The sequence below is a fragment of the Parasedimentitalea huanghaiensis genome, assembly GCF_009753675.1.
Lineage (GTDB): Bacteria > Pseudomonadota > Alphaproteobacteria > Rhodobacterales > Rhodobacteraceae > Parasedimentitalea > Parasedimentitalea huanghaiensis.
This window is the reverse complement of record NZ_WQLV01000009.1, coordinates 115,344-172,001: the sequence shown is the minus strand read 5'-3', so window position 1 is coordinate 172,001 and position 56,658 is coordinate 115,344. Positions and strand designations below refer to the sequence as shown.

General features: G+C 55.7%; 55 protein-coding genes (2 of these 55 running past the window's edge). 28 read left to right on the top strand and 27 right to left on the bottom strand.

The features are described from left to right. From GO984_RS15540 to GO984_RS15520, 5 genes are all read right to left on the bottom strand, one after another. Positions 1-160 carry the 5' portion of a YgaP family membrane protein gene (locus GO984_RS15540; RefSeq protein WP_157023532.1) on the bottom strand. It extends 38 nt beyond the left edge of the window, so the window shows 160 of its 198 coding nt (coding positions 1-160); its start codon is at positions 158-160; its stop codon lies off the left edge, out of view. A 71-nt stretch (positions 161-231) separates the two neighbouring features. After that, positions 232-819, bottom strand: a complete 588-nt coding sequence (locus GO984_RS15535; RefSeq protein WP_157023531.1) for a Crp/Fnr family transcriptional regulator — start codon at positions 817-819, stop codon at positions 232-234. After that, positions 816-2,366 carry a murein biosynthesis integral membrane protein MurJ gene (gene murJ / locus GO984_RS15530; RefSeq protein ID WP_157023530.1) on the bottom strand — a complete coding sequence of 517 codons (1,551 nt, stop codon included), beginning with the start codon at positions 2,364-2,366 and terminating at the stop codon, positions 816-818. Before murJ ends, GO984_RS15535 begins: the two co-directional genes overlap by 4 nt. Next, positions 2,363-5,191 carry a [protein-PII] uridylyltransferase gene (locus tag GO984_RS15525; protein WP_157023529.1) on the bottom strand — a complete coding sequence of 943 codons (2,829 nt, stop codon included), beginning with the start codon at positions 5,189-5,191 and terminating at the stop codon, positions 2,363-2,365. The genes murJ and GO984_RS15525 overlap by 4 nt, the downstream gene beginning before the upstream one ends. Further along, entirely contained in the window at positions 5,151-6,323 is a 1,173-nt protein-coding gene (locus GO984_RS15520) for a penicillin-binding protein activator (RefSeq protein WP_157023528.1), read from the bottom strand. Before GO984_RS15520 ends, GO984_RS15525 begins: the two co-directional genes overlap by 41 nt. Positions 6,324-6,409: 86 nt before the next feature. On the opposite strand from GO984_RS15520, the gene rsmI reads away from it, so the two are divergent. From rsmI to gshB, 3 genes are read left to right on the top strand one after another with little or no spacing between them, the layout of a single operon-like run. Beyond that, complete coding sequence (gene rsmI, locus GO984_RS15515) at positions 6,410-7,270, top strand: 16S rRNA (cytidine(1402)-2'-O)-methyltransferase (protein WP_157023527.1); 861 nt, start codon at positions 6,410-6,412, stop codon at positions 7,268-7,270. 3 nt (positions 7,271-7,273) lie between these two features. Further along, positions 7,274-7,654: a YraN family protein gene (locus GO984_RS15510; protein ID WP_157023526.1), complete on the top strand. Its 381-nt coding sequence runs from the start codon at positions 7,274-7,276 to the stop codon at positions 7,652-7,654. 60 nt (positions 7,655-7,714) lie between these two features. After that, positions 7,715-8,647 carry a glutathione synthase gene (gshB, locus tag GO984_RS15505; protein ID WP_157023525.1) on the top strand — a complete coding sequence of 311 codons (933 nt, stop codon included), beginning with the start codon at positions 7,715-7,717 and terminating at the stop codon, positions 8,645-8,647. 58 nt (positions 8,648-8,705) lie between these two features. Here gshB and GO984_RS15500 read toward each other — a convergent pair whose 3' ends face one another. From GO984_RS15500 to cobU, 4 genes are all read right to left on the bottom strand, one after another. Next, positions 8,706-10,214: a YifB family Mg chelatase-like AAA ATPase gene (locus tag GO984_RS15500; RefSeq protein WP_157023524.1), complete on the bottom strand. Its 1,509-nt coding sequence runs from the start codon at positions 10,212-10,214 to the stop codon at positions 8,706-8,708. Between the two features lie 102 nt (positions 10,215-10,316). Continuing rightward, the gene (locus GO984_RS15495) at positions 10,317-11,003 is read right to left on the bottom strand and encodes a glutathione S-transferase (RefSeq protein WP_157023523.1); all 687 of its coding nucleotides are present in this window, start codon (positions 11,001-11,003) and stop codon (positions 10,317-10,319) included. A gap of 57 nt (positions 11,004-11,060) precedes the next feature. Next, a complete protein-coding gene (locus GO984_RS15490) occupies positions 11,061-11,648 on the bottom strand; it encodes a histidine phosphatase family protein (protein ID WP_157023522.1) in 588 nt (195 codons plus the stop codon). Continuing rightward, on the bottom strand, positions 11,645-12,184 hold the full coding sequence (gene cobU / locus GO984_RS15485) for a bifunctional adenosylcobinamide kinase/adenosylcobinamide-phosphate guanylyltransferase (protein WP_342448098.1): 540 nt from the start codon (positions 12,182-12,184) through the stop codon (positions 11,645-11,647). Before cobU ends, GO984_RS15490 begins: the two co-directional genes overlap by 4 nt. 254 nt (positions 12,185-12,438) lie before the next feature. Between cobU and GO984_RS15480 the strand changes: the two genes are divergently transcribed. The 8 genes from GO984_RS15480 to GO984_RS15445 all read left to right on the top strand — a co-directional run bounded on the left by GO984_RS15480 (position 12,439) and on the right by GO984_RS15445 (position 20,857). Beyond that, a complete protein-coding gene (locus tag GO984_RS15480) occupies positions 12,439-13,317 on the top strand; it encodes an RNA polymerase factor sigma-32 (RefSeq protein ID WP_157023520.1) in 879 nt (292 codons plus the stop codon). After that, complete coding sequence (locus GO984_RS15475; protein ID WP_157023519.1) at positions 13,314-14,144, top strand: ChaN family lipoprotein; 831 nt, start codon at positions 13,314-13,316, stop codon at positions 14,142-14,144. Before GO984_RS15480 ends, GO984_RS15475 begins: the two co-directional genes overlap by 4 nt. A 94-nt stretch (positions 14,145-14,238) precedes the next feature. Beyond that, positions 14,239-15,435 carry a bifunctional phosphopantothenoylcysteine decarboxylase/phosphopantothenate--cysteine ligase CoaBC gene (gene coaBC, locus GO984_RS15470; protein WP_157023518.1) on the top strand — a complete coding sequence of 399 codons (1,197 nt, stop codon included), beginning with the start codon at positions 14,239-14,241 and terminating at the stop codon, positions 15,433-15,435. Between the two features lie 52 nt (positions 15,436-15,487). Further along, positions 15,488-15,943 (top strand): dUTP diphosphatase, encoded by a 456-nt coding sequence (gene dut, locus GO984_RS15465; RefSeq protein ID WP_157023517.1) that lies wholly within the window; start codon positions 15,488-15,490, stop codon positions 15,941-15,943. Then, complete coding sequence (locus tag GO984_RS15460; RefSeq protein ID WP_157023516.1) at positions 15,943-16,989, top strand: HesA/MoeB/ThiF family protein; 1,047 nt, start codon at positions 15,943-15,945, stop codon at positions 16,987-16,989. Before dut ends, GO984_RS15460 begins: the two co-directional genes overlap by 1 nt. Before the next feature lie 65 nt (positions 16,990-17,054). Next, positions 17,055-17,846 (top strand): transporter substrate-binding domain-containing protein, encoded by a 792-nt coding sequence (locus GO984_RS15455; RefSeq protein ID WP_157023515.1) that lies wholly within the window; start codon positions 17,055-17,057, stop codon positions 17,844-17,846. 66 nt (positions 17,847-17,912) lie between these two features. Further along, positions 17,913-18,713 carry an amino acid ABC transporter permease gene (locus GO984_RS15450; protein ID WP_157023514.1) on the top strand — a complete coding sequence of 267 codons (801 nt, stop codon included), beginning with the start codon at positions 17,913-17,915 and terminating at the stop codon, positions 18,711-18,713. Positions 18,714-18,841: 128 nt separating this feature from the next. Next, entirely contained in the window at positions 18,842-20,857 is a 2,016-nt protein-coding gene (locus tag GO984_RS15445; protein ID WP_157023513.1) for a M3 family metallopeptidase, read from the top strand. Positions 20,858-20,932: 75 nt separating this feature from the next. Here GO984_RS15445 and GO984_RS15440 read toward each other — a convergent pair whose 3' ends face one another. Both GO984_RS15440 and GO984_RS15435 read right to left on the bottom strand, forming a co-directional pair. After that, positions 20,933-21,859 carry a 2-hydroxyacid dehydrogenase gene (locus tag GO984_RS15440; RefSeq protein ID WP_157023512.1) on the bottom strand — a complete coding sequence of 309 codons (927 nt, stop codon included), beginning with the start codon at positions 21,857-21,859 and terminating at the stop codon, positions 20,933-20,935. Continuing rightward, positions 21,856-22,266, bottom strand: a complete 411-nt coding sequence (locus tag GO984_RS15435) for a VOC family protein (protein WP_157023511.1) — start codon at positions 22,264-22,266, stop codon at positions 21,856-21,858. The genes GO984_RS15440 and GO984_RS15435 overlap by 4 nt, the downstream gene beginning before the upstream one ends. 88 nt (positions 22,267-22,354) lie before the next feature. Between GO984_RS15435 and GO984_RS15430 the strand changes: the two genes are divergently transcribed. Beyond that, a complete protein-coding gene (locus tag GO984_RS15430) occupies positions 22,355-23,194 on the top strand; it encodes a LysR family transcriptional regulator (RefSeq protein ID WP_157023510.1) in 840 nt (279 codons plus the stop codon). An 87-nt stretch (positions 23,195-23,281) separates the two neighbouring features. Here the strand turns inward: GO984_RS15430 and rodA are convergent, their stop codons facing one another. The 6 genes from rodA to GO984_RS15400 form a co-directional block, all read right to left on the bottom strand. After that, positions 23,282-24,421 carry a rod shape-determining protein RodA gene (gene rodA / locus GO984_RS15425; RefSeq protein ID WP_157023509.1) on the bottom strand — a complete coding sequence of 380 codons (1,140 nt, stop codon included), beginning with the start codon at positions 24,419-24,421 and terminating at the stop codon, positions 23,282-23,284. Next, positions 24,418-26,361 (bottom strand): penicillin-binding protein 2, encoded by a 1,944-nt coding sequence (gene mrdA, locus GO984_RS15420; protein WP_157023508.1) that lies wholly within the window; start codon positions 26,359-26,361, stop codon positions 24,418-24,420. The genes rodA and mrdA overlap by 4 nt, the downstream gene beginning before the upstream one ends. Next, positions 26,358-26,897, bottom strand: a complete 540-nt coding sequence (locus GO984_RS15415) for a rod shape-determining protein MreD (RefSeq protein WP_157023507.1) — start codon at positions 26,895-26,897, stop codon at positions 26,358-26,360. Before GO984_RS15415 ends, mrdA begins: the two co-directional genes overlap by 4 nt. Then, positions 26,890-27,804 (bottom strand): rod shape-determining protein MreC, encoded by a 915-nt coding sequence (gene mreC / locus GO984_RS15410; protein WP_157023506.1) that lies wholly within the window; start codon positions 27,802-27,804, stop codon positions 26,890-26,892. The genes GO984_RS15415 and mreC overlap by 8 nt, the downstream gene beginning before the upstream one ends. 55 nt (positions 27,805-27,859) lie before the next feature. Then, entirely contained in the window at positions 27,860-28,906 is a 1,047-nt protein-coding gene (locus GO984_RS15405; RefSeq protein WP_138164344.1) for a rod shape-determining protein, read from the bottom strand. A 139-nt stretch (positions 28,907-29,045) separates the two neighbouring features. Beyond that, positions 29,046-29,651, bottom strand: a complete 606-nt coding sequence (locus GO984_RS15400; RefSeq protein ID WP_157023505.1) for a TetR/AcrR family transcriptional regulator — start codon at positions 29,649-29,651, stop codon at positions 29,046-29,048. Positions 29,652-29,741: 90 nt separating this feature from the next. Between GO984_RS15400 and GO984_RS15395 the strand changes: the two genes are divergently transcribed. Next, on the top strand, positions 29,742-30,068 hold the full coding sequence (locus GO984_RS15395) for a darcynin family protein (protein WP_157023504.1): 327 nt from the start codon (positions 29,742-29,744) through the stop codon (positions 30,066-30,068). Then, positions 30,058-30,804, top strand: coding sequence for an SDR family oxidoreductase (locus tag GO984_RS15390; protein WP_167740367.1), 747 nt, complete (start codon positions 30,058-30,060; stop codon positions 30,802-30,804). The genes GO984_RS15395 and GO984_RS15390 overlap by 11 nt, the downstream gene beginning before the upstream one ends. Before the next feature lie 4 nt (positions 30,805-30,808). Here the strand turns inward: GO984_RS15390 and GO984_RS15385 are convergent, their stop codons facing one another. Further along, positions 30,809-31,786: an AraC family transcriptional regulator gene (locus GO984_RS15385; protein WP_245231138.1), complete on the bottom strand. Its 978-nt coding sequence runs from the start codon at positions 31,784-31,786 to the stop codon at positions 30,809-30,811. A gap of 63 nt (positions 31,787-31,849) precedes the next feature. On the opposite strand from GO984_RS15385, the gene GO984_RS15380 reads away from it, so the two are divergent. Beyond that, positions 31,850-32,662, top strand: a complete 813-nt coding sequence (locus tag GO984_RS15380) for a cysteine hydrolase family protein (RefSeq protein ID WP_157023502.1) — start codon at positions 31,850-31,852, stop codon at positions 32,660-32,662. Positions 32,663-33,543: 881 nt separating this feature from the next. On the opposite strand, the gene GO984_RS15375 is transcribed toward GO984_RS15380, so the two are convergent. The 3 genes from GO984_RS15375 to pdxR form a co-directional block, all read right to left on the bottom strand. Continuing rightward, positions 33,544-34,968, bottom strand: a complete 1,425-nt coding sequence (locus GO984_RS15375) for a tetratricopeptide repeat-containing sulfotransferase family protein (protein ID WP_167740366.1) — start codon at positions 34,966-34,968, stop codon at positions 33,544-33,546. 166 nt (positions 34,969-35,134) lie between these two features. Next, positions 35,135-36,709, bottom strand: coding sequence for a 2-isopropylmalate synthase (locus GO984_RS15370; RefSeq protein ID WP_157023500.1), 1,575 nt, complete (start codon positions 36,707-36,709; stop codon positions 35,135-35,137). A gap of 223 nt (positions 36,710-36,932) precedes the next feature. After that, a complete protein-coding gene (pdxR, locus tag GO984_RS15365) occupies positions 36,933-38,303 on the bottom strand; it encodes a MocR-like pyridoxine biosynthesis transcription factor PdxR (protein ID WP_157023499.1) in 1,371 nt (456 codons plus the stop codon). A 96-nt stretch (positions 38,304-38,399) separates the two neighbouring features. Here pdxR and GO984_RS15360 point away from each other — a divergent pair, with 96 nt between their 5' ends. Next, positions 38,400-39,065, top strand: coding sequence for a pyridoxamine 5'-phosphate oxidase family protein (locus GO984_RS15360; RefSeq protein ID WP_157023498.1), 666 nt, complete (start codon positions 38,400-38,402; stop codon positions 39,063-39,065). 63 nt (positions 39,066-39,128) lie between these two features. Here GO984_RS15360 and GO984_RS15355 read toward each other — a convergent pair whose 3' ends face one another. Continuing rightward, positions 39,129-40,562 carry an MORN repeat-containing protein gene (locus GO984_RS15355; protein ID WP_157023497.1) on the bottom strand — a complete coding sequence of 478 codons (1,434 nt, stop codon included), beginning with the start codon at positions 40,560-40,562 and terminating at the stop codon, positions 39,129-39,131. Between the two features lie 164 nt (positions 40,563-40,726). Here GO984_RS15355 and GO984_RS15350 point away from each other — a divergent pair, with 164 nt between their 5' ends. Continuing rightward, complete coding sequence (locus GO984_RS15350; RefSeq protein WP_157023496.1) at positions 40,727-42,385, top strand: NAD+ synthase; 1,659 nt, start codon at positions 40,727-40,729, stop codon at positions 42,383-42,385. Further along, positions 42,357-43,199, top strand: coding sequence for a leucine-rich repeat domain-containing protein (locus GO984_RS15345; RefSeq protein WP_167740354.1), 843 nt, complete (start codon positions 42,357-42,359; stop codon positions 43,197-43,199). Before GO984_RS15350 ends, GO984_RS15345 begins: the two co-directional genes overlap by 29 nt. Before the next feature lie 20 nt (positions 43,200-43,219). Here GO984_RS15345 and GO984_RS15340 read toward each other — a convergent pair whose 3' ends face one another. Then, a complete protein-coding gene (locus GO984_RS15340; protein ID WP_157023494.1) occupies positions 43,220-43,618 on the bottom strand; it encodes a hypothetical protein in 399 nt (132 codons plus the stop codon). Continuing rightward, on the bottom strand, positions 43,615-43,869 hold the full coding sequence (locus GO984_RS15335; RefSeq protein WP_157023493.1) for a hypothetical protein: 255 nt from the start codon (positions 43,867-43,869) through the stop codon (positions 43,615-43,617). The genes GO984_RS15340 and GO984_RS15335 overlap by 4 nt, the downstream gene beginning before the upstream one ends. 329 nt (positions 43,870-44,198) lie before the next feature. Here GO984_RS15335 and GO984_RS15330 point away from each other — a divergent pair, with 329 nt between their 5' ends. The 5 genes from GO984_RS15330 to GO984_RS15310 all read left to right on the top strand — a co-directional run bounded on the left by GO984_RS15330 (position 44,199) and on the right by GO984_RS15310 (position 49,559). Continuing rightward, positions 44,199-44,813: a hypothetical protein gene (locus GO984_RS15330; protein ID WP_157023492.1), complete on the top strand. Its 615-nt coding sequence runs from the start codon at positions 44,199-44,201 to the stop codon at positions 44,811-44,813. A 102-nt stretch (positions 44,814-44,915) separates the two neighbouring features. Then, positions 44,916-46,247, top strand: a complete 1,332-nt coding sequence (locus tag GO984_RS15325; RefSeq protein ID WP_157023491.1) for an NAD(P)/FAD-dependent oxidoreductase — start codon at positions 44,916-44,918, stop codon at positions 46,245-46,247. A 133-nt stretch (positions 46,248-46,380) separates the two neighbouring features. After that, a complete protein-coding gene (gltX, locus tag GO984_RS15320; RefSeq protein ID WP_157023490.1) occupies positions 46,381-47,706 on the top strand; it encodes a glutamate--tRNA ligase in 1,326 nt (441 codons plus the stop codon). A gap of 637 nt (positions 47,707-48,343) precedes the next feature. Further along, a complete protein-coding gene (locus tag GO984_RS15315) occupies positions 48,344-48,715 on the top strand; it encodes an eCIS core domain-containing protein (protein WP_157023489.1) in 372 nt (123 codons plus the stop codon). Positions 48,716-48,809: 94 nt separating this feature from the next. Then, positions 48,810-49,559 (top strand): hypothetical protein, encoded by a 750-nt coding sequence (locus GO984_RS15310; protein ID WP_157023488.1) that lies wholly within the window; start codon positions 48,810-48,812, stop codon positions 49,557-49,559. Here the strand turns inward: GO984_RS15310 and trxA are convergent. Then, positions 49,556-49,981: a thioredoxin gene (trxA, locus tag GO984_RS15305; RefSeq protein WP_157023487.1), complete on the bottom strand. Its 426-nt coding sequence runs from the start codon at positions 49,979-49,981 to the stop codon at positions 49,556-49,558. The two genes, GO984_RS15310 and trxA, sit on opposite strands and share 4 nt — an antisense overlap. A 177-nt stretch (positions 49,982-50,158) precedes the next feature. Here trxA and GO984_RS15300 point away from each other — a divergent pair, with 177 nt between their 5' ends. Together GO984_RS15300 and GO984_RS15295 are read left to right on the top strand one after the other, a co-directional pair. Continuing rightward, the gene (locus GO984_RS15300) at positions 50,159-50,740 is read left to right on the top strand and encodes a L,D-transpeptidase (protein WP_157023486.1); all 582 of its coding nucleotides are present in this window, start codon (positions 50,159-50,161) and stop codon (positions 50,738-50,740) included. A 291-nt stretch (positions 50,741-51,031) separates the two neighbouring features. After that, positions 51,032-51,238 (top strand): cold-shock protein, encoded by a 207-nt coding sequence (locus GO984_RS15295; RefSeq protein WP_157023485.1) that lies wholly within the window; start codon positions 51,032-51,034, stop codon positions 51,236-51,238. Positions 51,239-51,311: 73 nt separating this feature from the next. On the opposite strand, the gene GO984_RS15290 is transcribed toward GO984_RS15295, so the two are convergent. Then, positions 51,312-52,187, bottom strand: a complete 876-nt coding sequence (locus GO984_RS15290) for a DMT family transporter (RefSeq protein WP_209279429.1) — start codon at positions 52,185-52,187, stop codon at positions 51,312-51,314. Between the two features lie 122 nt (positions 52,188-52,309). Between GO984_RS15290 and GO984_RS15285 the strand changes: the two genes are divergently transcribed. Continuing rightward, positions 52,310-53,695: an aminotransferase-like domain-containing protein gene (locus GO984_RS15285; protein WP_157023484.1), complete on the top strand. Its 1,386-nt coding sequence runs from the start codon at positions 52,310-52,312 to the stop codon at positions 53,693-53,695. A gap of 8 nt (positions 53,696-53,703) precedes the next feature. On the opposite strand, the gene GO984_RS15280 is transcribed toward GO984_RS15285, so the two are convergent. Next, positions 53,704-54,345: an arylesterase gene (locus GO984_RS15280; RefSeq protein ID WP_157023483.1), complete on the bottom strand. Its 642-nt coding sequence runs from the start codon at positions 54,343-54,345 to the stop codon at positions 53,704-53,706. 49 nt (positions 54,346-54,394) lie between these two features. Between GO984_RS15280 and GO984_RS15275 the strand changes: the two genes are divergently transcribed. Both GO984_RS15275 and GO984_RS15270 read left to right on the top strand, forming a co-directional pair. Continuing rightward, positions 54,395-55,102, top strand: a complete 708-nt coding sequence (locus GO984_RS15275) for an ABC transporter ATP-binding protein (protein ID WP_157023482.1) — start codon at positions 54,395-54,397, stop codon at positions 55,100-55,102. Next, a protein-coding gene (locus GO984_RS15270; protein ID WP_157023481.1) for an ABC transporter permease crosses the window boundary here: on the top strand, positions 55,099-56,658 show its 5' portion. The gene runs 960 nt beyond the window's last position; only the first 1,560 of its 2,520 coding nucleotides appear in the window; its start codon is at positions 55,099-55,101; its stop codon lies beyond the right edge, outside the window. The genes GO984_RS15275 and GO984_RS15270 overlap by 4 nt, the downstream gene beginning before the upstream one ends.

Below are 56,658 nucleotides of genomic sequence, written 5' to 3'. Positions count from 1 at the left end.
TGATCCGGTAAAGTGGGCAAAAGCCCATCAGACCAGTGGTCAGCGGGATGATTCCGACGAGCCCCCACATGGTTTGCGGGCCGATGAAAATCAATGACAGCAGTACACATCCGAGGATGATGCGCAGGGCGCGGTCTAGAAAGCCTTCGTTGCAGGGCATGGTCTTTTCCTTTCAAACTAGCGCGTTTGAACGGACTTTAGCCCCTGAGGCTTGGGCTGTCGGTGACAGTGTCACCGTTGGTCTTGAGAAACAGCAATTAATCCGGGGCGGTCCAAAATTTGCAACCCGCCACGGTGTGTTTCAACCAGTTCCAGACGAGACAGTTCACGTAGACGACGGCTGACAAAAGCGCGTCCTGATGCCGTTTCGGCGGCTAAAGCGTCGTGTGTGATTGACAGACGCCCCTGATCATCAGCCAGTCGCAGCAGCACCCGGGCCAACCGCGCATCAAACCCGGTGAGGGCGACGTCTTCGACCAGCTGCTCATAATCGCCAAAGCGCCGTGCAACCGCAGTCATGATTTCGGTGCGGAATGCGTCGTCGCGGGTCATTGCACTGCGAAAATCAGCGTGAGGTATGATTTCGCCGCTAAGCTGCGTTTCGGCAATACCTTCTGCAGAGTAGGTTCTACCATCGGTCAAGCAGGCAAAGGTTTGCAGGCAGACGTCCCCCGGCCCAACCCGGTACAGTACCACCTCGCGCCCGTTGGCTGCGGTGAGCGAGACGCGCACCGTACCTTTGGTCAGGCGCACAAAGCCCGGGCAGTCCTGACCGGGTGTGAACAGAACGGTTCCAGCGGGGCATGTCAGCTGGGTCATGTGTGGCCGCCGCGGCGCATGGCACGTTTGAACTCACCCAGTTTGAAAGCGCCAAGAAGTTGACCCGCACCGAAGTAGCTGATTGCGCCAAGAATAATCAGACCCAGAAGAGCCAGATATCGCCAGCTTGGCAGGGTGAAGAGCCAGCCAAATGTTGATACCAGTGCTAGCAGAACCACACCCATCACGGCAGATGCAGCTACGATGCGCCAGACACGACGGTGAAAGCGGGCGTCAAAGCGGGCAACCTCTCCCATTCCCCGTGCTCCGAATATCAGTAGGGCCACCATCACCCAGCCTGCGGCCGAGGCTGCGACAGCAGGGGCTATCCAGCCGACCACTGGTTTCAGGCCAAAGGCCAGTGCTGCGTTCACCACCATCGCTACCAGTGCAAAGCGGAACGGTGATTTGGTGTCTTCGCGGGCGAAATACAGCGGTTGCAGCAGCTTGTGCAGCACAAATGAGGGCAGGCCCACGCCGTAGACAGCAACCGCGAGGGCAATGGCGGTGACATCTTCAGGGCCTGTTGCTCCGCGTTCATACAGCACCGACACCAGCGGTATCGGCATCACCAGAAAGGCAACAGTTGAGGGGATTGTCAGCATAAGCGAGAACTCTCCAGCGCGGGAAAAAGCATCCCGTGCACCGGTATCGTCCCCGGCGCGCAACCGGCGTGACAGGTCAGGCAGCAATACGATGCCGACGGCAATTCCTACGACGCCCAATGGCAGTTGATACAACCGGTCGGCCACAAACAACCAGCTGACGGCGTTTTCAATATCCGAGGCCACCAGTTGACCCACCACCAGATTGATCTGTGTCACCCCCATAGCCAATGCTGCCGGAACAGCGACCCGTACCAGATTGCGCATCTCTTGGGTGAGGCGGGGTCTGCCAATGCGCAGACGAATGCCTGCACGTTCGGCCGCCCCCCAAACCAGAGCCAGCTGCGCCACGCCTGCCACGGGTATGGTCCAGACCAGCCATATGATTACCTCGCCGCCAAGCACAGCCCCAGCCACCATTGCCGAACAGGCAAAGATGTTCAGCAGCACTGGGGCCGCCGCCGCCGCGGCAAACCGGCCTGTGGCGTTCAGGACGCCGGAAAACAGTGCAGCCAGTGACATGAGCAGAATGTAGGGGAACATGATGTAGCCAAACCCAACGGTCATGTCGAAACGCATATCGCCAGAAAAGCCGCTGGCTGTTGCCCAGACCAATGCTGGCATGAACACCATGCCGAACCCAACAAGCACCAAAACGGCTGTCAGAAGCAAATTGAGGGCCGATTGGGCAAATCCCTGTGCATCGTCGCCTGCCTCAAACTTTTTGGCAAACATTGGGACAAAAGCGGCGTTAAACGCGCCCTCGGCAAAAAAACGACGAAACATGTTGGGCAGACGGAAAGCCGCAACAAAAGCGTCCATCACCGGGCCTGGCCCGACATAGGCGGTCAGTAGGATCTCGCGTGCAAAGCCCAGAATACGGCTGGCGAGGGTCCAGAACCCAACGGTCAGGAACCCGGATAACAACTTGATTGGCTTCATGTCCGTGCCCGCTTTGCGCCTTCGGCTATTGCTGTGCGCAACTTGTTTTCAAGAAACCGTTGCTTTGAGGCCGCGTAGTATTTCAGTCCAAACATATCTTTGACGTAAAACGTGTCGACCACCTGTTCGCCATATGTCGCTATGACGGCATTGGCGACATAGACATTTGCAGCCGTCAAGGTGCGGGCCAGATCATAAAGCAAACCAGGGCGGTCGCGCGTGTCGACTTCGATGATGGTGTAAATCTCGGATCCATCATTATCAAAGGTGATATGGGTTGGCACGTTAAAGGCGCGCTCGCGTTTCTTGATTTTATCACGCGCCTTGAAGGCATCACGGGCAACAACTTCCCCTTTTAGGGTTCTGCGGATCATTTGGCGAAGGCGGGGCAGGCGCGATGCCTCAAAGGGGTGACCTTCGGCATCCTGGATCCAGAAGGCATCGGTGACGTAGCCATCTTTAGTGGTATAGCTGCGCGCGTCCACGACGTTGGCGCCAACCAGTGCCAATGCGCCAGCCACACGGGCAAAAATTCCGGGGTGGTCTGGCATCACAAAACAAGCCCGCGTGGCATCACGGTCATCATCGGGAAATAACCGGATAACGATATCCCCCGGGTCCTCGCTTTGCTCCAGTTCACGCAGCATTTCGGCAAAATCCACATGGCCAGTGATATGCAATCCCTGCCAGTACGGATCATAATGACGTGCTGTTTCTTTCTTGAGCACAGCTTTGGGCCAATCCGGAAGAGCTGCCCGCAGAGCTTTTTTGGCACTGGTACCGCGCAGTTCGCGGTTCAGCGCCTCCATGCCGTTCTCTAGCGCTTCACGGGTCTGCTTATACAGCGCCCGCAATAGCGCCGCTTTCCAGTTGTTCCAGGTGTTTGGTCCAACGCCACGAATGTCACAAACGGTCAGCACGGTTAGCAGGTCCAGCCGTTTCACTGTTTTTACAGCCTTGGCAAAATCCCGGACGGTGCGCGGATCGGCGATGTCACGTTTCTGCGCCATATCCGACATAAGCAAGTGATAGCGCACCAGCCATTCCACGGTTTCACTGTCGGCTTTGTTTAGTCCAAGCCGCGGCGCCACCTTACGCGCGATTTGCGCCCCCAAAATTGAGTGATCAACAGGCTGGCCCTTGCCGATGTCGTGCAACAGCATTGCCACCATCAGGACTTTTCGATTCAGCCCTTTGCGCATGATTTTTGAGCTGAGAGGTAATTCTTCTTCTAACTCTTCCCGCTCGATAGCGGCAAAATTCACGATGACCTGAATCGTATGTTCGTCCACAGTATAGGAATGATACATGTTGAACTGCATCATTGCGACGATAGGTGCAAATTCGGGCAAGAACGCCGACAGCACACCCAGTTCATTCATGCGCCGCAAGGCGCGTTCGGGATTACCGTGTTTCAGAAGCAAATCCAGAAAGATCCGGCGTGCTTCGGGGGTCTTGCGGAAATCATCATCGATTAGGTCCAGATTGGCTGTGACCAACCGCATCGCGTCAGGGTGGATCAGCATACCCGTGCGCAGACCTTCCTCGAAGAGCCGCAACAGGTTCAATTTGTCGTTCAAAAAGGTCTCAGGCTCAACGACGTCCAGACGGTTATTCACCACGGTGTAACCCGGTTTGGTCTTGGGGCGCCGGCGGAACAACCGCTCCAGCAAGGGTTCACCTTTCTGATGGCTGGCTTCAAGTTTGGTCAGAAAAATCCGGGTCAGATCCCCCACCGTGGTGGCATGGCGGAAATAGTCCTGCATGAAAATTTCGACAGCGCGACGACCGGCCACATCCTGGTAGCCCATACGTTCGGCGACCTCGACCTGCATGTCGAACGACAAAACTTCAGAGGCGCGTTTGGTCAGTAAATGCAGGTGGGATCGCGCCGCCCAGAGAAAATTTTCGGCCTTGGCAAACAGATCAAACTCTTCTGGTTCAAACAGGCCCAGTGGCACCAGTTCAGCGGTGTCTTGAACCTGGTACAGATACTTGGCGATCCAATACATCGATTGCAGATCCCGCAATCCGCCTTTGCCCTCTTTTACATTGGGCTCAACCATATAGCGTTGGCCCTGCTTGATATGGCGCGCTTCGCGTTCAGACAGCTTGGCCTCGATGAACTCATGAGCGGTTCCTTGAAACAGATCACGCGTCAACCGCTGATCCAACTCGTCGGCCAGATCCTGATCACCTGCTAGAAACCGGTGCTCCAGCATCGCGGTTCGGATGGTGAAATCTTCGCGCCCTAATCTTAGGCAGTCCTGGATGGTACGACTGGCGTGACCAACCTTCAACTTCAGATCCCATAGAATATAGAGCATCGATTCTATGACGCTCTCGGCCCAGGCCGTGATCTTGTAGGGGGTCAAGAACAACAGATCGACATCCGAAGCTGGTGCCATTTCACCACGACCGTAGCCGCCGACCGAGATTACAGCGATACGTTCACTGCTGGTTGGCGTCGCGGCAGGATGCATAATCTCATTAGCTGCGTACAAGGCCGAAGTGACCAGACCGTCAGTGAGAAACGTATAAGACCGGGTCATGGGGCGGGCATCAAAGGGCGATTTTGCGAACTGCTCGGCGATCAACGCCCGCCCAACCTTGTTGGCGTCCCGCAAAAGCTGGACAACTTCGCCACGCAAGGTGGCATTGTCTTTGCTGGTGGCCAGATCATCGATCTGTGACCGTATTTTTTCGCTGTCGAAAATCGCAGTTGGGTCACAGACCAGTGGGCCCAGGGCCAATGGAAAACGGGTAATGGCCCTGGCCGCCGGATCAGAGTCCGGCGCCGGTGAAGCTGCTTGGGGCTGGGTCAATGACAACGACCTTCTGTTCTTGGATTGTTGCAATGGCAAGGCCACGGTCGTTGGTGCCGTCAGGACGCAGGCGGAAAATGCCGCTGACCCCTTGGAAACCAGATCCCTGTGTTAGGGCGGCTCCGGTCAGAGCGTCAGATTTGCCCGCACTAACAAGAGCACCGATGGCTGCAATACCGTCATAAGCCAGCCCACCAATGGAGTGGGGGGCGCCGCCGTAGGTGGCACTATAGCGGTCGCGAAACTGAGTGGACTTTGTTGGATCTGGCAACGCAAACCAGCCACCTTGAACCCCCGGCAACGCCAATGTCTGTGCCGGGATGTCCCAGCGTGTCAGGCCAATGTACTGAGTGGTCGCAGGATCAAGGCCAGCTTCCGGCAACAGCTGAGTGAGCAATGGGAGCGCCCCGGCAGTGGTGGCCGTCATAAAGATTGATGTCGCGCCTTTGCTTGCTGCGGAATCGCGAATTGTCTGAACCGAGTTGATCACGCTCTGTTGAGACAATTCATAACTGACGTTGCCGACAACGTTTGCACCTGTGGCTGCGGCAGCGTTTTGGATCGACGCACGCCCGGCTTGGCCCGCAGCATCGTCACCACTGACCACCAACATATTTCCTTTGCCCTGACGGGCGGCATAGCTGGTCAGGCGGCGAGCGGTATTGTCAAATGTTGCGCCCAAGATGAAGACATTGCCACCGGCAATGGCGGAGTTGTTGGAGAATGCCAGCACGTTTACATTACGTTTGGCTGCCGCCACACCAGCAGCATTTGCGGCCTCTGCGTAGACTGGTCCCAAAATGATGCGCGCGCCGTCACTGATCGCTTGCGTCGCAGCGGCTGCAGCTGTGTCTGGATTGCCAGCAGTGTCATAGACTTTCAGGTCGATTTGAATGCCTTGCAAATCGGCGATTGCCAGCCTCGCAGCATTTTCCAAACTTTGCGCCAGAACCGCATCACCCTGTTGCGCAGACCCACGCGGGACCAATAGCGCCACTGGAACGGGCTTTGACGTGTTGATGGTTGGGCCGCCGCCGGTCCCAATAGGGTCACAGGCGCTCAGAGCAATTGAGGATACAGCGAAGATAGCCGCGAGTGCGGCCTTGCGGGCGGGCTTGAAAACAGCAAACATAATAGACTTAAAACTCCCTGATCCGGCGGTGATACGCCGTGTTGGTGTTGGGGGAATAATAAACGACGATATAGGCGGGTCCAGCGTTGAATCACCAGAAAGTCAGATTGTCTCCGGGGCTGCACTTTGTTGCCACTCCAATTGGGACCGCACGCGACATCACGCTTCGGGCGCTGGATGTGCTCGCCTCAGCCGAGGTTATTGCAGCAGAAGACACCCGTTCCCTGCGACGCTTGATGGAAATCCACGGCGTGCCTTTGGAGGGGCGTCGGGTCATTGCCTACCACGATCACAGCGGTACGGGCGCCCGTGCAGGGCTGCTTGCGTCATTGGCTGAAGGCAAGTCAGTCGCCTATGCCTCCGAAGCAGGTATGCCGCTTATTGCGGATCCCGGGTATGATCTTAGCCGCGCCGCTGCCGAAGCGGGCCACGCGGTCACGGTGGCGCCGGGTGCGTCGGCGGGATTGGCCGCACTAACACTGGCCGGGTTGCCCACCGATGCCTTCTTTTTTGCCGGCTTTCTCCCAAATGCCAGCGGTGCTCGTCGAAAACGATTAGAAGAGGTCAGCCGAATCCCCGGCACTTTGATCTTTTACGAATCTCCCAAACGGGTAGCCGCGTCGCTGGCAGATATGGCCGAGGTTTTGGGCGATCGTCCAGCGGCCCTGTGCCGGGAGATTACCAAGAAATTTGAAGAGGTCCGTCGCGCTTCGCTTAGTGAGTTGGCCGCACAATTGGCCGAAAATGGTGTGAAGGGTGAAATTGTTGTTCTGGTTGATCGCTCACACAGCAAAGATGTGAACCCAGAGGATCTGGAAAGCGATTTGCGTGCGGCCCTAAGGGAAAACTCCGTCAAAGATGCAGCTGACATCGTGTCGAAGCTCCACGACTTGCCGCGTCGCAAGGTTTATCAGATGGCCCTTAAACTGCCCAAGGATGATGATTAAGAAATGGCGGGGCCAAAGGATCCACATGATCGCGGTCAGCGGGCCTATCTGGCAGGAGCCGCTGCCGAAGACCTGGTGCTTCGTCATTATGAACAACGCGGCTATCAACTGGCCGAACGGCGCTGGCGTGGTGCTGGCGGAGAGATTGATCTTATTCTACGTCAGGGTGCGGCTCTGGTGTTTGTTGAAGTGAAGCACAGTAAAACTCAAGCCCGCGCTGCCCTGCGGATCAGTCAGGCACAGATCAACCGGATTTATGCCAGCGCGGGTCAGTTTTTAGAACATGAACCAGCAGGGCAGCTGACCGAAGCGCGCTTCGATGTGGCTTTGGTTAGCGGGGCGGGTGAGATCGAAATCATCGAAAATGCTTTTGGTCAGGGATGACCCATTGAACATAGTCTGCGGCTGCGCCATGTATTTGGCCGACAGATAAGGGATAAGCGCATGAAAATCGCCTTTCAAATGGACCCGATCGGGGACGTGGATATCAACGCCGACAGCAGCTTCCGGCTGGCCGAAGAGGCGCAGAAACGCGGTCACTCGCTATTTTTCTATGGTCCTGACCAGCTTGCCTATCAGGAAGGTCGCATAACGGCCCGCGGCCAAGACATGACCGTGCAGCGGGTTGCGGGTGATCCCGCGGTTCTGGGGCCGCTGCGCGAGGTGGACCTGGCCGACTTTGATGTGATCTGGCTGCGTCAGGATCCGCCATTCGACATGCACTACATCACTGCGACCCATCTGCTGGACCGGCTTAAGGGGCAGGCTTTGGTGGTTAATGACCCGTTCTGGGTGCGCAACTACCCTGAAAAACTGCTGGTGCTGGATTTCCCACAGTTGACGCCACCGACCACTATTGCCCGTGATCTGGACACTATCAAGGCGTTCAAAGCTCAGCACGGCGACGTAATCCTAAAGCCACTGTATGGTAATGGTGGGGCAGGGGTATTCCGTCTGGATGTCAATGACCGCAACCTGACATCACTGCATGAGCTGTTCACTGGATTTAGCCGCGAGCCATTGATCGTGCAGAAATTCCTGCCTGATGTGAGCAACGGAGACAAACGGGTGATCCTTGTGGATGGTGAGCCTGTCGGCGCAATCAATCGGGTGCCTGCGGCTGGTGAAACCCGCTCCAACATGCATGTGGGCGGTCGCCCCGAAAAAATTGGTCTAACCGACCGTGACCTTGAAATCTGCGCTGCTATTGGACCGCTGCTTAAGGAACGGGGGCAGGTTTTTGTTGGTATCGACGTGATTGGCGATTACCTGACCGAGATCAACGTGACCTCTCCAACAGGTATTCAAGAGCTGGAACGGTTCGATGGGGTAAACATCGCCGAGAAGATCTGGCAGGCTATTGAAGCCAAGTTGTAACGGCTAGTCGTCCAATCAGTTTCTTTTGCCCGGTTGAAAACGCCGGGCAGAATTGTGTTCATGCCGCTCCCGCCAATCTGAAACTCAGAGCCTCGGCCACATCGCTACGGCGAATGTCAGGGGCCGCGTCCAGATCTGCAATGGTGCGGGCCACGCGCAGTACCCGGTGATATCCACGCGCGGTCAGGCCAAATCTTTCTGCTGCGCGCATCAGCAACTCCCGGCTGTCGCTGTCCGGGCGTGCAACCTGTTCCAATACCTCGCCCTCTGCATCGGCGTTCTGAAGTAAAGTGGGATAGTCCGCATACCGATCCTTTTGCAGCGCGCGCGCATCCGCAACACGCGTTCCAATGTCGGTCGTGCCTTCGCCATTTGCAGGCAGGTCCAAATCGCTGAAGGCAACTGGAGGCACCTCAACGCGCAGATCAAACCGGTCCATCAGTGGCCCGGATATTCGCCCAATGTAGTCCTCGCCGCAAATGGGCGCGCGGGAACAGGCGCGTGCTGGGTCTGTGAGATAGCCGCATTTGCAGGGATTGGCCGCGGCCACCAACATGAACCGGCTGGGATATTTTACATGAGCATTGGCACGAGCAATCATCACCTCGCCGCTCTCGATAGGCTGTCGCAGGGTTTCCAGGACCATCCGATTGAACTCAGGGAATTCATCCAGAAATAGAACGCCGTTGTGGGCCAAACTAATTTCACCCGGCTTAGCCCGTCGCCCACCACCCACAATCGCCGCCATTGATGCGGTGTGATGTGGCTCGCGAAAGGGGCGGGTGCGGTTGATGCCTCCTTCTTCGATCAGCCCGCACAACGACTGGATCATCGACGTTTGCAGGGCTTCATCTGGTGTCAGTGGAGGCAATATACCGGGGAGTCGCGCTGCGAGCATGGACTTCCCAGAGCCGGGTGTGCCGACCATCAAGATGTGGTGGCGACCTGCGGCGGCAATTTCCAAAGCCCGCTTGGCACGCTCCTGTCCTTTGACATCGCGTAGGTCTTTGACTTGCACCGGGCTGGTGATCTCGCCCGGCTGGGCCGGGGGGATGGGCACTTGCCCGGTGTAATGGCGCACGACATCTGCCAGACTTGCGGCCCCAATCACTGTTGCCGCCTCCACCCATGCAGCTTCTGCGCCTGAGGCTTGCGGGCAAAGCAGCGTGCGTTGTTCGGCGGCGGCCGTCATTGCCGCTGGCAGGGCACCGACAACGGGCACAAGAGTGCCATCAAGCGATAACTCGCCCAATGCGATGGTTTCGGCCACGGTGTCGGCCGGTATGATTTCGATTGCCGCAAGCAATGCCAGCGCAATCGGAAGGTCAAAATGACTACCTTCCTTTGGCAGGTCCGCAGGTGACAGGTTGATGGTGATACGTTTGGATGGCAGGGCGATTGCCATCGTTGAAAGGGCTGAGCGCACCCGATCACGAGCTTCGGACACCGCCTTATCCGGTAGCCCGACCACCGAAAACGCAGGTAAGCCGGGGGCTACAGCGCATTGAACTTCCACTGGGCGGGCCTCAACCCCTTGAAAGGCAACCGTATAGGCACGCGCGACCATCTCTCCCTGCTCCTATAGGTTCAGGAAGAGATGATTGGAAATCATGGTTTCCAATTGGTTAATGCGCCCGTCAATTCAGGATGAAATAGCCCGTCCGTAGTCTTATCCGGGCAGAGCCCACGCCCGTCTGGGCAAATCAAGAGCATAGGGTTCAGGGTCATATTTGATATCCTGTGCCAATTCCTGCCAACGCAGAACTGCCGGGTCCGACAGCAATGCCGTACAATAGGCCAATGATGCTTCCGATACGGGTAGATCATAGCCAACAATGCGTGCGGCAACTGGCGTGTAAAACACATCTGCCAGTGAGTACTGCCCGAACAACCCGCCAGACTTGCTGCCTGACAGACTGCGAGCGTGGGCCCAGAGGGTTTCAATCCGTTCTAGGTCAGCTTTGACCGCATCAGAAACGGAGAACCCCTGCCAAATATGGCTGAATTGCATGGCGCATTCGCCGCGCAACCCGCCAAAACCACTGGCCATTTCAGCACAAAGCCAACGTGCGGTTGCACGCAGTGCTGGATCGGCAGGCCACAATCCGGCCTCCGGGTGTCGCTCCGCTAGAGTTTCAGCCATTGCCAGGCTTTCTCCGACAACTGTGCCTTCAGGGGTGCGCAGGCTTGGAACCAGCCGGGCAGGGGCGAGGTTCGCCATGTCCTGGGCCATTGTGCCGGAATAAAGCCCAATCATATGGGTGCGATGCGGCAGGGCGAATTTTTCAAGCATAAGCCAGCCACGTAAGGACCAGCTGGAATACATCCGGTCGCCAATATAAAGATCATAAGTCATGGCATCATACTAACAACAAATACTCATTCCAAAATCGAATATTTGTTGCGCTGTTCATCATGGAATTTGATTTACCTGACGGATTTTCCATCCTGTAGGCCCATGTACAATCTCGCTGACCGACAGGTTGTCAATCTTGTGGCCAAGAGCTTGCTCTGGTGTCGAGGAAAGTCCTCGTTGAACTTGGGTGAGTATGACCCCGATATGGGCTACGGCAATGACATGTCGTCCAGGATGGGTTGCGGTGATGGTGTCGACAACGCATGAAACCCTTAAGGCAGCTGCATTCCAGCTCTCCCCGTTTGGCGGCGCAATATCTCCCGGTGTTTCCCAATATGCCCGGCTTAACTCAGGATGGGTCTTGGCAACCTCTGAAAAGTGCATTCCGTCCCAATCTCCAAAGTTGAATTCACGTAAATCAGGGTGGTCGGGTAGCCGGGTCCGCGAGCCAGAAATGGCATCAGCCGTCGCACGCGCCCGGATCAAATCTGACGAAATCAGCAATGCATCATTTGGAAGGTGGCTCGTCAGACGCTCAATTTGCGCTGTGTCTGATAAATCGGCAGGCACATCGCGCCATCCAACAAAGGCTTTTTCATGGGTTGGGCCGTGGCGCACCCAGTGCCAAGTTGTTTGGTTGCTCATGACAATTGTCCTTTAAGGACCATCGGCAATCCGGCAATAACCTGAACAACACAATTTGCCTGCGCCGCGAGTGCGATATTGAATCGCCCTTGCGCCTCACGGAATTTCCGCGAAAGAGCATTATCCGGGACTATTCCCAGCCCGACCTCATTGGACACAACCACAAGGTCTGCTTTGCAGCTGGCAATTGAAGCCAGCAAATTTCGTTGTTCTGTATCTAAGTTATTTTCTGCCAACAGGTGATTTGTCAGCCACATTGTAGCGCAATCGAGTAAGCAAATTTGAGAAGTATTTAATGAGTTTAATATTGGAGAAAGGTCAAAGCTTTCCTCATAGGTTGTCCAGCCATTACCTCTTTGCACGACATGTTTGTCTACTTTAACGCGCATTTCATGATCAAGTATTTGTGATGTGGCCAAATATACTCGGTCTTTTCCACTAGTTAAGCAGATATGTTCGGCATATGAACTCTTTCCAGAGGCCGCGCCGCCCAGAATAAATGTGACTTGGGCCGACAATTTTATTACCCTTTTCATTACAGAAGCCGTACCGGTGGGTAACCACAGGGCCCGCTTAAAACAAGCTGAGAAAACGCAGTCCCCGTGTCGCTATTCTTGAACGGGGAGATTTGCAACAGGACGGGGCATTTGCGCCCATCCATTACAGAACTTGTTGCCGTGTGGCACTAAGCCACCAAGCCAAATGAACTGCGTACTATAACATTGGGTCCTTACTGAATTTGACGTTGCTCTAGAACGTAGACGGCAAAGCTGTTTTCGGGGGAAAGTACATGGCACGTGAAGGACAATTTAACAATCCATTGCCCAAAAGGGCGATGAAAGCTGAACTACTGGATGCAGAAACCGAATTGCGACTGGCCTATGCTTGGCGCGATGATAGGGATGAGGCAGCGCTGCACCGCCTGATAAATGCCTATCTCAGACTGGCAATATCAATGGCAGCCAAGTTTAAGCGCTACGGTGCGCCGATGAATGACCTGATTCAAGAAGCGGGACTTGGGTTGATGAAAGCTGCCGACAAATTCGATCCTGACCGTGGGGTGCGGTTTTCGACCTATGCCGTGTGGTGGATCAAAGCCTCTATCCAAGACTATGTGATGCGGAATTGGTCGATGGTACGAACCGGTTCGACCTCGTCGCAAAAATCACTGTTTTTCAATATGCGTCGAGTTCAGGCTCAGTTAGAGCGTACAGCGACGGCGCGGGGCAACAAGTTGGACCGCCATCAATTACACCAAAAAATTGCCAGTGAAATCGGTGTTCCAATTCGTGACGTCGAAATGATGGAGGGACGGTTGTCCGGATCAGATTTCTCGCTGAACGCGGTACAGTCAGCGGATGAAGATGGTCGTGAATGGATTGATGCGCTTGAAGACGACTGTGATCAGGCCCAGGAACTGGTGCAGAAACGTCATGATCGTCGGCAATTACGCGTCTGGCTCGTGACGGCAATGCAGGCCTTGAACGGCCGCGAACGCTTCATAGTGAAAGAACGCAAATTGCGAGATCGCCCGCGCACCTTGGAAAGCCTTGGTACCGAATTGGGGTTATCTAAAGAACGTGTACGCCAATTGGAGGCCGCAGCCTTTTTGAAGATGCGGAAAAACCTTGAAACCCAATCGCGTGAGGTGCATAGCCTGCTTGCATGAAAAACCTTATTAATTTTGTAAGAAAAGGCGCCTCTCTCTTGGGGGGCGCCTTTATCATTGCCAGTTCTGGCCACGCTTTGGCTGAACCAACGGCTGGTGAAATCCATCTGCTGGCTGCCGCTGAGGTGGTGATTTTGGGTGAGGTGCATGACAATGCTGCTCATCACCAAATACAGGCTGATATCTTGAACGCGCTGGCTCCTAAGGCTGTGGTTTGGGAGATGATCACACAAACCCAGGCCGCCGCGCTTTCGGGGATCGACTTAAAAGACGCAACACGTGTTTCTGCGCAGCTGGATTGGGAAAACTCAGGCTGGCCCGAATTTGAACTTTATGCGCCGGTTTTTGCGGCCGCAACTGGGGCCCAGCAATTTGGCGGGTTGGTGCTGCGGTCTCAGGCAGGCGCGGTGATGGAACGCGGCGCAGCAAGCTACTTTGGTGATAAGGCCGCACTGTTTGGGCTGGATCAACGATTACCGGAAGCAGAACAGAAGGCCCGCGAAGCTGACCAGTTGAGCAATCATTGTAACGCCTTACCCATAGAGATGTTGCCTATGATGGTTGAATTCCAAAGGTTGCGGGATGCGGCACTGGCAAAGGCAACACTGCAGGCGCTGAAGGCGACCGGGGGGCCTGTTGCAGTGATCACGGGCAATGGCCATGCGCGCAAAGATCGCGGAATACCGGTTTACCTTACGCAGGCGCGTCCAGATCTGAGTGTTGTCACGGTTGGACAATCCGAGAAGGGACAGGTGGCAGGCGCATTTGATCTGGTTCTGGATTCTGATCCGGTGGAACGTCCTGATCCTTGTTTGGCGTTTCAGTAGGGCGCTGGTTCTCACACGGGATTGCTGGAAAACCGTTTCACACTTGCGTAGCAAGGCAGTACTGTCAGTGAAGGTGCTGCGTAAGGACGGGTAAATGCTGGCTGACAAACGTATTCTTCTGATTATTGGTGGTGGTATTGCTGCCTATAAATCGCTTGAGCTCATTCGGCGATTGCAGGATCAGGGTGCTCTGGTGACTCCAGTTTTAACCCGTGCAGGCGAACAGTTTTTGACACCTTTGTCTGTATCAGCATTGGCCGGTGCCGCCGTTCACCGTGATCTGTTTGATCTGACCACTGAGGCTGAGATGGGGCATATCCAACTCTCTCGCAGTGCGGATCTGGTTGTAGTGGCCCCGGCAACCGCAGATTTGATGGCTAAGATGGCGCAGGGGCTGGCAAATGACCTGGCCTCAACCCTCCTGCTGGCTACAGACACACCTGTAATGGCTGTCCCTGCGATGAATGTGCGCATGTGGGAACATGCTGCTACTCAACGCAATATTGAGACGCTGAAAGCTGATGGCGTCAGTTTCTGTGGTCCAAACGAGGGCAGCATGGCCTGCGGCGAATTCGGACCGGGCCGCTTGGCCGAGGTGGACGAAATCGTTACAGAGATCATTGCTAAGCTGTCAGATGGGCCTCTGCAGGGAAAACGAATTCTGGTGACGTCAGGGCCAACACATGAGCCCATCGACCCCGTCCGATACATCGCCAACCGGTCGTCAGGAGCGCAAGGGGCCGCAATGGCCCGTGCTCTGCGCGATCTGGGGGCAGAAGTGGTGTTTATCACGGGCCCTGCATCGGTGTGCCCACCTGAGGGGGTGACTGTGGTGGCTGTTGAAACCGCAGAGCAAATGTCCGAGGCGGTGGATTCAGCTTTGCCGGCGGACGCCGGGGTGTTTGCCGCTGCCGTGTCCGACTGGCGGGTGGTCAATGCATCGGACCAAAAGTTGAAGAAATCAAAAGACGGGCTGCCCGTTATGGAATTTGCCGAAAACCCTGACATCCTGAAACGGGTGTCACATCTGGAAAAAGGGCGACCCGACCTGGTGGTTGGCTTTGCTGCTGAAACCAATGATGTGATCGAATACGCCACAGCAAAACGCCTCCGTAAGGGTTGTGACTGGATTGTTGCCAATGACGTCTCACCTGCTACTGGGATCATGGGTGGCAGTGAGAACGCAGTGGTTCTAATTGGTGAAAACGGCGCTGAAGAATGGCCGCGGATGGGTAAGGATCAGGTCGCACAGCAATTGGCTCAACGAATAGCGCAGGCTCTGACCTCATAGGGTTACGGTTTGCGACCTGCGTAATTCTGAACATGACGAAGGGACGACCGGTATGATCTCAATCCGGGTGACTTATGACGTGGGGGCGGACCAAACAGTGTCCCTGCCTACATACGAGACGCCAGAGGCGGCGGGAGCGGATTTGCGCGCCAATCTTCCGGACCGAGGCACAGTTGTGCTGCAACCGGGTGAACGCGTTCTTGTGCCGACCGGGCTGCGTCTCGAAATTCCGCAGGGGTATGAGGTACAGATCCGGCCCCGCTCCGGGTTGGCGCTCAAACATGGCATAACCCTGCCAAATGCGCCTGGTACGATCGATAGCGATTACCGGGGACCTTTAGGGGTGATTGTGATGAATGCCGGGCAGGGAACGTTCGAAATCACCCATGGTGACCGAATTGCACAGATGGTGGTGGCCCCTGTCCTGCAAGCCCGCTTTGATGTCGTCGAAAGGTTGGGTGACACCACACGGGGCAGTGGTGGATTTGGATCGACTGGGCAGAACTGATGCTAAGAGTTTTATTTCTCGCCGCCATGGTCTGGTGGGGTGGTCGGTTTCTTGGGCTGCCACACCAACTGCGTGTCGCGCTACTGGTGTTGCTGTTTTTGGTTATTTTACTCATTCAGCTGACCCTGCCTAACGGCCATGGGTTGCGTGAGGCCACTGGCGGCTCTGTGGCGCTCTGGCTGATCTTGGGGGGCTTTGGGCTCTTGGCGGCAGGCTATGGGCGGCTTATTGCTGTTCTGAAAGCGCGCGCCCAACCCAAGGAGATACCAATGTCGCAAAAACCCAGTACGTTTTCCGAGACTGAGTTAGACCGGTATGCCCGCCACATCGTCCTGCGCGAATTGGGTGGACCTGGACAGAAAAAGCTAAAGAATGCACGGGTTCTGGTGATTGGTGCTGGCGGATTGGGCGCACCTGCTCTGCAATATTTGGCCGCCGCCGGCGTTGGAACCATTGGGGTGATCGACGATGACGAGGTGGAAAACGCCAACCTGCAACGTCAAGTGATTCATCGGGACGAAGACATTGGCATGGCTAAAGTTTTCTCAGCGAAAAAAGCGATGGAAGCACAGAACCCATACGTGACCGTGTTGCCGTATCACCGGCGTCTCAGCTCTGAAAATGCCGAGGCGTTGTTTGTTGATTTTGATCTGATCCTGGATGGAACCGACAATTTTACCACCCGCTATCTGGTCAATCGCACAGCTGTCGGGTTGGGCAAGCCACTGATTTCTGGCGCGCTGTCACAGTGGGAAGGCCAGCTAAGCCTGTTTCACCCCAGCGAAGGGGGCCCTTGTTACCAGTGCATTTTCCCTGAAGAACCAGCTGCGGGATTGGCCCCATCATGTTCCGAGGCTGGGGTTGTTGGTCCTTTGCCGGGTGTGGTTGGGGCGATGATGGCGCTGGAAGCGATCAAACAGATCACCGGCGCGGGCGCGGTCTTGCGCGGTGCGATGTTGATTTATGACGGTCTTTACAGTGAGACGCGACGTATTCAGCTGAAATCGACGCCAGATTGCCCTGTTTGTGCGTCAAAAAGCGACTGATGGCTTGCGCAACAACTCTGCGCACGGCACATCTGTTGCAAACAAAATTCAAGAGAGGGGATAACATGAAAACGATTTTTTCACTGACCGCAGCAGCGGTGTTTGGACTGACAAGCGGTGCTCTGGCAGCAGATCTGCCAGATCTTGGCGGTGTAGAAGTGGTTATTGCGACTGAAAACGCATATCCGCCACTGCAGTTTGTTGACCCAAAATCGGGTGAGGCCATTGGCTGGGAATATGACGCCATGGCTGAAATTGCCAAGCGCATCAACATCACAGTGGTCTATGAAAACACCAGCTGGGATGCGATGATCCCTGCGGTCAGCGAAGCACAGTATGATCTGGGTATGACCGGGATCACTATTCGTGACGACCGCAAAGAAAAGGTCGACTTTTCGGACAAGTACCTGACCTCGCAAATGCGCATGATTGTGGCCAGTGACGAAACCCGTTTTGACGATGCTGCCAGCTTTGCTGCCAACGATGATTTTCTGGCTGCAGCACAGCCCGGTACCACACCATTCTACGTGACGGTTTATGATATCCTGGACGGTGACGAGGCCAATAGTCGTATCAAACTGTTCGAAACCTTTGGTGCTGCAATTCAAGCCCTGCGGGTTGGTGATGTGGATCTGGCCCTCTCTGACAGCACAGCCGCCAATGGGTATGTAACTGCGTCAGCTGGTAAGCTGAAAATCGTAGGTGAACCACTGGGTACCGAAGATTTTGGATTTATCTTCCCCAAAGGCAGTGAACTTGTTGCACCCATCAATGCAGCAATTGCATCAATGGAAGCTGACGGAACCCTGGAAGCACTGAACACCAAGTGGTTTCTCGAATATAAAATGGGCCAGTAAGGCGCGTCACATTTGACCTTAATACTCCCCGGTCCCTTGGGCCGGGGTTTTTCATGAAAGACGACTATGGCGGCTCCCAAAAAAGACAAAGAAGATTTCCCCTGGTGGCTGGCTGCGGTTGTGCTGATTGGGGTTTACCTCGGCTGGCAGGTGGTTGCGGATGACCTGTATCTGCAAATCCTGACCACTCTCACGAAAGGTGTGAAGACGACGGTTTTTGTCACTCTGGTTAGCTTCTTTCTGGCCTCGTTTCTTGGGTTGTTACTGGCGCTTGGCGCTGGCTCCAAATGGCTGGTGGTTCGACAGGTCACCCGGTTTTATGTTGAGGTCGTGCGCGGTGTGCCGATTATTGTGCTGCTGCTTTACGTGGCCTTCGCCATGGCCCCGGCATTGGTTGAACTGCGCAACTGGTTGGGGGACTTTGTCGGTCTAGACCCTATTCGCACCCGTAACTTTCCACTGATCTGGCGCGCGATCATTGCTCTGATGGTGGCCTATTCGGCCTTCATTTCCGAAGTGTTCCGCGCTGGATTGCAATCGGTAGAAGAGGGACAGATCGAGGCCGCCAAAGCGCTGGGTCTGAATGGCTGGCAGCGGTTCCGGTTGGTGATCTTCCCGCAAGCTATCCGCACCATAATGCCGCCACTGGGCAATGATTTTGTCGCCTTGGTCAAGGATAGCTCATTGGTGTCTGTTCTTGGTGTGCTCGACGTCACTCAGCTGGGTAAGGTGACGGCGGCGGGTAACTTTCGCTACTTTGAAACCTATAACGTGGTGGCATTGATCTACCTCACCATGACCATCGGGCTGTCTTTGGCGCTGCGTCGGTTTGAACGTCACCTGCGTGAGCGTGAGACTGCAAAATAGTAACACCAACTGACCACATCCCTTAGGGCACAGCGCTTTTGGGGCGGGAGTATATCTCTGTTTCCTGAGATGTGCCGTTGCGGGGCATATGGTCGATACTCTAGCGTAGCGACAAAGGAGATATTGCCATGACCAACCCACTTTTGCCCCGCTGGGACACGCCATTTCAAATTGCCCCGTTTGATGCCATTTCAGATGATGATTTTTCCCCGGCGCTGGAACAGGCGCTGGCTACTCACAACGCTCAGATCAAGGCCATTGCTGAAAACGCGCAGGCTCCGACATTTGCCAATGTGATCGAGGCGCTGGAAACCCCGTGTCGAGAGCTGGATCAGGTGCTTTCAGTATTCTTCACCGTGGCCGGGGCTGATAGCAATCCCGCACGCGAAGCTTTGCAACGGGACTTCTCTCCCAAATTGGCGGCTCATTTTTCTGCGATTACGGCAAATAAGGCCCTGTTTGCCCGGGTGGCGGCCGTTTGGGACGCGCGTGAAAATCTGGATCTGAGCGATGAACAACAGCGGGTGCTGATGCTGACGCATCGTGGCTTTGTCCGGGGCGGTGCCGCGCTGACCGGCGAAGCAGACGCACGGATGCAGGACATAAAAGGCCGTCTGGCGACGCTGGGCACTGATTTCACCCAGAACCTACTCGCAGATGAGCGTGATTGGTTCATGCCGCTGTCAGAAAGCGATTTGGAAGGTCTGCCTGATTTCCTCATCGACGCCACACGGGCAGCTGGTGCTGAAAAAGGTGAGGACGGGCCGGTGGTGACACTGTCTCGTTCGATCATCACACCGTTTTTGCAATTTTCCCCCCGGCGCGATCTTCGTGAGGTGGCATTTAATGCCTGGGCTGCGCGTGGTGCCAATGGTGGCGAAACGGACAACCGGGACATTGCCGCGGAAATATTGCAGCTAAGACAAGAGCGAGCTGAACTGTTAGGCTATGACAGCTTTGCCGACTACAAGCTGGAAACCGAAATGGCCAAAACGCCGGATGCGGTTCGCGGCCTGTTGATGGACGTTTGGGGGCCAGCCAAAACTCAGGCCGAGGCAGATGCAGAAGTGCTCACCAAATTGATGGTGGCGGATGGCATCAATGGCGACCTGCAGCCATGGGACTGGCGCTATTATGCGGATAAACGCCGCAAGGTCGAACATGATTTGGACGAGGCCGAGCTAAAGCCATATCTGCAACTGGATCGGATGATCGAGGCCTCGTTCACCTGTGCCACCCGCCTGTTTGACCTGAAGTTCAAACCGTTGAACGTGGCACTGTATCATCCCGATTGCCGCGCCTGGGAGGTAACCCGCAACGGCAAACATGTGGCGGTGTTCATAGGGGACTATTTCGCCCGTGGGTCTAAGCGGTCTGGCGCATGGTGTTCAGCGATGCGCAGTCAGGCAAAGTTTCCGGAGATACAGGCACCTGTGGTGGTCAACGTCTGTAACTTTGCCAAGGGTGAGCCGGCGTTACTGTCCTGGGATGATGCGCGCACACTGTTCCATGAATTTGGTCATGCGCTGCATCAAATGCTGTCAAATGTATCCTATGAAAGCATTTCCGGCACCTCGGTTGCGCGCGATTTTGTCGAACTGCCCAGTCAGCTATATGAACACTGGTTAGAGGTGCCCGAGGTGCTGGCAGAGTTTGCCACACATGCCGATACTGGGGCAGCCATGCCGCAAGAGATGTTGGATAAAGTTCTGGGGGCGGCAAACTTCGATATGGGGTTCCAGACGGTGGAGTATGTCGCCTCTGCACTGGTTGATCTGGCCTTTCACGAAGGCGCGGCGCCAGCGGATGTGATGGCAAAGCAAGAGGCTGTGCTGTCCGAGATTGGCATGCCGCAAGCCATCACAATGCGCCATGCCAGCCCACATTTTGCCCATGTCTTTTCCGGTGACGGCTACAGCTCGGGCTATTACAGCTACATGTGGTCCGAAGTGATGGACGCTGATGCTTTTGCCGCCTTTGAGGAGGCAGGCGGGGCGTTTGATCCAGAACGCGCCAAAGCGCTGGAGGATAACATTCTGTCTACAGGCGGGTCCCAAGATGCGGGCGAGCTCTATGTGGCGTTTCGTGGCCGCCTGCCGGGGGTCGAGGCATTGCTCAAAGGTCGTGGCTTAGCTGCGGAATAGACCTGTCGGGGTAGGCCGATATGTAAATCTATGTCGCGCCCAGTCTTTCGCAAAGACGGGCGCGATAGTCTGGGACTAGTACCCTAATTCACGATCGACCAGATGAAGAAATGGCTCACCCGCTTCGCCACGTCGGATATTTTCCGCAATCACCTGTGCTGACGTCACAACACGGGTTTCTGCGGCGATATGCGGGGTGACGGTGACATTGGGATGGGCCCAATAGCGGTGCTCTGCTGGCAAGGGTTCGATGCGAAACACATCCAATGTTGCGTGGGCAATCTGACCACTGTCCAATGCCGCAAGCAGCGCGTCATCGTCGATCAATGGTCCGCGGCCGGGATTGATGATACGGGCACCGCGTGGCAGCCGGGCCAGTGTTTCGGCATTCAACATGTTCTCGGTGGCCGGGGTGTCCGGTAGCAGCAGTACGACAATTTCTGCACCAGCCAATGCCCGGGTCAGACCATCGTCTCCGTGTTGGCAGGTGATACCTTCAATGACCTTTGGTGATCGCGACCAACCGGTCACCGGAAACCCAAGCTGTGCAAGTGTTTCTGCACAGGCACGACCCAATGCACCCAGCCCAAGAACGGTCACTGGTCGCTCCATCGCCAGCGGCGGCACCCTGGGCTGCCATTGGTCCTGTGTGGCTATGGAGCGATCAATATCGAGATGGTACCGCAACACATGTCCCGCGACCCATTCCACCATTCCCGCCGTTAGTCCCGGGTCCACCATCCGACAAAGCGGCATGGTTAGGCTTGTATTTCCAACGACTTTTTCAACGCCCGCCCAAAGGCTCAAGACGGCTTTGCAGGATGTGTAAGGTGAAAAGTCTTTCAGCGGGCCATTGGGGGCATAGATCACGTAATCAACCGCATCAGGTGTGTGATCGACACGTAGATCAACGTCTAGCCCAGCATTAGAAAAGCCCGCTCTCATCGGCTCTGCGTAGGTCTCCCAACGCTCTGGAGTGGCGGCGAACTGGACCTTGATCATGTGGCAAAAACTCCTGTCATATCTGCAAACCCCTTGATCTCGATCGGGTTTCCCGCCGGATCATGAAAGAACATTGTGCTCTGTTCTCCCGGTTGTCCCGCAAACCGCGTGGTGGGGGCAATGGTAAAATCTACATCCTTGCTGACTAAATGATCAGCCAGTTTCTGCCAGTCCTCTTGGGGCAGGATGACCCCAAGATGTGGCATTGGGACCATGTGATCACCTACCTTTCCAGTGTTGGCGGTTACAAACACTGGCCCGAGGTGAAGTGAAATTTGGTGTCCAAAGAAATTGTAGTCGACCCAGGTGTCCGTACTGCGGCCTTCAACGCAACCCAGAAGCCCACCATAGAAAGCGCGGGCACGGGTCAAATCATCGACGTGATAGGCAAGGTGGAAAATGCTCATTTGATAGGCTCCTTTTGTTGCCACCCGTCTAAAGGATCTCGTGGCAGCACCCTAGCTTATTTTTCTGTCTTCAGACATAAGGAGAACTATGGATTTAAAGTTTGTCTCCAGCTTGGTTGCGGTGGTTGATCTCGGCTCTCTTGCCGCCGCCGCCCGCGCCGAAGGGATCACGGCCTCGGCAGTGACACAGCGAGTGGCTGCGCTGGAAGCAGAACTACAGGTCAGTTTACTGCTGCGGGCAGGGCGCGTGATGCAACCAACGCCACAATGCCGCGCGGTCCTTCCCCTGTTGCGCCAAATACTGGCTCTGCGAACGGATGTACGGGCTAAACTGCAGCAACGAAACATGACCGGCCCGTTGCGCCTGGGTGCGATTTCAACCGCACTTGCGGACTATGCTCCTAACATGGTCCGGGTGTTGCGATTGCAGGCACCAGAGGTTGAATTGAAGCTGGTACCGGGAACCTCACGTGAGCTATATGCTGCATTTGAGGCAGACAAGCTCGACGCCGCTCTCCTGGTGCAGCCTCCGTTTGATTGGCCAAAAACTCTGGTTTTCACTCCAATCGAACATCAAAATATCCTACTGATACGGCCCGTCGGCGCGCAGGATGTTTCCGACCTGCCGTTTATTGTCTATAGCCGGGATGCTTGGGGTGGTGCGGCGTGTTGGACCGCTCTGACCAATCTGGAGCCGATGCCTAAAATCCTGGCTGAGATGGATGCGGTCGAAACAATTGCACAAATGGTTCAGGATGGTTTGGGGCAGGCGGTCTTGCCGGAATGGTCAGGCGGGGCTCACCGAATGCCAAATGTGATAACCGCGGCCCTAGATGCGCCTGCGCGCGACGTCGGCTTGTTGACCCGTACGCGAGATAAGGACCGACCAGTATTGCAGCTGCTCATGACAACTCTGCAAAAGACTTGATCCGACTATTCTTCATCTAGCCACAAATATCCCGGGGGTGAATTGGCCTTCAGGCCAAGAGGGGGCTGGCCCCCTTTGCCTCTTGTTCTATCTTGGTCGGTGCACGTGGGCACTTTGGACCAGGCCAAATGCACCAAGTAGCACCAACATAACCGAACCGCCGTAGGACACCATTGGCAGCGGCACCCCAACCACTGGCGCCAACCCCATCACCATTGACATGTTGACCGCGAAGAACAGGAAAAAGGTTAGCGATATGCCCATGATCACCAGTGAAGAAAACCGGTCACGGGTCGCCAATGCAGCGGCAATACAGAACACCACAATCAGCATGTAGATCGCTAAAAGTGACACGCCGCCAATAAATCCAAATTCTTCGGCCAGGGTGGTGAAAATGAAATCGGTGTGTTTTTCAGGCAGGAAGTTCAACCGCGATTGAGTGCCCTGCATGAATCCGCGCCCGGACCAACCGCCAGATCCCAACGCGATTTTGGATTGAGTGATATGATAGCCCGCCCCCAATGGGTCGGTCGAGGGATCCAGAAAGGTGTCGATACGCCTGTACTGATAGTCCTTCAGCAATTGCCATGAGGTCCCGCGTCCTTGAAACACCGCAGTGACCAATCCAACGCCTGCGCCAATAACCGCGGCAAAATAGGCCCAGTGCACACCGGCAAGGAACATCACACCGCCCCCTGCGGCCAGCAGTAAGATTGATGTGCCCAGATCTGGCTGTTTCAAGACCATAAAAGTTGGCACAAGAATCATGATTATCGGGGCCAGCACCCATATGGGCCGCGAGGTCCGTTCACGCGGTAGCCAGTCGTAATAGGCCGCCAACAGCATAACTAGGGTGATTTTTGTGAGTTCGGAAGGCTGCAGTCGCATAAAGCCAAGGTCAATCCAGCGCTGCGCGCCCATGCCTACGCTGCCAAAAAATTCCACCGCCAGCAGTAAGGCGATTGAGCTAAGATACGCGACAACCGCCATATTTCGCCAAAACCAGATCGGAACCATGGCAATGGCGACCATAGCGACCAAGCCCATAAAAAAGCGCTTTATCTGTGGTTCGACCCAGGGGCTGAATGAACCGCCAGCCACTGAATAGAGCATCAGAAAACCGATGCTGGCGACCGAAACCAACAGAACTATCAGCGGCCAATTTAGGAACAGTATTTTGCGTAGCCCAGATGGGGTCGTTTTTGCATTGTATTCAAGGTAACTCATGCCCGGTCGCTCCCATCAAGCTGCCGAACGGGACGTTCACGTTCCAATCGCTCCTGTTGCGATCTGATGCGGCTGCGGTCCTTCTTGGGATAGGCCTCCAGCGGCGGCGTGCCGCCATATAAGGCTTGCAGCATCACATCACGGGCTATTGGAGCCGCCGCTTTGGAGCCACCGCCGCCGTGCTCTACCACAACAGCGACCGCATATTTTGGCTTCTCAAAGGGCGCAAAACATACAAAGAGCGCATGATCTCGCCGTTCCCACGGAAGATCACTGTTGCGGATCACGCCTGCAGCACGTTCGGCTGCGGTGATGTTGCGCACCTGGCTGGTCCCCGATTTCCCGGCCATGCGCATCGTTTCTTCGATAATGCGCGACCCATATCCAGTGCCACGCCGCTCATTCGAGACGGAAAACATGCCACGACGCAGAGTGCGCAGGTTGTTTTCGTTTACTCCAAGCGGAACTCCTGCACCATCTGGTTGTTCGATACTGTCGATTGATTTGACCAACCTTGGGGCGACGCTACGCCCAGTGGCCAGCCGCGCTGTCATCACCGCCAACTGTAGCGGCGAGGCCAGCATAAAGCCTTGACCAATTGAAGCGTTGGCTGTGTCACCAATCAGCCAGTCTTCGCCGCGATTCCGTGTTTTCCACTCTTTAGTGGGGGTCAGACCAGACGCCACAGCTGACATGGGCAAATTATGCCGCACTCCCAAACCAAGGCGCTGGGCCATGGCAGAGATTTTGTCGATGCCGACTTTGAGGGCGAGGTCATAATAGTATACATCACACGACTGCTTCAGAGAGGCGTTTAGATCCACATTCCCATGTCCACCGCGTTTCCAGCAGTGGAATTTGCGGCCTGCCACTTCCAGGTAACCCGGGCACCAAACGGTTTCTTCTGTCCCTATGATACCTTCTTCCAGGGCCGCCAGTGCAACGACCATCTTAAAGGTTGACCCAGGTGGGTAGGTTCCCTGCACCGTTTTGTTGGCAAGTGGGCGATAGGTGTTTTCAGTCAGCTCGCGATAATCTGCAACAGAAATTCCGCGGACAAACAGGTTGGGGTCGAAACTGGGGGCCGAGGAAATGGCGCGCAGATCGCCGTTTTCACAATCAATGATCACAGCGCTGGCGCTTTCACTGCCCAGTCGTGCCTGCACGTAGCCCTGCAGATCTGCATCAACAGTCAGCTGCATATCCGCACCGGCAGCCCCATCGCGACGATCAAGTTCACGCATCACCCGGCCAGTGGCATTCACTTCAACCCGTTTTGCTCCGGCCTTGCCGCGTAGCTCGGCCTCCTGTTTCGCCTCAAATCCGACTTTGCCGATTTGAAACCTTGGAATACGCAAAATTGGTTCCGGGTCTTCGATCTGGCTCAGGTCGTAATCGGAGACCGGGCCGACATAGCCTACCACATGGGCAAAGTCGCTTTGGCGTGGATAAATTCGTGCAAGCCCCACTTCGGGGGTAATGCCTGGCAGGGCAGGCGCGTTCACCGCAACCTTTGAGATATCTTGCCAGTCAATTTGATCCGCTAGGGTCACCGGCAAAAATGGCGGCGAGCGGCGCATCTCTGCAATGGCGCGCTCTAGGTCCTCGGGGGCGATGTCGATCAATCGCGACAGATCCGCGATCACCTTGTCCACATCTCCTGCATCTTCAGGTACGATGGTGATCCGGTACGAGGGAGAGTTCTGGGCCAGAGCAATGCCATTGCGGTCGAAGATCTGACCACGGGCCGGGGGAAGCAGGCGGATGTTTATCCGATTTTCCTCGGCGAGCAGCAGGAATTGGTCTGCCTGATCCACCTGCAGATAACGCATCCGCATCGCCAATCCACCAGCAAAAGCTAGCTGGAGCCCTCCTAACAACAGAGCACGACGGCTTAATGTGCGATGGGTCGAGTCCAGCTCTTTTGGGTTGCGTCTCATAGCCTGGCTCCAAGCGTCTCGGCCTCTGATGGGGTCGGTCTGCGGACCCCAAACACGGACTGGCTGACCAGCACCACCAACGGGTAGGCGGCAATGGTCAGCAGCATTTGAATTAGGATTAATCCAAGCGGAGCTTGCTCGACCCCAAGCAGCGCAAGGATCAGTTGGTTCACAATAGTGATGCAGGTTAGAACCACAATCACCGAGAACCATTCAGCCGCAAACCCTGTGTCGCGGTGGGTTAGCGCCCGCGGCTTCAGGTATTCACAGCCCAGTAGGACCAACAGCGCCAGCAAGCCTGGGGGCCGTTGGAACATCAGATCAGCCAACAATAAGGTGAGCGCCAGTATCACCGTTGGTACGTAGTCTGGCCGACGCAATGACCAGGCCAGCGCCAATGCCACCAATACATCAGGCGGAGCCCAACGGCGTGGTACAGTATCCAGAGGCAGCAGATGGAAAAAGATGATGAGCAAGGCCAGCGCTGGGAACGTGATCCGCATGGCCCAAATATGCGCTGGAGAGGTGCTAGCCATTGTCCGCTCCCAGGCTTTCAGGGCGCGGGCGTGGATGTGGCGCACCAGGAAGCGGCACCACCAGGTCGCCGGGGTTTTGAATGAATTCAGTGCCATGGTGGCGGAGAACGCGTAGAAACTCCAGCCGTTCATAATCGGCAGATAGTCGAACGCGCAAACGGCCAGAGGGATCACTGGCCACTTGGCCAATCAACAGGCCTGCGGGAAATACATCGCCGTCCCCGGATGTAACGACACGATCACCCGGGCGCAGTTTTCCAGGGTTTTCCAGAAAATCGATCACCGGTGCTGCACTGTTATCCCCTGCAATCAGGGCGCTTTGCCCTGAGGGCTGGATCAGAGCGGGCACCGAGCTGGCAGCATCGGTCAACAGGATCACGCGGGCCGTGTTGCGACCGGTTCCTGAAATCCGCCCCACAAGTCCAATCCCATCCATCGTGGCCCAGCCATCTCGTACCCCATCACGGGCACCCACATTCAGCAAGACTGATTGACGGAACGGGGAACCGCTGTCAGCCATCACTACGCCGGTGATGTAAGTCAAACGGGGGTCCAGACGCACATGGTTGAGATCCAGCAGCCGGGCATTCTCCTGTTCTAGCTGCAATGCTGCCTCTTTCCAGGCCTGCATCTGGCGCAGTTCTGACCGCAGTTCGCGGTTTTGCTCAGATAATCTCTGGTACGATTGAAAGTCGCGGAACAGGTTGATTGCTCCGGTGACTGGCACCATCGCCCATTCCATGTTGGGCACAACTCTGTCGATGACTTGGGCGCGAAATCTTTCGACCCTTGGACTGTCGATACGCCAGACAATAAAAATAATCGCCAAGCACAAGCAAACTACTCCGATCAGCAATCGCTTCAGCGGGGTCGTATAGTCTTCGCGCTGGGATCGATCTCTGGCCAAGGGTTTCCTTCCGGGGATCTAAACGGCGCCCCATCTACAGCGAAGGGTAGGAGTCTTAGCTGTCGTAATCAATTGCGTGGCGCAGCTGCTTTTCAAACTCCAGTGCCTTGCCGGTGCCCAAAGCCACACAATTCAGGCTTTCATCGGCAATCGACACCGCCAGCCCGGTCTGTTCACGCAGGGCCAGATCCAGATCTCCCAACAGCGCACCGCCACCAGTCAGCATCACACCGCGATCCACGATATCTGCAGCCAGATCCGGTGGTGTTGCTTCCAGCGCAGTCATCACCGCTTCGCAAATCTGCTGCACGGGTTCGGCCAAAGCTTCGGCAATTTGGGCCTGGCTGATTTCGATTTCCTTGGGGACACCGTTCAACAGGTCACGCCCACGGATTTGCATGGACTGGCCACGGCCATCATCTGGCATACGGGCGGTCCCGATAGAGGTTTTGATGCGCTCTGCGGTGGCTTCACCCACCAGCAGGTTCTGCTGGCGACGCAGATACGAGATGATCGCCTCGTCCATGCGGTCGCCACCAATGCGAACCGAACGCGCATAAACGATGTCGCCTAGCGACAGAACCGCAACCTCGGTTGTACCACCACCGATATCAACAACCATGTTGCCGGTTGGATCGGTGATCGGCATGCCAGCCCCAATGGCCGCGGCAATAGGTTCGGCAATCAGGCCGGCGCGACGGGCACCTGCTGACAGAACCGACTGGCGAATGGCGCGTTTTTCAACCGGGGTCGCGCCGTGTGGGACGCAGACGATAATCTTAGGCTTTGAAAAGGTTGATCGCTTGTGCACTTTGCGAATGAAATGCTTGATCATCTCTTCTGCGGTGTCAAAGTCCGCGATCACACCTTCACGCATAGGGCGGATTGCCTCAATCGAACCCGGGGTTCGGCCCAGCATCAGTTTGGCGTCTTCGCCAACCGCCAGAACTTTTTTGACACCGTCCTTGACGTGATAGGCCACCACCGAAGGCTCGGACAGGATCACACCGCGGCCTTTGACGTAGACCAGCGTATTTGCTGTGCCAAGGTCAATAGCCATGTCCGAAGTGAAAAGGCCGGACAAAAATCCAAAGATCGACATATATTAAGGATCCTGTAAGTGCTGCAAAAATGGCCCGCGACTCCGCACAAGTTCCGGGCTTTTGATCTTATAGGCAGCACAGCCGCATCGTGAAAGGGCGTATTGGGTGTAACTAGCGCCTTTTCGCCTGCTTTCAGGCCTACTTGGTCACTTCTGGGGCGGTTTGTGACAAGTATCCGATCACAGCTCGGCGTGCACGATCAAACAATGCATCACTGCCAGCTTCACCTGCCATCGCTGCAGCATTGATAAGCCCCTTGGTTATTGCCACGACATCTCTGGCATTTTGCAGACCAGCGTCTGGTTGTAGCCGCTGTATGGTCTCCAGCACCAGCTGCGCCATCTCCTCGGCTAAGGCTGCTGACTCAGCCGCCAATTCCAGCCGCTGCTCTACATATTCCAGTTCGAAAGCTAAGGCGGGACGTATGAATTGATGCATCATGCCAGCCCGCAGCAAGGCATCCAGCGCAACTGATGGCGCGGCTGCAGATGTTTCCTGTACCGCTTGTTGCATCTGCATCAACAGCGTCCTGCGCTTATCCCGGATCAAGGTCGCCAGAATGGCCTCTTTGTTGGGGAAATATTGATACAGCGACCCAACGCTCACGCCCGCTCGATCTGCAATGGCATTGGTGGTCAGCCCGCCGCGCCCCTGTGATTCCAAAAGGCGAGCAGCGGCCTCGACAATGGCCGCTTGGGTCGCCTTGGAGCGCTTCTGTCGGGCTTGTTTTCTGGGCTTATGCATGGATGAACGTCCTGCGGAGAAACGCGAGTTGAGAAATGTGAGCAATAGTTCACATTTATGAACCAGAAGCAATAAACACAGGACGTGCTGATGACGCTCACCATCTTTCTCTTTCTCCGGGCGAACCCATCATGGTTGCAACTCACACGGAAACAACGGGCGAAAATCTCCAAGGAAAGCCTGGGTGCAACGTGCTCGGCGCCGGGCATGAAGCTACGGTATTTCGATGCCGAGGCGTTCCATGCGCGGATCAGTGATATAGCAATGATCGAAGCTGAAGATCCGAAGGCTTACTACTTTGCAATCGAAGCTCTACGTGATTCAGCGCTCCTCGCGGAAGGCTATTTTGAACTGCTTGAGATCATTCCCAGCTATGAAGACGGGTTCCGTGCCTACGAGGCCGCTCATGTGGCTTGAGGGAAAGCACATCCTGCTAACTGGGGCTACGCGCGGTATAGGACGGGAACTGGCCAAACAATTGGTCGCCGCAGGCGCGACAGTTATGGCAGTGGCACGCGATGACGAGGCACTAATCGCTTTAAAGTGGGAGCTTGGACCACAGTTACAGACTTATACTTGCGACCTGCAGAATGAGGCTGAACGAGAGCAGTTGATAAGTGAACTGATGGGAGCCCAGACTCCCTTGGACGGGCTAATCAACAATGCTGGGATGCAGATCGAGGTTGACTACCTGATGGGAACCCATGTGGATCTGGCCAAGGACATCAGCATGGAAGTGAACGTAAATTTAGTCGCGCCTCTGCATTTGTGCGCTGCGCTGGTACCCTGTCTGGCAAAACGGCCCGAGGGGATCATCATCAATGTAACGTCGGCCCTTGCGCTGTCCCCAAAACAAGATGCGCCAGTCTATTGCGCCACCAAGGCGGGCTTGCGAAATTTTACAACAGGACTGCGCTACCAAACTGGTCAGCTCGCGCCAAATCTGCAGATTTCTGAGTGCATCATGCCCCTTGTCGAGACGGATATGACCAAGGGGAGAGGCCGCGGTAAAATCAGCCCCGACAGGGCTGCACGAGACTTGCTGCAAGGGATCAAACATGGGGCGGATGAGGTTTGGATCGGCAAAACCCGGCTGTTGCGCATTATCCACCGTTTACTGCCGGAATTGTCTGCCCGCATCCTGCGTGGGTGATGTTTTAGCTGCTGGCCTTTTTCTCACGCCGATAACTGCGCGGAGATTGGCCTGTGTTCGCTTCAAACGCACGGCTAAAGGCGGTGCGGCTTTTGAAGCCCACTTCGGCGCTGATGCGTTTGACGGGCATATCACTCTGCGCCAGTAGGTCAGCGGCCTTTTGCATCCGCAGCTCGCGCAACAGCTCCATCGGACCACTGCCATAAGCATCGGAAAACCGCTGCGCCAGGGTGCTGCGGCTCATTCCGGCCTGCTCTGCCAGTGTTTCCAGCGAGTGATCACCCCCGGGAGACTGCATCATGTGGGTCAGGACCGGCCATAGCCTCGGGTCGCGCAGCGCCTGCATCCAGGCCAGATCGCTATCATCCCGTTGCAGCTTATGTCGCATCAAGGCGATCATCGCCTGCTGGATCAATGCCCGCAGCATCGCCTTGCTGCCGAGTGAAGGGCAGGCGATTTCCTGTAAGATCTGTGTCACAGGCACCGCCAGCCCCGGATTATCGGCAACGGTATCAATGATTGGGTCGCGGACCAGATCAATGATGTTGTTCAGGTTTTTGAGGGATAAGTTGATATGCGCGCAGATTGCGACCAGTCCACCATGAAGGTCTCGGCCATCCTGCTTGTGCACCAGGTGGACAAGGTTCAACCCAGCAGGACGGCATTGCGGCAAAGGGTCAATGTCTTCTCCAAAACTGTGCAACACATGCGAGCGTAAGGCGGGTACCAACACCAGTGTTCCCAGCGAAACGGGTAAATTGAGTTGGCCGGGAATACGGATTTCCCCCCGACCAGACAGGATGTAATGCAACGTTGCGGTGCTGTCCTGCCCAAGCCCCAAATCGCCCTTGCCGTTGAGTTCGCACAGGGCAAAAGGCGTTGCCTCGATCTGCATCTGATCCAGAATGAAGTCATGTTCCATGTGGTGATCCAATAGCGTCTCTGGATGAAAGGATACGATTTTCTTCGGATTGATACTCATTCCGGACCAATTGATACATTGCCCATCCTATCTCTTACTCATCAAATGATGAGGAGACACCCCATGTGCAACGATCATGACCACACACACCTAACCCGCCGTCAGGCCTTGCGCGGGGCTTTGGCCACCGGCGCAGCTGCTGCAGCCGTCACTGCAGGGTCCACAGCTCAAGCGCAAGAAAGCCCCTATGCCGACCCGGCATCTCCAGCGCTGCCACCCAGCACTATGAAACTGGACCTCAGCCGTACCGCGCTGGTGGTTACCGACCCGCAGATCGACTTTCTACATCCCGAGGGCGTGACCTGGGGCGTGGTTGGTGAATCCGTGCAAGAACACGGCACTGTTGAGAACATCGAACGGCTGTTCCAGGCGGCCAAGGCAGCGGGGATCACCGTGGCCGTGTCACCGCATTACTACTACCCCACTGATCATGGCTGGAAGTTTGAGGGTGCACTGGAAAAGCTGATGCATAAGATCGGCATGTTTGATCGCAAGGGAGCGTTGACCACCGAAGGGTTCGAAGGCTCTGGCGCTGACTGGATGCCACAGTACAAGAAGTACATTGAAGATGGCAAAACTATCGTCACTTCGCCGCATAAGGTGTACGGAAATGACAGCAACGACCTGAGCCTGCAGCTGCGCAAGCGCGGCATTGATCAGGTGATCTTGGCTGGCATGTCCGCCAACCTCTGCACCGAAAGCCACATGCGCGAGCTGATCGAACAGGGGTTTGAAGTGGCGGTGGTGCGCGACGCAACTGCGGCGGCAAAACTGCCCGAAGGGGACGGCTACCTCGCGGCCCTAACCAACTTCCGCTACATCGCCAACGCGTTGTGGACTACCAGCGATGTCGAGGCGAAATTGACCGCTGGCTAAGCCTTCACTTGGAAGAAATACGGTGACCGGTTCCGGTCATCGTAGTAACTGGAAGGCTCCTGCGCCTTTGTTCTCTCATCATAGATGAGAAGCAAAGCCTTGGGCCTGGCGCCGCTGTGCGGCGCAGGTGATCAATTATGCAGCTGGTTGTAGTTGTCATCGTCATTCGAGCCGTTACAGTCGGGCCCTGAGACTGGCAGATGATTACAGGTTACTACCTACGTTTACACGCCATCCTCAGACCAAAATGACGCAAAATTAGCTATTTCAGCAGAAAGATAGAATGGGTGAGCTCAAGAAAAACCTTGTTGGGAAAACACTAATGTTTGGACTTTGTGTTTGGGGAATCTATGGCAAAGAAGGGGTATGGGGAGAGCCATACGGTTACTTTGTACTAGGTCTCTTGTTTGTACTTATCTATTTTGGCGAATTTATTCGTTTGTGGCTCGAAAAGTAGCGAGTCCCTTATGAATTTGGGTCTTCAGAACACATTATTTGATATTGTGTACCTGTCTTTATCCTAATCGGATTAAGTTTTAGGTGTTGCAGGTCGTCGGACATGGCGGAGCCTTTTCGCGTTGGGCGCAGTCATCCAACGGTCTCCTCAGGTCGCCGATACCGGGTCAAGGGGCGCATCGCGCCCGTGCGCAGCACGGCTTGCCCTTGAGGCGGATCTTGATTTCCATAATCGACATGGCGCTTTCAGGGCAGACCTGCCCCTGAAACGCTTCCCCAGCAAAACCTTACACCGCGCAGCGGTGCTCGGCCCAAGGCCCTAATCTGTTTCGGCGCAGCCGGGCCAGCTTGGGGCGCGGGAGTACCCCCCTTTGCCTTGGACCACATCGTCGGCAATTGGTCCCTTGGCTAAACCGCTTTATATACTACGCGGCGTCCTTTTCCTCCCAGGCACGGATCCAGTGCCATCCTCCCAACGCCTCAATCAGTGGGGCCAGTTCGGTCTCATAGCGCTTCCATTTGCCGATACCCTTTTGATTGATACCTTCCCGGACCTGCAGCACCGAAGCCGTCTTTAGCGCATCCTCGCTGTGTTGCGGGGACAGGCATGACTGATCCCAGTCCAGCCCAAGGTGGTTGGTTATCTCTTTCATTTGCGGTTCCGGCGATTGAACCAACGCGCGATAGGACTGGATACGCAGCCGGTCGCCGAGCTTGGGCTGGTAATCTTCCAACGACGCATAAGACGCACGGATCATATGGCCGATCCATTCTAGATTTTTGGTATAGGCATGGCCAGTAGCAAAGCCATTGGTAAACAGCGAAAGCCCAACATCCAGTGGGTGACGCGCCATAAATATGAACTTTGCGTCTGGTAGCATCATGCGGGCAAAACCCATTTCAAAGGCATTCTGCGGAAGCTTTTCAACGACCACCGACAGGTGTTCGACGCTTTCGGGCAGGTTCTTCTTTCGAAAAGTCTGCCGCGCAGCGGCCAGCAGACTGGGGCTGGCGTGTTGGCACCACTGCCAATGCCCGGTGCTGGGGAAATCCTGCTGCACAATCTGTTTGAGTGCCAGTTTGGTGTCAATCAAGCTGGGGCTTTCACCATTGGAAACAACACGAGCATGTCTGCTCAGCATTGCCGTCAATAGGGTCGTGCCAGAGCGCGGCAGGCCAACAACAAATGCAAATCTTGGCTCAGCGCATTCACTTGCCACTTCGGGCATTGTTTTAGGGTCAAACGCCCGACACTGGTCAGCGACCTTGGCGTCAATTTCGTTTGGCGCATACTCCCCGGGCGTGGCATCTTTGGCTTGTTGGAAGTAGCAGAAGGCCTCTTTTGTGTTTCCCGCTGCGGACTCAATTTGGCCAAGGGCGTTGATAACGCCTGCTCTCTCTTCAAAGCTCAAGGATGTATCAGCTGCCAAAATGTGCAGTTTTTGCGCGCGTTTGCTGTTAGGGGCAAATGTCTTGATCAGGTTGAGCGCCGCAAGGGCCAAAGCAGAGTCCGGCGCTAGGGCTAACATGCGTTCAAATGCAGTTTCCGCCGCCGGCTTGTCACCAAGTGCCAAGTTGCGAGCACCTAACTTGCCCCAAACGGCAACGTTATCGGGCCAGATATCTGCGATGGTGTTGAGCACCACCATTGATTGGCCTGTTGTCCCCATCAGCCAGTAACAGTCCGAGACAGCCTCAAGGAGCGAGGGGTTCATCGGGTCCGCCTTGACCAACGGTTGCAGCTGAACAAATGCCTTGCGGTGCTGGCCGACCTGCATCAGGGCGGTAACGTGATCCAATTGCGATTGGTTGATCGGGTCGTCCGCGATTCTAAAACTTGCCTGGGGCAAAACGGGCCCTCCGGAGGATGTGAGCATCTTGTTCGACAAGAATGATAACATCGTCAAATTGAGAGATCGTTAAAAATAATTTTAGAAAGTTGTGCCCCGTGCTGTGGCAGGGCTATGCGTTGACCTCCCCACCAACAGCTGTGGTGAGGAGGCCAGATTCACAAATTTAGGTGAGATCTTTGTAAGAAATCTCGCGCGCATCAACACCTTCGCCAACTTTACCGCGACGTACGATCAACCGGTTCAGCGCGTTTACATAGGCCTTGGCCGAGGCCACAACAGTATCTGTATTTGCGCTTTCACCGGTGGCAATCATGCCGTCTTCTTCCAACCGGACCGAAACCGTTGCCTGCGCATCCGTACCTTCGGTCACAGCCTGCACTTGATACAGTTGCAGAGTGGCGGTGTTGGGATAGATCTCGCGGATCGCCTTGAACGTCGCATCCACTGGGCCGTCACCGGTTTCGGTGGCGCTCACGTCTTTGCCGTCGATCTCCATCTCGATTGTGGATTCAGCCGGACCACCAGTCCCACAAACCACTTTCATTGAGACAATTTGCAGATGATCGTTTTCAGCATCCTCGCCAGACCGCATCAGCGCGATGATATCGTCGTCAAACACTTCCTTTTTGCGATCAGCCAGCTCTTTGAAACGGACAAAGACGTCCTTGAGTTGGTTATCACCCACCTCAAAGCCAAACTGCTCCAGCTTGTCGCGCAGCGCTGCGCGGCCCGAGTGTTTGCCCAATGGCAGCGACGTACCCGACAGGCCCACATCAGCAGGGCGCATGATCTCAAATGTTTCAGCGTTCTTTAGCATGCCGTCTTGGTGGATGCCGGACTCGTGTGCAAAGGCGTTCTTGCCAACGATGGCCTTGTTAAACTGTACCGCAAATCCCGAAACTGCGGCGACACGGCGCGAGATATGCATGATTTTCTTGGTGTCGATGCCGGTGTGCCAAGGCATGATGTCATTGCGCACCTTCAGCGCCATCACCACCTCTTCCAGCGCGGTGTTACCCGCCCGTTCGCCCAAGCCGTTGATCGTACATTCGATCTGACGCGCCCCGCCAGCTACAGCCGCCAGCGAGTTGGCAGTCGCCATGCCAAGGTCATTGTGGCAATGGGTGGCAAAGATCACATCATCAGCGCCCGGTACGGTTTCGATCAGACGTTTGATCAGGTCGGCGCTTTCCATCGGGGCAGTGTAGCCGACGGTATCCGGGATGTTGATGGTGCTGGCGCCAGCTTTGATGGCAATCTCGATCACCCGACACAGGTAGTCCCACTCAGTCCGGGTGGCATCCATTGGTGACCATTGCACGTTGTCACACAGGTTGCGCGCATGGGTGACGGTCTGGTGAATGACATCGGCCATTTCATCCATCGACAGGTTCGGAATCGCGCGGTGCAGCGGCGAGGTGCCGATGAAAGTGTGAATCCGGTTCTTCTCGGCGTGTTTGATCGCGTCCCAGCAGCGGTCGATATCGCCGGTTTTAGCACGCGCCAGACCACAGATACGGCTGTTTCTGGAGTTCTTGGCGATTTCTGAGACGGCGTTGAAGTCGCCTTCCGAGGCAATTGGAAAACCTGCCTCGATAATATCGACGCCCATATCGTCGAGCAGCCCGGCAATTTCCAGCTTCTCGTTGTGGGTCATGGTCGCGCCGGGGCTTTGCTCGCCATCACGCAGGGTGGTGTCAAAGATCACTACGCGGTCTTTATCGGATATATTTGTCATGTTGGGTATCTTTCGTGTCTGTCCTAAGCCATGTGGCGCGCTGGCGATCCCCTCTGAGCGGACGCGCCGGATGGCACGCTCAGAGGCGAGTTAGGATCAGTAGGCCACGCAGCGAGGCGCTGCAAATGGCAGCGTCGACGGAAAGGATATGTGCGCGGTTGATCATGGCTGCGATTTATACATCCCCATTGGTAAATGAAAAGCCTCAATTGCCAGTTTTCTTTTAGATTTGGATTGCACGTCCCAATCGCTCAATCTGGCCCTTCAACTGTTCGGGGGGCGATTGGCAAAATCCGATCAACAGTCCTTGTGTCTGCCCGCTGGGATCGTAGCGAGACAGTGAACTGATTGAAAACCCCGCGGCTTGTGCAGCTTTGACCATCTCTTGCTCATTGTGAGGAGATGCTAAATGAAATGCGATTTGCATACCGGCCTGATGGGGGGGGAAATGACCAAGATGATCGGGCCAGTCTGCGAGAGCCGCCGCCGCCACTGCGTAGCGCTGCGCATATAGGCGTCGGGCCCGGCGAATATGGCGATCATATTGTCCCGAGGCCATGAATTCGGCCAGCGGCCGTTGTGCTGTGATCGGGGCTCCGCCAACCGTCTGGTTCAGGGTGTCTCGAAAATGACTGATCAAGCTAGAGGGCAGGATCAGATATCCCAAGCGCAATGAATGCGAAAACGTTTTGGAAAACGTACCTGCATAAACGCAACAACCATGGTGATCCAATGCCGCCATAGCCGGAACCGGCTGCCCGGCATAGCGGAACTCGCTGTCGAAATCGTCTTCGATGATCCAGCCATTCCGCTCGGCCGCTGCTTGTAAAAATGCTTGCCGTACTGGGACGGGCAGGCTGCCTCCCAGCGGAAATTGATGCGATGGGGTTAGCACTGTGACCTCTGCGGCCTGTTTCGGCAGTGCTGCACCCTGCGCACCAACAGGCATCCAGTTAACAGTCCAGCCCCGCGCCGAAGCAAACTTTTGGGTGGGCACGTATCCGGGGGATTCAAGTGCAATGTGGCTGTCGCTGACAAGCAGCTCCATCGCAAGCCTCAGGGCTTCACTCGCACCGCTGGTGACGATGACTTGATCCGCCGTGGCAACAATCCCGCGCCAGCGACCAGCATAGGCTGCGATTTCGCGGCGTAAGACCGGGTCGCCAAACGGGTCGTCTTGATGGACCAGTGCCTGCGGTGTGCTCCGGGCGACGCGCGCCACACAACGCGCCCAGGGTTGGACTGGGAAAATGTCAGGATCAGGGGCACCGGGCAACAACAACTGCTTCTGTTGCGGGGGCCGTGTTGGACTTTGTGGTGGCAGTACTCGGGTAGGCGAAATTGGGGCCACGTCACAGACAAAAATCCCCGCACCTTGGCGGGCTTCCAGATATCCTTCTGCGATCAGCTGATCATAAGCGGTGACGACAGTTGATCGCGCCACCCCAAGGTCCTGTGCCAGCGCACGAGATGCAGGCAGCCGTGCGCCCGCAACCAGATGACCTTCGGAAATTTGGTTTCTCAACCCGTCGCCAATCTGTACGTATCGTGGGCTTGGATTGGCTTGGGATAAAAGATGGGCAAGATCTGCCATATTGGACTGGTCTTTTTGTCGATAAGTGGGGCTTAATTTAAGTCCGCAGGGGCGATACCTGTCAAGCCGAAAGAGACTTTGAGTGAGACCAGGTACATGACCCAGAATCCACAAGATGCCGAATTGAAAACTGAACGCAGCCGTCTTCGACGCAGCCATGAACGCGGTAGCTATGATCGCGACACTCTCTATTCGGTGCTGGACGCAATGCCCCTGGCCCATATTGGATACCAGCTTGATGGCCGGCCGTCAGTGCTGCCAACCCTGCAGTGGCGCGAGGGGGATCATCTGTACTGGCACGGGTCCTCAGCCAGCCGGGCCATTCGGGCGATGGAGGGCGCAGACGTCTGCATAACCGTGACCCTGATAGATGGCTATGTTTTGGCGCGCTCAGCTTTTCACCATTCAGTGAATTTCCGGTCGGCAATGGTCTTTGGACGGGCTGAGAAAATCGTCGATCCTGCTGCCAAAGAAGCACGGTTAAAGGCGATGACGGATGGCTTGTTTCCGGGCCGTTGGGAAACTCTGCGCCCGATTACAGAGCAAGAGATCAAGGCAACAGCGGTTCTACGCATCCCAATCGAAGAAGCCTCGGCCAAAATCCGCGACGGAGCCCCCAAAGATGACGAAGAAGATTACGCGCTGCCAATTTGGGCAGGTGTTGTGCCGATGTCACTACAGTTGCAACACCCCGAAGCGGATCCCGCGAATCTTTCGGGGGTTAACATGCCCGATCATCTGAGCCGAATTCGGATCGGCTGACGATCAGGGGTGGCATGTTGAGAGGCTGTAGGGTGCGTGCTTGCACGCACCTTTTGGTCCGGGTCAGCCGCCGTCAGCCGCCGCTGCGCCATCATTGGTGGTCTCTTCAGTGGGAGGGGCGCCATTGTCCCAGCTCCCGCTGATCTCCTGACCACTGGAATAGCGCATGGTGCCGGCGCCTTGGCGTTTGCTGTTCAGGAAATGTCCCTCATAGACATCCCCATTGGCATAGGTCGCAACGCCCTGACCACTGATTTTGCCCTGATCCCAATCGCCCTCGTAAACGAACCCATCCGGCATTTCTATCTTTCCGGTACCGTGACGCTGACCTTCGGAAAATGCACCCGTGTAGATAGAGCCATCTGCATAGGTGACCGTCGCCTCTCCATGACGCAGTCTATTCTTCCAGCCCCCATCATAGCGATACCCATCTGTATAGGTCATGATGCCCTGTCCATGGTTGCGGGCATTTTTGAAATCGCCGGTATAGATCACCCCGTTGGGGTAGGTGGCTGTTCCTGCACCTTCGATGACGCCTGCAATCCAGCTGCCTTCGTAGGTAGATCCGTCCTTATATGTGATTTTGCCCTGGCCATCCGCCAGATCAGCGCGAAACTGACCCACATAGATGGATCCGTCGGGATAGGTGACATGGCCATCACCCTCGATCTGCCCGCCCAGCCAATCGCCAGTGTAAATGTATCCGTCCGTGCCGGTGAAGGTGCCCTGTCCCTCGCGCTGGTCATTATTGAAATCACCCTGATAGGTGTCTCCGTTGGCATAGGTTAGGCGACCCTTACCCTGGCGTCGACCGGTATCCAGCGGCCCGTCATAGATATCACCGTTGGGTTGGGTCAGCAGGCCAGTACCATGCATTTGGTCGTCTGCCCATTGGCCATCATATACCAGCCCATCGGGAAGGGTCAGCTTACCCTGACCATGTAGCTTACCATCCAGCACGTCACCTTCATAAACCGCCCCGTTGGAATAGGTGATCGTGGCCTTGCCCTGTTTCTTTCCGTTGACCCAGTCCCCATTGTATTCATAGCCACCGGGGTTCTGCATGACGCCGCGGCCATTATGTTGGGCATCAACAAAACTGCCTTCGTAGCGCACGCCATTGGCGTAGATGACAACGCCTTGGCCGCTGATGACCCCGTTGACCCAATCGCCTTCATAGGTGCCACCGTCAGAAAAGGTGATTTTTCCCTGTCCTTCGGGTTTGCCGCTGGCAAAACTGCCCTCGTAGACGGATCCGTTAGGGAAGCGGGCAACGCCCTGGCCGAGGATTTCTCCATCCACCCAATCCCCGGAGTATTCGTACCCATTTGGCAGTCGGTAGGTGCCGGTGCCATGCTGCAAGCCGCCCCGAAACGTGCCCTCATAGACGCCGCCAATTTCGTCCTGAGTAGAGATAACCTGGCCATCCTGTGCCAGAACAGCAGAGCCCAGCGTCAGGGTTATGGAAAGTGCGAATGCGATGCCAAGTCGGACCATGGGAACCTCTGCTGATCAAAATAAAATGTCGCAGCTGCGCCGCGGTCTATTTAGAAACTAGGCGAGCGAGGGAATTCCCGCAATGTCTTTTGCCTCTGCTCTCTTTCCCTTGATGTTAAATCTGCTAAATGGCTGGGGTGGATTTTCAAAGGGACTAGAGCAGGATGGCTGATCGTTTCCGCGTGACATTGGCGCAATTGAACCCGGTGGTGGGTGATCTGGCAGGAAATGCTGCATTGGCTCAGAGCGCCTGGGAGCAAGGGCGCGAGGCCGGGGCTGATCTGGTGGCGCTGCCGGAAATGTTCATTACCGGGTATAATACTCAGGATCTTGTGATGAAGCCCGTGTTCCATCAAGCGGCAATGGCTGAGGTGGAAGCTCTGGCTGTGGCCTGCGCTGATGGTCCGGCTCTGGCGATCGGTGGCCCATGGGTTGAAGGCGGCAAGCTGTATAATGCCTATTTGATCTTGAGGGATGGCAAGATTGCCAGCCGTTGCCTGAAACATCACCTGCCGAACGAGACGGTGTTCGACGAGGTGCGAATTTTTGCACCCGGACCGTTAGGGGGGCCCTATGCCATTGGCGACACACGTATCGGAAGTCCGATCTGCGAAGATGGCTGGCACGAAGATGTCGCTGAAATGCTCGAAGAAACCGGTGCCGAATTCCTGCTGATCCCTAATGGATCTCCCTACTATCGCAATAAAATGGACGTCCGGCTGAACCACATGGTTGCCCGGTCGGTCGAAACCGGATTACCGGTGATCTATCTGAACATGGTCGGCGGTCAGGATGATCAGATGTTTGATGGCGGCACCTTTGTGCTTAACCCGGGTGGCGCGCTGGCCCTGCAAATGCCGGTATTCGACGAATGTGTCACCCATTTGGATCTTGAACGCACCCCGGATGGCTGGCGCGCGGTCGAGGGCGAAAAGTCCCACCTGCCGGATGAATGGGAGCAAGACTATCGCGTGATGGTCGAATCCTTGCGCGACTACATGCGTAAAACCGGGTTCTCCAAAGTCCTGTTGGGCCTGTCTGGTGGTGTGGATTCCGCCATTGTAGCAGCCGTCGCGGTGGATGCGCTGGGCGCGGAAAATGTGCGCTGCGTTATGTTGCCTTCTGAATTCACCTCGCAAGAATCTCTGGATGATGCCGAGGCCGTAGCCAAGGCACTGGGCTGTCATTACGATTACTTACCAATATCCGAAGGTCGCAGCGCCATTGCCAACACGCTGGCGCCGTTGTTTGCCGGGCTGGAGGACGGTCTGGCTGAAGAAAATATCCAATCCCGCCTGCGTGGATTGCTGCTGATGGCGATGTCCAACAAATTTGGCGAGATGCTGCTGACCACCGGTAACAAATCTGAGGTCGCGGTGGGCTATGCCACCATCTACGGCGATATGGCGGGCGGCTATAACCCGATCAAGGACATGTATAAAACCCGCGTGTTTGAAACTTGCCGCTGGCGCAACGTCAACCACCGTCCATGGATGATGGGGCCAGAGGGTGAGGTGATCCGCCCTAACGTGATCGACAAACCCCCAACAGCCGAGCTGCGCGAAGACCAAAAAGACAGCGACAGCCTGCCGGACTACCCCGAGCTGGATGCGATCCTTGATATTCTGGTAGACCAGGACGGCTCTATTGCTGATTGCGTGGCCGCAGGATTTGATCGAGATGTGGCTAAACGGGTTGAGCACCTGATCTACATAAGCGAATACAAACGCTTTCAGTCGGCACCCGGTGCCCGTCTGACCCCGCGCGCGTTCTGGTTGGATCGCCGCTATCCCATTGCCAACCGTTGGCGTGACCCGAGCTAAGATGCCGAAATCTCTCTTTGATGAATACAATAAGGCGCTGGATGTCACGGGCGATGTGGGGCCCGAATTGTTCGACTATTACGGCGGCATTGTTTGTGTGAACGGGAGCTGTATGAAAATTGCAGATCTTGATCATCCTGTGTCCGCTAAGGCGGCATTTGCGGCCAGTGTCAACCATAAGGATCTCGAGCGCCTAGCCACGTTTCTCGATGTCGAATGCTTGAATATCAAAGGGTTGCGTTCCTTTGACCTGTCTGCTTTGGCTCATCTTCCAAGTTTAAGGGCGTTGTTCATAAATTGGGCTCCAAAACTCGAGAGCTTTTCCGGGTTGGAAAAGCTCAATCAGCTGCGCCTATTGCGAATAGTCCAGTTCTCAAAGGTTCAAGACATTGCTCTGGTCAAAGAACTGGACAGACTTGTCGCTCTTGAGTTGTCAGGCGGCTTTTCGAAACCTCAAAAAATTCTTTCTCTCAACGGTCTGCAGGACATGCCTTCTTTGCAGGAACTCTGGCTTTTGAACGTCAAAGTTCTTGAAGAAGGTCTGAGACCTCTGTCAAGAAGCCTATCATTGCGAGACTTAAGAGTATCAAATCAGTTTGCCACCGAAGACTATGCCTACTTGGCAGCAAAAATGCCGTACCTCAGGTGTGACAAATGTGTTCCTTATGTACCTTGTGGGGATTACGGGTCAGGAAAAGATGTCATGGTGACAGGAAGGCGTAAGCCCTTTCTCAACAGTAAGACGGATGCGGACAAGCTGGCACGATATGTGCAGAAATTTGAGAAAATGGTTGCGGAATTCAAAAAGGACTAACGGCTTAGGCTTCTGGTGATCTAAGACCGTTCAACGACCAGTGCTAGGTCCGGCAAAAACGCGATGCGCCGTGCCTGAGCTGTAACTGCGCGCCCGTTCGAGTAACGTTTCAAGATTGCACCTGTCAGCAAGTCCGGGTTGGCGGCTATAAAGCTGTCGGCGTCCGGAAAGTTGCGTGCCTCCATCCGCTCTGCGATTTCGCACATGAAAGCCAGCGTAATGGTCGCATTGAACTTGTCCGGCGCGCCCGCTCGGCTGGCCGCCGCGGCGATGCCATTGGCTACGGTCGCCATCGCATCAAATAAACTCTCTCGCTTCAGGGCCTCATAGGCCACGCCGATATGATCTTGATGCCCAAACGTACTTGCGTCTAACGTACCGTCGTTCAGTTGGTCCAGTTGATCCGAATAGTTGCTCATCCTGCGTCCCCCTTATCGCTCAATCCGTGCGCATCGGCAGCGGTCAGATCCAGCTCATAGACCTCCTTCAACTGCTCAATTTTGCCCAGCGTTCGCTCTGAGAAGGGGGGGTTGCCGTCGAAATTATGCAAGATCATACCTTCGATGACTTCTGCCAGTGAACATTCCAAGTGCTCCGCCAGCCCCTTCATCACCTTCAACATGCGTTTTTCGATCCTTAGACCGGTTTGAGTGCGTTCTATCTTTTTCATATCGTTACCTTGGTACCAAGGTAACGATTCTGCAAGACGCTAAATGAAAGCAAGCGAAACTGTCGCAAATTTTCCGGGTCTTTTGCTCGCAACGTTGTCCCCAAGACGTGAACCGCCAATGTGATTCTGGTTAATTGTCATCCGTTTAGGGACAGTGCCATGCCCAAGCTTCATTGTTGACGCAGCCGCGCCGTTCATCCGGCATTTTCGTCTAATTTGAGGCAAAACCAACAAAACTGAGGCCATATAGGCTAAATTGTATTCGTGGTTTGAGGGGTGGCCCCAGAGACCACTCCGTTGCTCAATTTTTGAAGACTAGGAGTTGCCAAATGGTCCAGTATTATCAGCCAGAATGTGACGCGTTGATCCAAGCTCCGAATGTTGAGACCAGCGATGCAGAAATCATGAATGAAATTCGCAAAGTCATGCTGGCCGAGAAGGTCGAACATCCAGACGTTGTTGAGACCCAATCGCGCAATGAAAAGCCACGCCCACAAGCGACCGCGCCAAAACCAAGCGTATTGGCAGGCGCCTTGACTAAGGTAAAACAGTACCAGCCGCGGTGGAGCCACAACTTGCTGATCCTGTCATTGGCCGCAATAATCTTCAGTCCCCTTGGCGTTGCTGCTGTCGTGACCTTGTCGCTGGTGGCGGTTTTGGCCTTGGTGTGGAGTGTTGGCCCAAGCCGTCTGGCCCGCGCTGGACGGGCTTGCTTTGGTCTTTATTACCGCTTTTTGCCTGCACAGGCTGACCGGATGGTGAGTTGGGCCAATTGGTTTAGCGACCGGCTGCAGGGCCTCTCCAGCCACTTGCCGAGCCGTTGGACACAGGGGTTGTATTTGCCAACGTTTTCAAGCGAGCCAGATGAAGATCTTGATTTGGTCGAACCATTTGACCGGCTTTTGGCCCAACGTCAGGAGAGTGATCTGGCCACAGCCAAGTGACCTAACGCAAAACTCGTCCCTAAGGGGCTAATTTTGCTTTGCACAGGACGCCGGACTTCGCATAGTGCACCTTTAAGAGTTGCATTTAATCGGAGGCGTTTTTTGCCCGGTCCCGAGTTACCGTCCTTTCCCGAGGACAAACGTCTCCCAAAATCCGTCGATACAGTTGTCATTGGCGGCGGTATCGTAGGTGCCTCAACTGCGCTGGAACTTGCGGCGCGTGGCGTATCTGTATTGCTCTGTGAAAAGGGCCGTATTGGCGGCGAGCAAAGCTCGCGCAATTGGGGCTGGGTGCGCCTGTCTCAACGCGATCCGCGTGAAATCCCACTGATGATCGAATCCATGTCAATCTGGCAGGGGCTAGAGGCGCGAACAGGGTACCAGACCGGATATCATCGATGCGGCAGCCTGTTTGTGGCCAACACCGACAAGCGCCGCGATCACTTGCAGCGCTGGGCGCAGAACCTGCAAGACTTTGATGCCACCAGCGAAATACTCAGTGGCGATACCCTGCAGATGATGTTGCCGGGGCATGAGGGCCATATTCCATTTGCCTTGTCGACTCCAATGGATGGTCGCGCCGAGCCGCAGTTGGCAACACACGCGATAGCAATGGGCGCCCGAGATGCAGGCGCCGTTGTCCTCTCGAATTGTGCGGTTCGATCTGTGGATGTGCAGGCTGGCCAGATCGCCGGGGTGATCACCGAACGGGGCCGGGTGGCCTGTAGCTCGGTGGTGGTCGCAGGCGGTGCTTGGTCGCGACTGTTCCTTGGCAATGCCGGGATATCCCTGCCACAGCTTAAGGTCCTGAACTCGGTGCTGCGCTGTTCCGCGGTGACAGGCGGGCCGGATGTCGCGCTTTGGGGCGACGGCTACGGCCTCACCAAACGCGCTGATGGCGGCTATACCGTGGCCAACAGCGGCGAGAGCACGGTTGATATCGTGCCCGACAGTTTTCGCTTGGGCTTGAAATACCTGCCTGCATTCTTAAGCGAATGGCGCTCACTGCGGTTCCGCCTATCAGATCGCTGGCAGCAAGAGGCCGCCCAAGCGCGTCGCTGGACACCCGACCAGGAAACCGCGTTTGAGCAATGCCGCATCCTCGACCCAGAACCCTCACAATCGGCGCTGAAATCTGGCTGGACCGCCGCCCAACAGGCCTTCCCGTTCCTGCAACAGTCCGACGTGGTGCAAAGCTGGGCTGGGATGATTGATGTGATGCCGGATGCCATCCCAGTGATCTCAGCCGTGGATGACCTGCCGGGCTTGTACATTTCTACCGGATTCTCTGGCCATGGCTTTGGTCTTGGACCTGGGGCAGGGCGCTTGATGGCGGATATGGTCACCGGTTCGACACCCATTGTGGACCCTCACGCCTTCCGCCTGTCGCGTTACACCGACGGTAGCCGGGTGCGGATAGACAACGGCGCTTAGAACAGCCACCGGACTTTCGCTTCTTTTTGCAAAAATACTCGCGCCGCAGGCCCGTGCCCTTGGCGCGGATACTTCTCATCAACTGGACAAAACCCTGCCTATGTGAGATGGGCAAGACAACAGGAGACATGTGATGACCACCACCCGTTTTGCCCCGTCGCCCACCGGATATATCCACGTCGGCAACCTGCGCACCGCGCTGATGAACTATCTGATCGCCCGCAAGGCCGGCGGCACCTTCATTCTGCGCATCGACGATACGGACCCAAACCGGTCCGAAGAGAAATATGTCGATGCCATCAAGCAGGACATGGAATGGCTGGGCCTGACCTGGGACAAGGTCGAACGCCAGTCCGACCGTCTGGATCAATATGCCGATGCTGCCGACAAGCTGCGTGACATTGGCCGCTTCTACGAGGCGTTTGAAACCCCAACCGAGCTGGACCTGAAGCGCAAGAAGCAGCTGAACATGGGCAAGCCGCCGGTCTATGACCGCGCCGCGCTGGACCTGTCAGATGCTGAAAAAGATGCCCTGCGCGCCGAGCGTGGCGACGGTGTCTGGCGTTTCAAGCTGGACCACGAGCGGATCGAGTGGACTGACGGTGTGTTGGGCGATATCTCGATCGACGCTGCCTCGGTTTCCGACCCGGTGCTGATCCGTGGTGACGGTCAGGTGCTTTATACAATCGCATCTGTTGTGGATGACACCGAAATGGGTGTGACCAACGTTGTACGTGGATCTGACCACGTGACCAATACCGCAACCCAGATCCAGATCATCAAGGCGCTGGGTGGCACTCCACCTGAGTTCGCCCACCACTCGCTGCTAACCGGCCCTCAGGGCGAAGCATTGTCGAAACGTCTGGGCACCTTGGCATTGCGCGACCTGCGCGAGCAGGGCGTGCAGCCGATGGCGCTGCTGTCACAGATGGCCCGTCTTGGCTCGTCCGACCCGATCGAGCTGCGCAATGAAATGGCCGAGCTGATCGAAGGTTTTGACATCAACCGTTTTGGCTCTGCGCCAACCAAGTTCGACGTGCAGGACCTGTTCCCATTGACTGGCCGCTACTTGCAGTCGCTGCCTCTGGAAAACGTAAAGTCCGACCTAGATGCACTGGGTGTTCCTGCTGACAAGCAGGCAACGTTCTGGGATGTCGCTAAGGAAAACATCACCACCTTGGCTGATCTCGAAACCTGGTGGACCCTGTGCCGCGACGGTGCCGAGCCATTGATCGCGGATGAGGACAAAGAGTTCATCGCCGAGGCAATGGCGCTGTTGCCCGAAGGTCCTTATGACGCGGACACTTGGAAAACTTGGACCACAGCGGTGAAGGAAGCCACTGGTCGCAAGGGCAAAAAGCTGTTCATGCCACTGCGTCACGCGGTTACCGGCATGGAACGCGGCCCAGACATGAGTGCGCTGTTGTCGCTGATGCAGGTTATCCGCGCCCGCGGCTGATTTGCCTTATATATGATTTTGAACCGCACGCACCTTTCTGGTGGGCGCGGTTTTTTGTGAAGCCAGGCTTGCCATGCCCGAACAGCGGAGCAGCTCGCCCAGAGTTTTGAAGATCTGGTCCAGAAGCATCTTCGGAATTTGAGTATTTAGAAGCAAAAAGAAACAGTGGTGTTTGTCCCGATCGCGGGCTTCTTTTTGCCAAAAATACTCATTGCTCCCTCTGGCCGCAAAATGCCGCCTTTTGGGAAAGGCGTTGGGCGAGTACCGCACGGTCTGTTTAGGGAAAGTTTTGCCGTATGTCGCAGTATGCGACCATTCGCGAATACCGCTGGGCCTATCACCCCCGGCACATGGAACAGGGTCCCATCACGATAGGGGCGCGCAGAGACAACGTTTAGCACGCGGGGTTTGATCCCCGTCCGCATCCGCTTTGGCGACGTCGCCATCTTTATACCTGAGTAAGCAATATCAAACCGCAATCTGACTGAGGAACCGGACGCCACAGGCTGACCGGGCTATTGGCGTGCAGTGATTAATCGCTCGCGTGTTGTTGTGTGGATGAGATTTGACAGACGCCTCAGGCAATCTATTCTGGTCACAAGTCCAATGTGTGTTTCTACAGAAAGTGGAGTCTCCAATGGCCAAATCCCCAGAAGAAATCGCCACCATGGTCGAGGCCACAGGCGGCAAGAAAGCCAAGCGCAAGGCGCTAAAAAAAGCGCCCGAAAGCACCAAGGAACTGAAGCTGCCAAAAGATGTCCGTGACGGTCTGGAGAAACACTTTGGTGCGAAACTGGCCAAGGTGCGGGTGCACACCGGCGGCAACATCAAGGAACTCTGCAAAGAGCTAAAGGCCAAGGCGTTTACGCAGGGGCACAACGTGTATTTTATGCGTCCCGGAGATGCCAAGAAACCCGAAACACTGGTGCATGAACTGGCACATGTTTTGCAGCAGAGCCGGGGTAAAGTTCCCAAACCAAAAGATGGCGAGGCGCTTATCGCGAAATAGGCGATATAGGGTGTTCTGAGTATGAATGGACTTTCTTGTTTCTGATCTTAGTCTGTCATCATTTCCAGAGACGTTCATTTACAGGATTAGTTGTTTGCCTTTCAGGACCTTTGTTGCACTCGCCCAGCGTTTTTTTACACCATTGACGATTTGCGCAACCCTGACAGGTTGCGGGTCTGTCGACTATGATGCGGCCCCTGTAGGTGAGTTCACCGGATCGCTGTTTGTGATGTGGATCGGTGAAGGGGATGATACCGGTAGCGGCAGGTTTGTCTATGTGCCGGACCAGAACAACCCACTTCGGTTCACCCGAGGGGGTGATCCCGCTGGGGTCAAGGTGATCGAGCCTGAAATCATGTACACCGATGGCGGGTCGATCCCAAAGCAAGCGCAACTGTTCAAAGGGTTCTCTCCCTGGGGATATGCCCCCGCCTATATGGTGCATGACTGGATCTATGTGGCGCGTCATTGTCTGACTGACGGCAAGCCGACAGCTCGCGAGGAAACGATCAAGGATATGACTTTTCAGGACAGCGCCGATTTGACGGCAGAAATGATCAAAACCCTGATCCATTCACAGAAAGTCAGCGAAAATGATGTCGCATCACGGGTTGTTTCCGGCACCGTGGCCGGGCCGGCGTCATACCAGAGATGGGTAATTCGCGGTGCCTGTGACGCAGATCGGGTCAGCGAGGAGCTGCGGCGGGAAGTTGAAAGCGCTCTGTTTGCCCCAAGCGCGTTAGTCGAACTCAGACCAGCTCTCAGTACTTCTGCATCGGCGGGTATAGCGCCCAGCGCTCCGGTTCAAAGAGAGGTCAAGCTGATTACCGTGATAGAGTTCTAACCCTTAACCCAGCCGACAATCTGACCTTCGCGCATCGCACCCGATTTGCGCTTTTTCTCCTTGCCGCGTTCAAATGCGACCATGGTGGGAATGCCTTTGATCCGGTACCGGGCTCCGGTGGACTGGTGATCTTGTGTGTTCATTTTCACCAACCGTGCCTTGCCGCTTAGCTTTTTTGCCGCCTTGCTGAATTCAGGACCCATCATTTTGCAAGGGCCGCACCAAGGGGCCCAAAAATCGACCACCAATGGCAGATCATCGTTTTGTGCCGCTTTTTGTAAAATGGCTGGGTCCACGTCCATGGGCTTGGCGGGCAACAACCAAGTGCCGCAGGTGGCGCATTTTGGGTTGGCGCCTAGCTTGTCGTCGGGCACCCGATTGAGTTGGGCGCAGGATAGGCAAGTCAGTGTCTTGGTCGCCATGACGCGTCCTCCAGATTAATATTCCAAATCCCATATAGGTTTTGTAGCGGCAGGCTCAAGAACTTATCACCTGCATGCTGGGGATCGGAGGATCGGTTGCTGCACGCGGATTTTATTTGACCGAACAAGAAACTGGGGCAATTCTGAAGGAAGAGCCCAAAATCCTAGAGAGGTGCCATGTCCACCAATTGCTTTAGTCGCCGCCAGTTTGTCAACGCTTCTGCTGCAGGTGGTCTTGCTTTATCGCTGCCTAGCCTGGCCCTTGCAAAATCAAAACCTGCTGTGTTTGACCCAACGCCACAGGAAGTCCGGATCAAGAAAGAGTTCGAGCCTGGTCAGTTGCTGATCCTGCCGCGTTCTTTCTATCTCTATTTTGTCACCGACAAGCGTAAGGCACTTCGTTACGGGGTTGGGGTCGGACGGGCCGGGTTGGAGTTTACCGGCTCTGCGATTATCGAGGTCAAAAAAGAATGGCCGACCTGGCGTCCAACTGACGAGATGATCGAACGCGAACCCAGAACCTATTCGCGCTTTGTAGACAACAAATATGTTCAGCCTGGTGGCCCGACAAACCCATTGGGTGCGCGGGCATTGTATTTATTTCAGAACGGCGTCGACACCTACTTCCGTATTCACGGCACCACCCAGCCGGAGACCATTGGGCAATCTGTGTCAAACGGCTGCATTCGTATGCTCAACGAGCATGTGATCGATCTGTACCAACGTGTCCCTGTCGGTACTGTTGTTACCGTTTTGTAGGGTGCTGAGGCGGTGGGTTTTGAGATAACCAACCTATAGAATGAACGCAAAATCACGCCAGTGAAATTTATTTCAGGTGGGTGGAAAGTGGTGTGACCAGCTGAATTTAACCGATTTTCGCTGAAAAGGGCAATTTTCCTTGCACAGTTCCTTCATTGCCGACAACATTAGAACCGCGATGTTACGCTATCGGCTATAGACTGCCCGTTTTCGGCTCAGGCTTCGATTTTGCACTGACTTTGCCGACCTGCCGCATGGTGCGGGCAGACCAGACGATTAGGAGGCATGACGATGGCTAATGGCACCGTCAAATGGTTTAACACAACCAAAGGCTTCGGCTTCATCGCACCCGACGATGGCGGCCGTGACGTATTTGTACATATTTCTGCTGTTGAGCAAGCTGGCCTGACAGGCCTGGCTGACAACCAGAAAGTAACTTATGAACTGCAGCCCGGCCGTGATGGTCGCGAGTCCGCAGTGAATATTGCACTGGCTTAAGCCGGTGCAAAGACGGCCTCTAATGGGGCCGTCTTTTTGTGTGCATGTATTCTGGTTCAGCGGGTCTGTGGCGTTAAGCAAAGCGCTTTGCGCCAACCACGCAGCTGACCACAAACAGAGTAACGGCGACCATCGACGGTGCAATGGCTTCGCCCAATAAAAGTGCCGCGAGCATCAATCCAAAAAACGGTTGCAACAGCTGGAGCTGGCCCACTCCGGCGATCCCACCCAAGGCCAGGCCGCGATACCAGAACACAAATCCCACCAGCATCGAAAAGATCGACACATAGCCCAGGCTGACCCATGCCGCTGGACTGATACCGGACCAGCTGTTGGGCATTGCGACTATTGCGATAGCAGCCATGATCGGCAGAGACAGCACCAAGGCCCAAGAGATCACCTGCCAGCCGCCCATTCTGCGGGACAGGGTGGCGCCTTCGGCATAGCCCAGGCCGCAGACAGTAATTGCCCCGACCATTAACAGATCCCCTTGAACCGAAATTTGGGCATCTTGCGACAGGGCATAAGCAGCAACTGCCAAACCTCCAAACCCAGAGAAAACCCAAAACATAGGCTTGGGCTTTTCACCGCCGCGCAGCACGCCAAATATCGCAGTTGTTAGTGGCAGCAGGCCGATGAAAATGATCGAATGGCCCGCCGTGATGTATTGCAGCGCCATGGCAGTCAGCAGGGGGAACCCAACGACCACTCCGAAGGCGACGATCAGCAAGGGTGGAACATCCATTGCCTTGGGGCGGGATTGTTTCAGCAATGCCAGTAAGACGACCCCGAGTATGGCGGCAATAACCGCCCGTGCTGAAGTTAGAAAAACCGGCTCAAACCCTGTGACGGCGATACGGGTTGCGGGCAAGGAGGCGCTAAAGATAATGACGCCAATCAACCCGCTGCCCCATCCTCGCATTGAGCTGGTTTGTGAAATGGCTTGCATGTGTTTGGTCTCCTGACTTTTGGGAAACCTATGCAACAGCGCGAGACTAATGTAGGAACAGATCAATACAATAAACCCAAACTGTACTGGTATGTTTTCCAGTACAGATGCAGGAGCTTGAAATGAAGCAAGGCTCACGGACCGCATTGGTGGTTGACGCCATTCTTCGCAAAATCAGCAGTCGGGCGCTGCAACCGGGGGAGAAACTGCCGTCGATACGGGGTTTTGCCAGTACCATGCAGGTGTCGCCGTCTACCGTGGTGGAGGCCTATGATCATCTGGCGGCAGAGGGCACAATATTTGCCCGGCGCGGCGCAGGATTTTTTGTGGGGCGCAGCACTCAGCCCTTTGCTGTCAGCGAGGTGGGGCCGCAGTTGGACCGTTCGGTTGATCCGTTCTGGGTCTCACGACAGTCTCTGGATGCGGCGCCTGACGCGCTCAAACCCGGCTGCGGTTGGCTGCCGGCGGATTGGATGCCCAATACGGCAATGCGACAGGCCCTGCGTAACTTGGGGCGCTCTGATGACGCATTGTTATCAGACTATGGCAGCACCCAAGGTGCGCTGAATTTGCGGCGGTTGCTGGCACGGCAATTCATTGACGAAGGTTTGAATGTTGGGCCAGATCAGGTTCTGCTGACGCCCTCTGGGACCCAAGCCATCGACTTGATATGTCGGTTTTTACTACGTCCGGGCGATACCGTGCTGGTGGATGATCCCTGTTATTTCAATTTTCAGGCTCTGCTAAGGGCGCACCGTGTCGAGTTGGTTTGCGTGCCTCTCACCCAATCCGGGCCGGATATTGAGCTGTTTGAGCAGGCGCTGATCCAGCATAAACCCAGTCTCTACATCACCAATTCGGCGCTTCACAATCCAACAGGGGCCACCTTGTCGCCGCAGGTTGCCCACAGGGTTTTAAATCTGGCGACATCCCATGATCTGGTCATCATCGAGGACGACATCTTTGCAGCATTTGAGCCCAGCCCATCGCCTCGATTGGTGACGATGGAAGGCTTGGACCGGGTGATCCGTATTGGCAGCTTTTCCAAAACCCTTTCGGCCTCGGTGCGCTGTGGATACATCACGGCCCGCGCTGACTGGATCGAGGCCCTGACGGATCTGCAGGTTGCCACCAATTTTGGTGGTCCGAGTCCGGTCGCAACGGAACTGATCTACTCGGTGCTCAGCAATGGCAGCTATCGCAAACATATGGAGGCCCTGCGGAACCGTTTAACCAAACACCGTCGCGAGGTGGCGACTCGATTGACCAGCTTGGGGGTTACACCCTGGTTGATGCCCCGGGGTGGGTTCTACCTGTGGTGCAGCCTACCGGAACAGGTGAACGCCGCAGATCTGGCCAAGGCCACGCTGGTCGAAAACATTGTTCTGGCCCCCGGGAATGTCTTTAGTGTGTCGCAATCAATGACATCGTTTATGCGGTTCAACGTAAGCCAGATGTCCGACCCAAAGGTGTTTGAAGTTTTAGAACGTGGGCTTGAGGCGCGATAAGGCGGCTATTACTTTGAAATCCGCTCAACCAACTGTAAGGCCACAGGCCCTAACGCCGCGACATTCAATGCCACCCCTTCGACATTGGGGTGGATGCCGTCGTCTTGCAGGTACTTCTGCGCCGCAACCGGATCACCGGACACTTGGTTCGAGATCCCTGTAAAGGCATCTTTGAACAGCAGGCTGCCAAACTGCGTTGCCAGATCACTATAGATGGCCTCAAACGCGACCTTGTAATCGGGCCCGAAATTGCCCGGCGCCTGCATCCCGATCAGCAGCACATCGACGTTTTGTGCCTGTGCCGCGGTCAAAATAGCGGCCAAGTTGGTCTTGGCATTTTCCGGTTTCATCCCTCGCAGCATGTCATTGCCGCCCAACAAAATGATCAATCCCTGTGGGTTATCGCTTAATGTCCAATCAATGCGCGCTGCGCCACCGGCCGTCGTATCACCCGACACGCCAGCGTTGGTCAGAACAACATCAGCGCCATTTTCCTGTAGCCAAACCTGCAGTTGCGGCACCAACCCCTGATCCGTGGGCAGCCCATATCCATGCACCAGACTGTCGCCAAACGCAGTGATGCGCAGGGGCTCGGCGGCTGCCATGGTTGAAATAAAAAGCAGCACTGCAGTGGTCAGCATCTTGTGCATTTGGCTAGAACCTCCATATCGCAACGATATACCAATTAGGCGCGGCTTCATGACATTACAAACCACTTCCCCAATTCTGTCCTTACAAGACACATCCTTGTCGTTGAATGGCAATACCGGAGTGGTGGAAATCCTGCACCAGATTGACCTTAACGTAACCAAGGGTGAAACGCTGGGTCTGGTTGGTCCCTCCGGGTCCGGCAAGTCATCGTTGTTGATGTTGATGGGCGGATTGGAACAGGCCTCTGGTGGGAAAATTACCGCGCTGGGTCAGGATCTGACCGCGATGGATGAAGATGGGCTGGCGCGGTTCCGGCGGGATCATATGGGGGTGGTGTTCCAGAGCTTTCACTTGATCCCCACAATGACCGCACTGGAAAATGTCGCTACACCGCTGGAGCTAGCAGGCCATGCAGACGCGTTTGAGCGCGCACAGGCGGAACTGGAGGCGGTGGGGCTGGGTGCACGCTCGGGGCATTTCCCGGCGCAGCTGTCTGGCGGAGAACAACAACGGGTGGCACTGGCCCGCGCTGTGGCACCACGGCCCGATATTTTGCTGGCGGATGAGCCCACAGGAAACCTGGACGAGGCCAATGGCAGCGCCATTATGGACCTGCTGTTCGACCTGCGCGATCGCCACGGTGCAACCCTGATCATGGTCACCCATGCCCCCGAACTGGCCGCACGCTGTGATCGCGTGGTGCGTCTGCGAGATGGCCGGATTGAAACAACAGCTGATAAACAGGCCGCAGAATGAAGTCCCTGTCTTTGGCCTGGCGCTTTGCCCGGCGCGAGTTGCGTGGCGGCTTACGTGGCTTTCGCATTTTTCTGGCCTGTCTGGCGCTGGGCGTTGCGGTGATTGCAGCCATTGGCACGGTGCGGGCTTCGATTGAACACGGTTTGTCCAGTCAGGGTGCTGTGCTGTTGGGCGGTGACGCCGAAATGGAGTTCACTTATCGGTTTGCCGATGACGCCACTCGCGCCTGGATGGCGGAACATGCAAGCGCCGTGTCCGAAATCGCTGAGTTCCGTTCTATGGCTGTGGTCGGAGAGGACCGGGTGCTGACCCAAGTCAAATCAGTAGATGATGTCTATCCGCTGACCGGAACGGTGGTTCTGTCGCCAAATATCCCATTGGAACAGGCCTTGGCCGGGGAAGGTGGCGTACCGGGGGCGGTCATGCAGTTGGCCCTATCGGCCCGTCTGGGCCTGCAGGTTGGTGATATTTTCCAGCTTGGCACGCAAGATTTCCGACTGATGGCGGAATTGGTGATCGAACCGGATGCTGCGGCGTCAGGGTTCTCCATTGGGCCACGTACAATTGTGGCGACGCAGGCATTGCAGACATCAGGACTGCTGGCCCCCGGCACCTTGTTTGATACCAAGTATCGCCTTGAGCTGCCTGATGACACCGATCTGGACGCTACGAAACAAGCCGCAATGAGCCAGTTTTCGGACAGTGGGTTACGATGGAGTGATGCGCGTAACGGTGCCCCCGGTATCACCCGGTTTGTTGAACGGTTGGGCTCATTCCTGATCCTTGTTGGTCTGTCTGGATTGGCTGTGGGTGGCGTTGGGGTGTCGGCTGCGGTGCGGGCCTATCTGGCCACCAAAACCGCAACCATCGCCACGCTACGCACCCTTGGGGCAGATCGTTCGACAATCTTCATGACCTATTTCCTGCAAATTGGCGCCCTGGCCCTGTTGGGTATTGCCATTGGTCTGGTCATTGGTGGCTTGGGGCCAGTCCTGTTTGGGCCTCTGATCGCTGCCCAACTGCCATTCCCGGCCGATTTCTCTTTCTACCCATCAGCGCTGGTTGAGGCGGCAATTTACGGCGGGCTGACCGCCTTTATCTTTACCCTGTGGCCTTTGGCGCGTGCTGAACGCATCCGCGCGGCCGAACTGTTTCGGGATGCTTTTGGTGGCCGCAACCACCTGCCTGCGGTGCGTTACCTGTTTGCCACCGCACTGGCGCTTGCGTTGCTGGTTGGGGCTGCGGCCTGGTTTAGCGGATCGCCTGAACTGACGCTTTGGGCGGCGGCTGGGCTGGCCGCTGCACTGGCCGTGTTGTTGTTGGCCGCACTTTTGCTCGGCATCGCGGCGCGGCGCAGCACCCGGTTGACACGGGGTCGACCGGCGTTGCGCTGGGCATTGTCTGCGATTGGCACGGCCCGCGATGGGGCCACACCGGTGGTGTTGTCACTGGGGCTGGGCCTGACGGTCTTGGCTGCGATTGGCCAGATTGACGGCAATATGCGCCGTGCCATCGGGGACAACCTGCCGGACCGGGCGCCATCGTATTTCTTTGTT

What these genes read in the sequence shown, in the direction of transcription:
- GO984_RS15395 (WP_157023504.1), top strand. Translation starts at nt 29,742, where the DNA reads ATGACGCTCACCATCTTTCTCTTTCTCCGGGCGAACCCATCATGGTTG.
- GO984_RS15460 (WP_157023516.1), top strand. Translation starts at nt 15,943, where the DNA reads ATGCTAAGAGTTTTATTTCTCGCCGCCATGGTCTGGTGGGGTGGTCGG.
- gshB (WP_157023525.1), top strand. Translation starts at nt 7,715, where the DNA reads ATGAAAATCGCCTTTCAAATGGACCCGATCGGGGACGTGGATATCAAC.
- rodA (WP_157023509.1), bottom strand. Translation starts at nt 24,421, where the DNA reads ATGAGTTACCTTGAATACAATGCAAAAACGACCCCATCTGGGCTACGC.
- GO984_RS15435 (WP_157023511.1), bottom strand. Translation starts at nt 22,266, where the DNA reads ATGAGCATTTTCCACCTTGCCTATCACGTCGATGATTTGACCCGTGCC.
- GO984_RS15440 (WP_157023512.1), bottom strand. Translation starts at nt 21,859, where the DNA reads ATGATCAAGGTCCAGTTCGCCGCCACTCCAGAGCGTTGGGAGACCTAC.
- GO984_RS15290 (WP_209279429.1), bottom strand. Translation starts at nt 52,187, where the DNA reads ATGCAAGCCATTTCACAAACCAGCTCAATGCGAGGATGGGGCAGCGGG.
- GO984_RS15315 (WP_157023489.1), top strand. Translation starts at nt 48,344, where the DNA reads ATGGCCAAATCCCCAGAAGAAATCGCCACCATGGTCGAGGCCACAGGC.
- GO984_RS15415 (WP_157023507.1), bottom strand. Translation starts at nt 26,897, where the DNA reads ATGGCTAGCACCTCTCCAGCGCATATTTGGGCCATGCGGATCACGTTC.
- GO984_RS15500 (WP_157023524.1), bottom strand. Translation starts at nt 10,214, where the DNA reads ATGGTCGCGCGTGCCTATACGGTTGCCTTTCAAGGGGTTGAGGCCCGC.
- GO984_RS15285 (WP_157023484.1), top strand. Translation starts at nt 52,310, where the DNA reads ATGAAGCAAGGCTCACGGACCGCATTGGTGGTTGACGCCATTCTTCGC.
- GO984_RS15370 (WP_157023500.1), bottom strand. Translation starts at nt 36,709, where the DNA reads ATGACAAATATATCCGATAAAGACCGCGTAGTGATCTTTGACACCACC.
- GO984_RS15455 (WP_157023515.1), top strand. Translation starts at nt 17,055, where the DNA reads ATGAAAACGATTTTTTCACTGACCGCAGCAGCGGTGTTTGGACTGACA.
- GO984_RS15355 (WP_157023497.1), bottom strand. Translation starts at nt 40,562, where the DNA reads ATGGTCCGACTTGGCATCGCATTCGCACTTTCCATAACCCTGACGCTG.
- GO984_RS15490 (WP_157023522.1), bottom strand. Translation starts at nt 11,648, where the DNA reads ATGAGCAACCAAACAACTTGGCACTGGGTGCGCCACGGCCCAACCCAT.
- GO984_RS15510 (WP_157023526.1), top strand. Translation starts at nt 7,274, where the DNA reads ATGGCGGGGCCAAAGGATCCACATGATCGCGGTCAGCGGGCCTATCTG.
- GO984_RS15390 (WP_167740367.1), top strand. Translation starts at nt 30,058, where the DNA reads ATGTGGCTTGAGGGAAAGCACATCCTGCTAACTGGGGCTACGCGCGGT.
- GO984_RS15430 (WP_157023510.1), top strand. Translation starts at nt 22,355, where the DNA reads ATGGATTTAAAGTTTGTCTCCAGCTTGGTTGCGGTGGTTGATCTCGGC.
- GO984_RS15475 (WP_157023519.1), top strand. Translation starts at nt 13,314, where the DNA reads ATGAAAAACCTTATTAATTTTGTAAGAAAAGGCGCCTCTCTCTTGGGG.
- GO984_RS15520 (WP_157023528.1), bottom strand. Translation starts at nt 6,323, where the DNA reads ATGTTTGCTGTTTTCAAGCCCGCCCGCAAGGCCGCACTCGCGGCTATC.
- pdxR (WP_157023499.1), bottom strand. Translation starts at nt 38,303, where the DNA reads ATGGCAGATCTTGCCCATCTTTTATCCCAAGCCAATCCAAGCCCACGA.
- GO984_RS15480 (WP_157023520.1), top strand. Translation starts at nt 12,439, where the DNA reads ATGGCACGTGAAGGACAATTTAACAATCCATTGCCCAAAAGGGCGATG.
- GO984_RS15295 (WP_157023485.1), top strand. Translation starts at nt 51,032, where the DNA reads ATGGCTAATGGCACCGTCAAATGGTTTAACACAACCAAAGGCTTCGGC.
- GO984_RS15400 (WP_157023505.1), bottom strand. Translation starts at nt 29,651, where the DNA reads ATGCATAAGCCCAGAAAACAAGCCCGACAGAAGCGCTCCAAGGCGACC.
- GO984_RS15385 (WP_245231138.1), bottom strand. Translation starts at nt 31,786, where the DNA reads ATGAGTATCAATCCGAAGAAAATCGTATCCTTTCATCCAGAGACGCTA.
- GO984_RS15340 (WP_157023494.1), bottom strand. Translation starts at nt 43,618, where the DNA reads ATGAGCAACTATTCGGATCAACTGGACCAACTGAACGACGGTACGTTA.
- dut (WP_157023517.1), top strand. Translation starts at nt 15,488, where the DNA reads ATGATCTCAATCCGGGTGACTTATGACGTGGGGGCGGACCAAACAGTG.
- GO984_RS15275 (WP_157023482.1), top strand. Translation starts at nt 54,395, where the DNA reads ATGACATTACAAACCACTTCCCCAATTCTGTCCTTACAAGACACATCC.
- GO984_RS15330 (WP_157023492.1), top strand. Translation starts at nt 44,199, where the DNA reads ATGGTCCAGTATTATCAGCCAGAATGTGACGCGTTGATCCAAGCTCCG.
- GO984_RS15280 (WP_157023483.1), bottom strand. Translation starts at nt 54,345, where the DNA reads ATGCACAAGATGCTGACCACTGCAGTGCTGCTTTTTATTTCAACCATG.
- GO984_RS15495 (WP_157023523.1), bottom strand. Translation starts at nt 11,003, where the DNA reads ATGACTTATGATCTTTATATTGGCGACCGGATGTATTCCAGCTGGTCC.
- GO984_RS15350 (WP_157023496.1), top strand. Translation starts at nt 40,727, where the DNA reads ATGGCTGATCGTTTCCGCGTGACATTGGCGCAATTGAACCCGGTGGTG.
- mrdA (WP_157023508.1), bottom strand. Translation starts at nt 26,361, where the DNA reads ATGAGACGCAACCCAAAAGAGCTGGACTCGACCCATCGCACATTAAGC.
- GO984_RS15380 (WP_157023502.1), top strand. Translation starts at nt 31,850, where the DNA reads ATGTGCAACGATCATGACCACACACACCTAACCCGCCGTCAGGCCTTG.
- gltX (WP_157023490.1), top strand. Translation starts at nt 46,381, where the DNA reads ATGACCACCACCCGTTTTGCCCCGTCGCCCACCGGATATATCCACGTC.
- GO984_RS15535 (WP_157023531.1), bottom strand. Translation starts at nt 819, where the DNA reads ATGACCCAGCTGACATGCCCCGCTGGAACCGTTCTGTTCACACCCGGT.
- GO984_RS15300 (WP_157023486.1), top strand. Translation starts at nt 50,159, where the DNA reads ATGTCCACCAATTGCTTTAGTCGCCGCCAGTTTGTCAACGCTTCTGCT.
- coaBC (WP_157023518.1), top strand. Translation starts at nt 14,239, where the DNA reads ATGCTGGCTGACAAACGTATTCTTCTGATTATTGGTGGTGGTATTGCT.
- GO984_RS15335 (WP_157023493.1), bottom strand. Translation starts at nt 43,869, where the DNA reads ATGAAAAAGATAGAACGCACTCAAACCGGTCTAAGGATCGAAAAACGC.
- cobU (WP_342448098.1), bottom strand. Translation starts at nt 12,184, where the DNA reads ATGAAAAGGGTAATAAAATTGTCGGCCCAAGTCACATTTATTCTGGGC.
- trxA (WP_157023487.1), bottom strand. Translation starts at nt 49,981, where the DNA reads ATGGCGACCAAGACACTGACTTGCCTATCCTGCGCCCAACTCAATCGG.
- GO984_RS15405 (WP_138164344.1), bottom strand. Translation starts at nt 28,906, where the DNA reads ATGTCGATCTTTGGATTTTTGTCCGGCCTTTTCACTTCGGACATGGCT.
- GO984_RS15445 (WP_157023513.1), top strand. Translation starts at nt 18,842, where the DNA reads ATGACCAACCCACTTTTGCCCCGCTGGGACACGCCATTTCAAATTGCC.
- GO984_RS15450 (WP_157023514.1), top strand. Translation starts at nt 17,913, where the DNA reads ATGGCGGCTCCCAAAAAAGACAAAGAAGATTTCCCCTGGTGGCTGGCT.
- murJ (WP_157023530.1), bottom strand. Translation starts at nt 2,366, where the DNA reads ATGAAGCCAATCAAGTTGTTATCCGGGTTCCTGACCGTTGGGTTCTGG.
- GO984_RS15360 (WP_157023498.1), top strand. Translation starts at nt 38,400, where the DNA reads ATGACCCAGAATCCACAAGATGCCGAATTGAAAACTGAACGCAGCCGT.